At 64.1% G+C, this 57,529-nt stretch carries 37 protein-coding genes; 27 read left to right on the plus strand and 10 right to left on the minus strand.

The genetic code is table 11. The features are described 5' to 3' along the window. Positions 1-187: 187 nt before the first annotated feature. Positions 188-1,594 (minus strand): purine-cytosine permease family protein, encoded by a 1,407-nt coding sequence (locus tag ACQKPZ_RS21020; protein WP_427541753.1) that lies wholly within the window; start codon positions 1,592-1,594, stop codon positions 188-190. Between the two features lie 317 nt (positions 1,595-1,911). Between ACQKPZ_RS21020 and ACQKPZ_RS21025 the strand changes: the two genes are divergently transcribed. The 9 genes from ACQKPZ_RS21025 to ACQKPZ_RS21065 all read left to right on the plus strand — a co-directional run bounded on the left by ACQKPZ_RS21025 (position 1,912) and on the right by ACQKPZ_RS21065 (position 9,311). After that, positions 1,912-2,397 carry a flavin reductase family protein gene (locus ACQKPZ_RS21025; RefSeq protein WP_110743159.1) on the plus strand — a complete coding sequence of 162 codons (486 nt, stop codon included), beginning with the start codon at positions 1,912-1,914 and terminating at the stop codon, positions 2,395-2,397. Positions 2,398-2,472: 75 nt separating this feature from the next. Continuing rightward, positions 2,473-3,513, plus strand: coding sequence for an LLM class flavin-dependent oxidoreductase (locus tag ACQKPZ_RS21030; protein WP_172232850.1), 1,041 nt, complete (start codon positions 2,473-2,475; stop codon positions 3,511-3,513). Between the two features lie 325 nt (positions 3,514-3,838). Next, positions 3,839-4,435, plus strand: coding sequence for an amino acid synthesis family protein (locus tag ACQKPZ_RS21035; RefSeq protein ID WP_003256068.1), 597 nt, complete (start codon positions 3,839-3,841; stop codon positions 4,433-4,435). A 68-nt stretch (positions 4,436-4,503) separates the two neighbouring features. Then, positions 4,504-5,337, plus strand: coding sequence for an alpha/beta fold hydrolase (locus tag ACQKPZ_RS21040; protein ID WP_391131756.1), 834 nt, complete (start codon positions 4,504-4,506; stop codon positions 5,335-5,337). Continuing rightward, positions 5,334-6,815 carry an aldehyde dehydrogenase gene (locus ACQKPZ_RS21045; RefSeq protein WP_427541756.1) on the plus strand — a complete coding sequence of 494 codons (1,482 nt, stop codon included), beginning with the start codon at positions 5,334-5,336 and terminating at the stop codon, positions 6,813-6,815. Before ACQKPZ_RS21040 ends, ACQKPZ_RS21045 begins: the two co-directional genes overlap by 4 nt. A 12-nt stretch (positions 6,816-6,827) precedes the next feature. Continuing rightward, on the plus strand, positions 6,828-7,313 hold the full coding sequence (locus tag ACQKPZ_RS21050; RefSeq protein ID WP_391131752.1) for a flavin reductase family protein: 486 nt from the start codon (positions 6,828-6,830) through the stop codon (positions 7,311-7,313). 188 nt (positions 7,314-7,501) lie between these two features. Beyond that, positions 7,502-7,891, plus strand: coding sequence for a carboxymuconolactone decarboxylase family protein (locus ACQKPZ_RS21055; RefSeq protein ID WP_427541759.1), 390 nt, complete (start codon positions 7,502-7,504; stop codon positions 7,889-7,891). An 88-nt stretch (positions 7,892-7,979) separates the two neighbouring features. Then, positions 7,980-8,726: a GntR family transcriptional regulator gene (locus tag ACQKPZ_RS21060; RefSeq protein ID WP_016715705.1), complete on the plus strand. Its 747-nt coding sequence runs from the start codon at positions 7,980-7,982 to the stop codon at positions 8,724-8,726. A 21-nt stretch (positions 8,727-8,747) separates the two neighbouring features. Beyond that, entirely contained in the window at positions 8,748-9,311 is a 564-nt protein-coding gene (locus ACQKPZ_RS21065) for an NUDIX hydrolase (RefSeq protein ID WP_391131750.1), read from the plus strand. A gap of 76 nt (positions 9,312-9,387) precedes the next feature. Here ACQKPZ_RS21065 and ACQKPZ_RS21070 read toward each other — a convergent pair whose 3' ends face one another. From ACQKPZ_RS21070 to ACQKPZ_RS21100, 7 genes are all read right to left on the minus strand, one after another. Beyond that, complete coding sequence (locus ACQKPZ_RS21070; RefSeq protein ID WP_427541762.1) at positions 9,388-11,193, minus strand: dipeptide ABC transporter ATP-binding protein; 1,806 nt, start codon at positions 11,191-11,193, stop codon at positions 9,388-9,390. Then, entirely contained in the window at positions 11,190-12,017 is an 828-nt protein-coding gene (locus tag ACQKPZ_RS21075) for an ABC transporter permease (protein ID WP_391131747.1), read from the minus strand. Before ACQKPZ_RS21075 ends, ACQKPZ_RS21070 begins: the two co-directional genes overlap by 4 nt. After that, on the minus strand, positions 12,010-13,086 hold the full coding sequence (locus ACQKPZ_RS21080) for an ABC transporter permease (RefSeq protein WP_427541765.1): 1,077 nt from the start codon (positions 13,084-13,086) through the stop codon (positions 12,010-12,012). Before ACQKPZ_RS21080 ends, ACQKPZ_RS21075 begins: the two co-directional genes overlap by 8 nt. Then, complete coding sequence (locus ACQKPZ_RS21085; protein ID WP_427541768.1) at positions 13,079-14,653, minus strand: ABC transporter substrate-binding protein; 1,575 nt, start codon at positions 14,651-14,653, stop codon at positions 13,079-13,081. Before ACQKPZ_RS21085 ends, ACQKPZ_RS21080 begins: the two co-directional genes overlap by 8 nt. Positions 14,654-14,663: 10 nt before the next feature. After that, positions 14,664-15,851, minus strand: coding sequence for an LLM class flavin-dependent oxidoreductase (locus ACQKPZ_RS21090; RefSeq protein WP_427541771.1), 1,188 nt, complete (start codon positions 15,849-15,851; stop codon positions 14,664-14,666). Positions 15,852-16,017: 166 nt separating this feature from the next. After that, positions 16,018-16,749, minus strand: a complete 732-nt coding sequence (locus ACQKPZ_RS21095; RefSeq protein WP_427541774.1) for a class II aldolase/adducin family protein — start codon at positions 16,747-16,749, stop codon at positions 16,018-16,020. A gap of 18 nt (positions 16,750-16,767) precedes the next feature. Then, positions 16,768-17,829: an ABC transporter substrate-binding protein gene (locus ACQKPZ_RS21100; RefSeq protein ID WP_427541777.1), complete on the minus strand. Its 1,062-nt coding sequence runs from the start codon at positions 17,827-17,829 to the stop codon at positions 16,768-16,770. 367 nt (positions 17,830-18,196) lie between these two features. On the opposite strand from ACQKPZ_RS21100, the gene ACQKPZ_RS21105 reads away from it, so the two are divergent. The 11 genes from ACQKPZ_RS21105 to ACQKPZ_RS21155 all read left to right on the plus strand — a co-directional run bounded on the left by ACQKPZ_RS21105 (position 18,197) and on the right by ACQKPZ_RS21155 (position 34,474). Further along, on the plus strand, positions 18,197-19,429 hold the full coding sequence (locus tag ACQKPZ_RS21105) for an acyl-CoA dehydrogenase family protein (protein WP_427541780.1): 1,233 nt from the start codon (positions 18,197-18,199) through the stop codon (positions 19,427-19,429). A gap of 92 nt (positions 19,430-19,521) precedes the next feature. After that, the gene (locus ACQKPZ_RS21110; protein WP_427541783.1) at positions 19,522-21,297 is read left to right on the plus strand and encodes an ABC transporter ATP-binding protein; all 1,776 of its coding nucleotides are present in this window, start codon (positions 19,522-19,524) and stop codon (positions 21,295-21,297) included. Then, complete coding sequence (locus ACQKPZ_RS21115) at positions 21,290-23,137, plus strand: ABC transporter ATP-binding protein (protein WP_427541786.1); 1,848 nt, start codon at positions 21,290-21,292, stop codon at positions 23,135-23,137. Before ACQKPZ_RS21110 ends, ACQKPZ_RS21115 begins: the two co-directional genes overlap by 8 nt. A 294-nt stretch (positions 23,138-23,431) precedes the next feature. Next, a complete protein-coding gene (locus ACQKPZ_RS21120) occupies positions 23,432-24,583 on the plus strand; it encodes an LLM class flavin-dependent oxidoreductase (RefSeq protein WP_427541789.1) in 1,152 nt (383 codons plus the stop codon). A gap of 14 nt (positions 24,584-24,597) precedes the next feature. After that, positions 24,598-25,662, plus strand: coding sequence for an ABC transporter substrate-binding protein (locus ACQKPZ_RS21125; RefSeq protein WP_427541793.1), 1,065 nt, complete (start codon positions 24,598-24,600; stop codon positions 25,660-25,662). After that, entirely contained in the window at positions 25,659-26,717 is a 1,059-nt protein-coding gene (locus tag ACQKPZ_RS21130; protein WP_427541796.1) for an ABC transporter substrate-binding protein, read from the plus strand. Before ACQKPZ_RS21125 ends, ACQKPZ_RS21130 begins: the two co-directional genes overlap by 4 nt. 297 nt (positions 26,718-27,014) lie before the next feature. Next, complete coding sequence (locus ACQKPZ_RS21135; protein ID WP_427541799.1) at positions 27,015-29,258, plus strand: TonB-dependent receptor; 2,244 nt, start codon at positions 27,015-27,017, stop codon at positions 29,256-29,258. Between the two features lie 146 nt (positions 29,259-29,404). Continuing rightward, positions 29,405-31,852: a TonB-dependent receptor plug domain-containing protein gene (locus tag ACQKPZ_RS21140; RefSeq protein ID WP_427541802.1), complete on the plus strand. Its 2,448-nt coding sequence runs from the start codon at positions 29,405-29,407 to the stop codon at positions 31,850-31,852. A 306-nt stretch (positions 31,853-32,158) separates the two neighbouring features. Next, positions 32,159-32,911: an ABC transporter permease gene (locus ACQKPZ_RS21145; RefSeq protein WP_427541805.1), complete on the plus strand. Its 753-nt coding sequence runs from the start codon at positions 32,159-32,161 to the stop codon at positions 32,909-32,911. 10 nt (positions 32,912-32,921) lie between these two features. Then, a complete protein-coding gene (locus ACQKPZ_RS21150) occupies positions 32,922-33,677 on the plus strand; it encodes an ABC transporter permease (protein WP_427541808.1) in 756 nt (251 codons plus the stop codon). A gap of 11 nt (positions 33,678-33,688) precedes the next feature. Then, positions 33,689-34,474 carry an ABC transporter ATP-binding protein gene (locus ACQKPZ_RS21155; protein WP_427541811.1) on the plus strand — a complete coding sequence of 262 codons (786 nt, stop codon included), beginning with the start codon at positions 33,689-33,691 and terminating at the stop codon, positions 34,472-34,474. 147 nt (positions 34,475-34,621) lie between these two features. Here ACQKPZ_RS21155 and ACQKPZ_RS21160 read toward each other — a convergent pair whose 3' ends face one another. Next, on the minus strand, positions 34,622-46,153 hold the full coding sequence (locus tag ACQKPZ_RS21160; protein ID WP_427541814.1) for a peroxidase family protein: 11,532 nt from the start codon (positions 46,151-46,153) through the stop codon (positions 34,622-34,624). A 545-nt stretch (positions 46,154-46,698) separates the two neighbouring features. Between ACQKPZ_RS21160 and ACQKPZ_RS21165 the strand changes: the two genes are divergently transcribed. The 5 genes from ACQKPZ_RS21165 (at position 46,699) to ACQKPZ_RS21185 (ending at position 52,975) form a co-directional block, all read left to right on the plus strand. Next, on the plus strand, positions 46,699-48,435 hold the full coding sequence (locus tag ACQKPZ_RS21165) for a type I secretion system permease/ATPase (protein ID WP_427541816.1): 1,737 nt from the start codon (positions 46,699-46,701) through the stop codon (positions 48,433-48,435). A gap of 6 nt (positions 48,436-48,441) precedes the next feature. Beyond that, entirely contained in the window at positions 48,442-49,782 is a 1,341-nt protein-coding gene (locus ACQKPZ_RS21170) for an HlyD family type I secretion periplasmic adaptor subunit (RefSeq protein WP_427541819.1), read from the plus strand. Between the two features lies 1 nt (position 49,783). After that, positions 49,784-51,112: a TolC family outer membrane protein gene (locus ACQKPZ_RS21175; RefSeq protein WP_427541822.1), complete on the plus strand. Its 1,329-nt coding sequence runs from the start codon at positions 49,784-49,786 to the stop codon at positions 51,110-51,112. A gap of 244 nt (positions 51,113-51,356) precedes the next feature. Then, positions 51,357-52,220: a diguanylate cyclase domain-containing protein gene (locus ACQKPZ_RS21180; RefSeq protein WP_427541825.1), complete on the plus strand. Its 864-nt coding sequence runs from the start codon at positions 51,357-51,359 to the stop codon at positions 52,218-52,220. 86 nt (positions 52,221-52,306) lie between these two features. Then, on the plus strand, positions 52,307-52,975 hold the full coding sequence (locus tag ACQKPZ_RS21185) for a class I SAM-dependent methyltransferase (RefSeq protein WP_427541828.1): 669 nt from the start codon (positions 52,307-52,309) through the stop codon (positions 52,973-52,975). A 143-nt stretch (positions 52,976-53,118) separates the two neighbouring features. Here the strand turns inward: ACQKPZ_RS21185 and quiC are convergent, their stop codons facing one another. After that, positions 53,119-55,026, minus strand: a complete 1,908-nt coding sequence (gene quiC / locus ACQKPZ_RS21190; protein WP_391131687.1) for a 3-dehydroshikimate dehydratase QuiC — start codon at positions 55,024-55,026, stop codon at positions 53,119-53,121. A gap of 288 nt (positions 55,027-55,314) precedes the next feature. Here quiC and ACQKPZ_RS21195 point away from each other — a divergent pair, with 288 nt between their 5' ends. Together ACQKPZ_RS21195 and ACQKPZ_RS21200 are read left to right on the plus strand one after the other, a co-directional pair. Next, complete coding sequence (locus tag ACQKPZ_RS21195; RefSeq protein ID WP_391131685.1) at positions 55,315-56,688, plus strand: MFS transporter; 1,374 nt, start codon at positions 55,315-55,317, stop codon at positions 56,686-56,688. Positions 56,689-56,980: 292 nt separating this feature from the next. Beyond that, the gene (locus ACQKPZ_RS21200) at positions 56,981-57,355 is read left to right on the plus strand and encodes a hypothetical protein (RefSeq protein ID WP_403196917.1); all 375 of its coding nucleotides are present in this window, start codon (positions 56,981-56,983) and stop codon (positions 57,353-57,355) included. Positions 57,356-57,529 lie beyond the last annotated feature (174 nt).

Genomic DNA, 57,529 nt, shown 5'->3' on the forward strand with positions numbered 1-57,529 from the left:
TTCATGGTCTCGCCCTCGCTGCCGTTGGCTTCTTCGAACGCCACCGTGGCACTGTGATGCCTCGGCGGGGGCGAGTCCATCGATTACAGGGACCGCGCAGATTCAGGAAGATGCGCGGACCTTGTAGGAGCGGCCTTGTGTCGCGAAAGGGCCGCAAAGCGGCCCCAGTTACTGCAATGACAATCTGTCAGTCATTCACACTCAACACTCGCCCCGCCTTCTCGGCAGCCTTGCCCCGGGTCGCCAGGCAGTAATACAGCGGCACGGTCACGATCAGGCCGAACAGCCACGACAAGTCCGCCCCTTCGACAATGTTCGAGTACGGCCCGACATAAAGCGACGTATTGGCAAACGGCAACTGCACCAGAATGCCGCAAGCATAAGCAATGATCGCGTGGTGGTTGAAGCGGCCATAGATACCGCCATCAGCACGGAAGATCGACGCAATGTCGTACTGCCCCTTCTTGATCAGGTAGAAGTCGATCAGGTTGATCGACGCCCACGGCACCAGCACCAGCAGCAGCGCCAGAATCAGGCCGATGAAATGACCGATGAAGTCCGCCGAAGCGTTCAGCGCAACCATCCCGCAGCCCACCAGGATCACCGATGCCAGAATCACCCGCACCTTGATGCTCGGCGTCCAGTCGGCCATGAAGGTCTGGATCGCAGTGACGATAGACAACACCGCGCCATACAGGTTGAGGGCGTTGTGGCTGATGATGTTAAGCAGGAACAGCACCATCAGGATCGGGCCAAGCCAGCCGGTGGCCTGCTTCACCGCATCCATGGCGTCGGTGCCTTCCGGCACGCACAGCACCGCTACCGCGCCAAAGCTGAAGCACAGGATGGTGCCCAGGGTAGCGCCGAAGTAGGTCGCCCAGAACGGCTTGGCAATGCCCACTTCCCGCGGTAGGTAACGCGAGTAGTCAGAGGTGTATGGCGAGAAGCTGATCTGCCAGATGGTGCCCAGCGACACGGTGGCAATGAAGCCCGACAGGTTGAACGCGCCACGGCTGAAGAAGTCGGCCGGCAGCTCCTGGATGAACATCATGATGAAGCCGGCAAGCAATGCCGAACCCATCACCCAGGTACCGATACGGTTCAGGATGTGGATGAAGCGGTAGCCGATTACGCCAATGGCGGTAGCACTCAGGGCACCGATCACGATCGCGCCCGGCATCGGCACGCTGGGGGCGATGCCGTGAATGGTCTTGCCTGCCAGCACGATGTTGGAAATGAAGAAGCCGACATAGATCAGCGCAGTAAAGAACACGATCAGCAAGGCGCCGTAACGGCCGAACTGGCCTCGGCTTTGCACCATTTGCGGAATGCCCAGCTGCGGTCCCTGCGCAGAGGCCAGGGCGATGACCACGCCCCCGACAAGATGGCCCAGCACAATTGCGATCAGCCCCCACAACAGGTTCAGGTGGAACACCTGGACCACCATGGCGCCGGTGACGATAGGCAGTGGCGCAATGTTGGTACTGAACCAGAGGGTGAACAGGTCGCGCGCCTTCCCGTGGCGCTCGGCAGGTGGAACGTAATCGACCGTGTGATTCTCGACAAACTGGTGTTGCGATGACGGTTGGGACATAGGATTCAGCTCGAAAGGTCGTTTTTATCTTTGTAAGGAAACCGCATCCAGGGCGGCCTCTCAGCTGCGGACCATATTATGGTATTCCAAGCTTTTGACAACACTGATCCGCACGAAAAAACGCCCGCTGATCCGCTCGCAAAACCCCTGCGACAATCCGCCTCACGGCTCAAGACCACGGTTTACGTGGCCTTGAGCCGTTCATCGTGAAAAATCAGGGTTGAAAATTCCGCTTGCAAAATAGGTATTACGGTATACCATCAGACACATCAACGATAAAAACCGCGGACCACCGCAGCCTTTTAGAGGTACACGAGATGATCGACGCAACCGTCTACAAGAACGTCCTGGGCTCCTTCCCGTCCGGCGTTACCGTCATCACCACCCTGGACGACGACGGCTCGGTTGTCGGCCTGACCGCCAGCGCTTTCTCCTCCCTGTCGATGGACCCGCCGCTGGTGCTGTTCTGCCCCAACTACACCTCCGATTCCTACCCTGTGCTGATCAAGCAGAAGCGCTTCGCCATTCACCTGCTCTCCGGTGAGCAGCAGGCAGAAGCCTATGCCTTCGCCAAAAAGGGCAAGGACAAGGCCAGCGGTATCGAGTGGACCCTGAGCGAACTGGGCAACCCGATCCTGGCCGGCGCCACCGCGGTAATCGAATGCGAACTGTGGCGTGAATATGAAGGTGGCGACCACGCCATCATGGTCGGCAAGGTGCACAACCTGATCGTCCCTGCCGAAGCGCCACGGCCGATGGTGTACTGCCGCGGGAAAATGGCCAGCCTGCCGGCCTTTGCCTGAAGCCTATTCTGAATCGAGACAACTGGCGCCAACCCTGCCTGGCGCCAGCCCCTTTCAAGCGTTGAGGAATGCCCCATGAAATTTTCGTTGTTCGTACACATGGAACGTTGGGATGAACAGGTCAGCCACCGCCAGCTGTTCGAAGACCTGACCGAACTGACCTTGATGGCCGAAGACGGCGGTTTCAGCACTGTGTGGATTGGCGAACACCACGCCATGGAATATACGATCTCGCCAAGCCCGATGCCGCTGCTGGCCTACCTGGCCGCACGCACCGAGAAGATCCGCCTGGGCGCCGGCACCATCATCGCGCCGTTCTGGAACCCTATCCGCGTGGCGGGCGAATGCGCCCTGCTCGACGTGATCAGCAACGGCCGCATGGAAGTGGGTCTGGCCCGTGGCGCCTACCAGTTCGAATTCGACCGCATGGCCAATGGCATGCCGGCCACCGACGGCGGCAAGGCGTTGCGCGAGATGGTGCCGGTGGTACGCAAACTGTGGGAAGGCGACTACGCCCATGATGGCGAAGTCTACAAGTTCCCCACCTCTACCAGCGTGCCGAAACCGTTCAACGCCACCCCGCCGATGTGGATCGCCGCCCGCGACCCGGATTCGCACAACTTCGCCGTGGCCAACGGCTGCAACGTCATGGTCACCCCGCTGATGAAGGGTGACGAAGAAGTGCTGGACCTGAAAAACAAGTTCCAGGCCGCCCTCGACAACAACCCGGACGTGCCGCGCCCGCAACTGATGGTGCTGCGCCACACCCACGTGCACAGCCCGGCCGAGCCGGAAGGCTGGAAGGTCGGCGCCCAGGCCATCTCGCGCTTCTACCGCACCTTCGATGCCTGGTTTGGCAACAAGACTGTACCGGTCAACGGCTTCCTTGAGCCAAGCCCGGAGTCGAAGTTTGCCGAAGTGCCGGCGTTCCAGCTGGAGAACATCCGCAAGAACACCATGATCGGCACGCCGGAAGAAATCATCGCACGCATCAAGTACTACCAGGAGCTCGGCGTCGACGAGTTCAGCTTCTGGTGCGACAACAGCCTGCCCCACGCCGAGAAGAAGAAGTCGCTCGAGCTGTTCATCAAGGAAGTGGTGCCGGCGTTCGCCTGAATTCCCTTTGCCTGAAACATTGCGGGACGCAGCCCGCTCTCGTGGGCCCCTGTGGCCCGCGTGAGCGGGCTTTTTTTGTGAAACCTGTGCCGGCCTCTTCGCGGGCTTGCCCGCTCCCACAGGGCCACCACAGATTTCAAGCTGTGCGCTGTACCTGTGGGAGCGGGCAAGCCCGCGAAGGGGCCGGCACAGGTAATAGAGAAATCAAGGCATCACGCCACCTTTCGTCCCCTCGCAAGAGAAATTTCCAGCCTCCTCTTGCACAACAAATATTATGGTATACCATCAGACAACAAGAGCTGTTAACCCTCACCAGGAGCCACCCATGAGTTTCGAAATCCGCAAGATCGTCACCTACTCCGAAGAGACCCGCATCGAAGGCGGCAAGGCCACCGACAAGCCGGTGACCATGGTCGGCCTGGCCGTCGTGATCAAGAACCCATGGGCCGGTCGCGGTTTTGTTGAAGATCTGAAGCCGGAAATCCGCGCCAACTGCTCGGAGCTGGGTGCACTGATGGTCGAGCGCCTGACTGCCGCCATCGGCGGTGCCGACAAGATCGAAGCCTACGGCAAGGCTGCCGTGGTCGGTGCCGATGGCGAAATCGAGCACGCTTCGGCCGTGATCCACACCCTGCGCTTCGGCAACCACTACCGCGAAGCGGTACAGGCCAAGAGCTACCTGAGCTTCACCAACAAGCGCGGCGGCCCGGGCACCTCGATCCAGATCCCGATGATGCAGAAGGACGACGAAGGCCTGCGTTCGCACTACATCACCCTGGAAATGCAGATCGAAGACGCCCCGCGCGCCGATGAAATTGTCGTGGTGCTGGGCGCTGCCGACGGTGGCCGCCTGCACCCACGCATCGGCAACCGCTACATCGACCTGGAAGAACTGGCTGCCGAAAAAGCCAACGCTCAATAACAACAACCAAGACGGGCCGGGGCGTGGCGTGCTTACCCGCCGCGCCCGACCTTCAAGGAGCGCCCTCCATGATTCAGCCTGTCGCTGAACACACACCTGCCGGCACCAGCTACCTGTCCGTCGGCCAGGGCCAACCCGTGGTATTGATCCACGGCGTGGGCCTGAACAAGGAAATGTGGGGCGGTCAGATCGTTGGCCTGGCCAACGACTACCGCGTCATCGCCTACGACATGCTCGGCCACGGCCAAAGCGCCCTGCCGGCTGCCGACATCGGCCTGGAAGGCTATGCCGCCCAGCTCGCCGAACTGCTCGACCACCTGCAAATTCAACAAGCGACCGTGATCGGCTTCTCCATGGGCGGCCTGGTAGCCCGTGCATTTGCCCTTAACTACCCGCAGCGCCTGGCTGCCCTGGTAGTGCTCAACAGCGTGTTCAACCGCACCCCCGAGCAGAGTGCCGGCGTTATTGCCCGCGCTGCCCAGGCGGCGGAGCTGGGCCCCGACGCCAACGTCGATGCTGCCCTGGACCGCTGGTTCAGCCGTGAATACAAGGCTGCCAACCCGGCGCAGGTCGCCGCCATTCGCCAGGTGCTGGCGAGCAACGACCCGCAGGGCTACCACACCACATACTCGCTGTTCGCCACCCAGGACATGTACCGCGCAGGCGACCTGGGCAGCATCCAGGTGCCGACGCTGATCGCCACCGGCGAACTCGACTCGGGCTCTACCCCGGCCATGACCCGCCAGCTCGCCGCCAGCATTCCGGGTGCGCACAGTGTGGTCCTCGCCGAGCAACGGCATATGATGCCGGTAGAAGCACCGCGTGAAGTCAACAAGATGCTGCTGGACTTCCTCGCGCAAGCCCGCACCCTCACCGAATCCGCCAAGGGGATTGTTGCATGACCCTCGTTCGTTTCCAGATGTGCATCGACGGCCAATGGCGCGATGCCCAGAGCGGCAAGACCTTCGACAGCCTCAACCCGGCCACCGCCCAGGCCTGGGCGCAACTGCCCGACGCCGACGAAGCTGATGTCGAGCTGGCCGTACAAGCCGCCCAGCGTGCCTTCGACAGCAAAGAGTGGCGCAGCATCACCGCCACCGCCCGCGGCAAGCTGCTGCGCCGTCTGGGTGACCTGATTGCCGAAAACAAGGAGCACCTGGCCCAGCTGGAAAGCCGCGACAACGGGAAGCTGATCCGCGAAACCCGCGGCCAGGTCGGCTACCTGCCAGAGTTCTTCCACTACACCGCAGGCCTGGCTGACAAGATCGAAGGCGGCACCCTGCCGCTGGACAAGCCCGACCTGTTCGCCTACACCGTGCACGAGCCGATCGGCGTAGTGGCGGGCATCATTCCATGGAACAGCCCGCTGTACCTCACCGCGATCAAGCTGGCCCCTGCCCTGGCCGCTGGCAACACCATCGTGCTCAAGCCGTCCGAGCACGCCTCGGCGACCATCCTCGAGCTGGCCCGCCTGGCCCTTGAGGCCGGTTTCCCGGCGGGTGTGGTCAACGTGGTCACCGGCTATGGCCCAAGCACCGGTGCGGCGCTGACCCGCCACCCGCTGGTGCGCAAGATCGCCTTCACCGGCGGCGCGGCCACTGCCCGCCACGTGGTACGCAGCAGCGCCGAGAACTTCGCCAAGCTGTCGCTGGAGCTGGGCGGCAAGTCGCCGAACATCATCTTCGCCGATGCCGACCTGGACAGCGCCATCAACGGCGCCGTGGCCGGCATCTATGCGGCCTCCGGGCAAAGCTGCGTGGCCGGCTCGCGCCTGCTGGTGCAGGACGAAATCTTCGACGAATTCGTCGAGCGCCTGATCGCCCGTGCCAAGCGCATTCGCATCGGCAACCCGCAAGATGACGCCAGCGAAATGGGCCCGATGGCCACCGCGCAACAACTGGCCGTGGTCGAAGGCCTGGTCGCTGCGGCCAAGGCTGAAGGCGCCAAGCTGCACATGGGCGGCAAACGTGCCGAGGTCGAGGGTGAAGGCTGGTTCTACGAGCCGACCCTGTTCGAGTGCGACAGCAACTCGATGACCATCATGCAGGAAGAGGTGTTCGGCCCGGTTGCGGCGGTGATCCGCTTCAAGACCGAGGAAGAGGCGCTGGAAATGGCCAACGACTCGCAGTTCGGCCTGGCCGCCGGTATCTGGACCCGCGACCTGGGCCGTGCCCACCGCCTGGCCCGCGACGTGCGCTCGGGGATCATCTGGGTCAACACCTACCGCGCCGTGTCCGCCATGGCACCGATTGGCGGCTTCAAGAACAGCGGCTACGGCCGTGAGAGCGGCATCGATTCGGTGCTGGCCTATACCGAGCTGAAGACCGTGTGGATCAACCTGTCCACCGCGCCGATGCCCGACCCGTTCGTGATGCGTTAAGAGGAACACGAGATGATCGAACCTGGCATCTACAAAGACGTGATGGGCTCCTTCCCGTCCGGCGTCACGGTAGTCACCACCCTGGACGCCGACGGCGCCATCGTCGGCATCACCGCCAGCGCGTTCAGCGCGCTGTCGATCGACCCGGCGCTGGTGCTGTTCTGCCCCAACTACGCCTCCGACACCTACCCGATCCTGCGGGACAGCAAGCAGTTCGCGATTCACCTGCTGTCCGCCGAGCAAACCGCCGAGGCGTATGCGTTTGCCGGCAAGGGCAAGGACAAGGCCAAAGGCATCGACTGGCACCTGAGCGAGCTGGGCAACCCGCTGCTGACGAAGGCCACGGCGATCATCGAATGCGAACTGTGGCGCGAGTATGACGGCGGGGACCACGCGATCATCGTGGGTGCGGTGAAGAACCTGGTGCTGCCCGAGCAGCCGGTAACGCCGATGGTTTACCACAAAGGCAAGCTGGGCGCCCTGCCGCCGCTGGCCTGATACACCGCATTGGCTTCTTCGCGGGCTCGCCCGCTCCCACAGGTACTGCACAGGCTTCAGCATCTGTGCGATCCCTGTGGGAGCGGGTTCACCCGCGAAGAAGCTCACACCGATGCCCCTGTTTTTGGGGGCCGCGCTAATCGTCTCACCCTCGGTTGCGGCCCCTGTTTTATTCCGGAGTACTGCACATGAGCAACGAAAAGTACGAGAAAGGCCTGCAGATCCGCGCCCAGGTGCTGGGTGAGGACTACGTCAACCGCTCGATCCAGAACGCCGACGAGTTCACCAAGCCCTTGCAGGAACTGGTCACCGAATACTGCTGGGGCCATGTCTGGGGCCGCGAAGGCTTGTCGCTCAAAGAGCGCAGCATGATAAACTTGGCCATGATTTCCGCGCTCAACCGGCCCCACGAACTCAAGCTGCACATTCGCGGCGCATTGCGCAATGGCCTGAGCCGTGAACAGATTCGCGAAATTCTGCTCCAGGTCGGCATTTACTGCGGCGTACCTGCGGCGGTAGACAGCTTCCGCCTGGCCCGTGAAGCCTTTGCCGAAGCCGATGCGGAGTCAACCCGTTAACAACGGGCTGTTCGAACCACTGCATGGAACGCCTCGGTTCGGGGCGTTCCGCGATGTTGGCGCAACAGCCTCTTAAAGAGCGCACCTGATGAAACGCCAGCCACTCGACGACAGCTTCAAGGTCAACCGCAACCCCGTTACCCTGCGTGAAATCGTGCTCGACAAGCTGCGCGCCGCGATCATGAACTTCCACCTGCTCCCGGGCGACCGCCTGGTCGAGCGCGACCTTTGCGACCGCCTCGGCGTCAGCCGCACGTCGGTGCGTGAAGCCCTGCGCCACCTGGAGTCCGAAGGCCTGGTGGAGTTTGCCGACGCCAAGGGCCCGCGCGTCGCCATCATCACCCTGGAAGACGCCCGCGACATCTACGAGCTACGTTGTGTGCTCGAAGGCCTGATCGTGCAGCTGTTCACCCTCAATGCCAAGGCCAAGGACATCCGTGCCCTGGAGCGTGCACTGGAAGTCAACCGCGAAGCCCTCGAAGAAGGCGAGCTGCAACAGGTGCTGGACTCGGTACAAGGTTTTTACGATGTGCTGCTCGAAGGCTCCGGCAACCAGGTGGCGGCCCAGCAGCTGCGCCAGTTGCAGGCACGCATCAGCTACCTGCGTGCCACCTCGGTGTCGCAGGAAAACCGCCGTGGCGCCAGCAACCGCGAAATGGAAAAGATCGTCGAGGCAATCAAGGGTGGCGACCCGCTGGTAGCCCACCAGGCCTCGGTCGACCACGTCCGCGCTGCCGCCAAGGTAGCCCTGGACTACCTGCGCCAGAAGCAGGATGACAATGCCAAGGTGCGCGACATGGTCGAGCCCCTGGCCCTGAAGGATCCACGTATATAAGAACCGCATAGGCCGCTGATCATGCCCAACGCCCCGCGCTACTGCCCGCACTGCACCACGGAACTGGCCCGGGGCGTTCCCACAGGCGACACCCACGAACGCCTGCACTGTACCGGCTGCGGTTATATCCACTACGTCAACCCGAAGATCATCGCCGGCTGCATCATCGAGCGCGATGGCAAGTACCTGCTATGCCAGCGTGCCATCCCGCCGCGCCCGGGCACCTGGACCTTGCCGGCCGGGTTCATGGAGGCCGGCGAGACGACCGAGCAGGCGGCACTGCGCGAGGTGTGGGAAGAAAGCGGCGTACGTGCCGATATCGTCTCGCCCTACTCGATCTTCAGCGTGCCGAAAATCAGCGAGGTGTACATCATCTTCCGCGCCATCGCCACCGAAGAAACCGGGCAATACGGGGCGGAGACGTTGGCGTACAAGTTCTTCGCACCGGACGAAATCCCCTGGGACGAGATCTACTACCCGGCAATCCGGCAAATCCTGGAGCGCTATATCCTGGAGCGGCAGGCCGGCGTGTATGGCATCTATATGGGCAATGATGACACTGGCAAGGTGCACTTCATTCGCTAGACCTCTTCGCGGCTAAAGCCGCTCCCACAGGATTAGCGCCAGCCTCACTGCCTACGCCTACCCTGTGGGAGCGGCTTTAGCCGCGAACACCGGCGTAGCCGGTGCCATCCCCACCAAGGCTGGGCATGTGCGCCACCAACCCTTGGGTGTAGGCATCAGCCGGTCGGTCCAGCACCTGCTCGGCACTGCCCTGCTCCAACACCCGCCCCTGGCGCAACACGAGCACGCGGTCGGCAATCGCCCGCACCACGCCCAGGTCGTGGGTCACGAACAGCAACGTCAGCCCCTCGCCCTGCAAACGCCGGAGCAGCGTCAGGATCGACGCCTGTACCGACACATCCAGCGCCGAGGTAACTTCGTCACATACCAGCAACTTCGGTTCGCAGATCAACGCCCGGGCAATGGCCACACGCTGGCGTTCACCGCCAGAAAGCCCCTGCGGGTAAAGGTCCGCCACCCGCGCCGGCAACGATACCCGCGCCAGCACCGCCTCGACCCGCTGCCGGGCTTCTCTGCCGCGCACGCCAAAGAAGTGCGCCAACGGTGCACTCAAGGTTTGCCCGACCGTTTGCCGTGGGTTCAACGCCCGGTAGGGGTTCTGGAACACATACTGGATCTGGTGCCGTAGCTGCGCATCACGTTGCCGGGCGGCAAAAGCCAAGGGTTGCCCTGCATAACGCAGCGCCCCCTGCACGTTTTCGCCAAGCCCGGCGATGGCCCGGGCCAGGCTGGTCTTGCCCGAACCGGACTCACCGACCAATGCCAGGCATTCACCCTGGCGCACCTGCAGCGATACATCGAACAGCACCTGGCGGTCATAGGCGACATCCAGGCCCTGCACCTCCAACAGCACGTCACCCGTTGCTGCCAGCGTATCGATCGGCGCATCGCCCAAGGCCACGGCGTCCTGCCGGGGCACCAGGCACGCCACCTGGTGGCCATGGGCATGCGCCAGCAACGACGGCTCGATCACCGCGCATTGCGCCTGTCGCCGGGCGCAGCGCGGGGCAAAGGCACAGCCATCCGGCCGCTGCCCGGGTGCTGGCGCATGCCCGGCAATCGCCTGCAAGGGCAAGCGCCGGGCAATGTCGGGAATGGCCGCAAGCAGCGCGCGGGTGTAGGGATGTACTGGCGTGCGGAACAGCGCCTCGCGCCCGGCCACTTCCACCAGCCGCCCGGCATACATCACCATCACCCTGTCGACCAGGCCACGTACGACGGCCAGGTCATGGGTGACATACAGCGCCGCTACGCCCTGATCGCGGCACAGGCCCTTGAGGGTGTGCAGCACATGCGCCTGGGTGGTCACATCCAGTGCCGTGGTGGGTTCGTCGAGCACGATCAGCTTCGGCTTCAGGACAAATGCCAACGCCAGCATCACCCGCTGCTGCTGCCCGCCAGACAATTGGTGCGGGAAGCGCCGCAGGAACGCGTCGTCATCGGGCAGGCCCACATCTACCAGGGTTTCGCCGATGCGCTGGCGCACGGCTTGGCGCGACAACCTGGGCTGGTGCGCCAGCAGGGTTTCACGCAGCAAGGCCCCCAGGCGCAGCGCCGGGTTCAGCGCCGTGGCCGGGTCCTGCGCCACGTAGCCGACCAGCCCGCCACGGGCCAGGCGCAAGGCCTCGCCTTCAAGTTCAAGCAGCGATTGCCCTGCCACTTCAACGCGCCCCCCGGCAATGCGCGCCCCCTGCCTGGCATGGCGCAGCAAGGCCGTGGCCAACGTGGTCTTGCCCGAACCGGACTCGCCAACCAGGCCCACGATTTCCCCCGCCGCCAGGCTGAAGGAAACCTCGGCCAGCACATCCACCTGCCCGGTCAGCTCCACCCGCAGGTCACTGACCCGCAACACTTCACCCGTACTTTTCAACGGCGCGTTCATGGCTGCTTCTCCCCAACCCGTGCACTGGCCCGGCCAATGCCCTCGGCCAGGATGTTGGTGCCATAGGCAAACACCCCGATCAGCAGCGCCGGGGCCAGTACGGCCCAGGGCTGCACCAGCAGGCCGGCCTGGTTTTCGTTGATCATCAGCCCCCAGTCGGCAGCGGGTGGCGCCACCCCGTAGCCCAGGAAGCTCAGGCCCGACAGCATGCCCACCGCCCAGGTGAGCATGTTGCCGAAGTGCACCAACAGCGGCGTGAGGATATTCGGCAGGATTTCCTGAAAGAGGATGCGCCAACGCGGATAGCCCATCATCTGCGCCGCCTCGACAAACTCCTGCCCGGCCACCGCCACCGCGCTGCCACGGGCCAGGCGAATGACCCCGGGTGTGAAGGCAATGGCCACGGTCAGCACGATCAGCCACGGCGCCCGGCCGAGCATGGACACGATCAGCAGCACCAGGATCAGGTCCGGGAACGCCAGCGACACATCCGCCGCCCAGCTGATCGCCTGGTCCAGGCGCCTGCGTGAGAACCCGGCCAACAAGCCCAGGCTGCCACCGACCAGCAATGCCAGGGTGGCCGCTGCCACCGACATCCACAGCACCGACAGGCCGCCACTGAGCAACCGCGACAGCAGGTCATGGCCAAGAAAATCGTACCCCAACGGTGCACCGGCAACCGGCGGGCCATACACCGGCCCGACCATCGCGGTAGGCGCATGCGGTGCCAGCCAGGGGCCGAATGCGGCCAGCAGCGCAAGCAGCAAGGTAATCACAGCGCCGCGCCGCACCTGCGGGTCGGCCAGCCAACGGGATTCAATCATGGGTTGCCTCCTGGGCAGGGGTGCTGCGCGCACGGCGCCACCACGGGCGAATGCCCCGCCGAACACGGCGGATCATTCGCACCCGGCGTGCGGTGCGCAGCTTGGGGGTGAGCAACACGGTCAGCAGGTCGGCCAGCAGGTTGATCAGTACCACCGCCAGCGTGATGACCAGCACCACACCCTGAATCATCGGCAGGTCGCGCATCTGGATTGCCGCATTCAGCGCGGTGCCAATGCCCGGAAAGCTGAAGATGACCTCAGCCAGCAACGCACCGCCGACCAAGGTACGCAAGGTCAGCGCCCCCCCCTGGATCGCCGGGGTCAGGGCATTGGGCAACGTGTGCCGCCATACAATGCGGCGCTCCGGGATACCGCGCAGGCGCGCCGCAATCACATACTCGGACTCCAGCGCCTCGATCATCGAGGCCCGCACCATGCGCGTCAGGTACGGCAGCGCCGTCAGGCTCAGGGCCAGCACCGGCAGCACCAGCGATGGCCACTGCCGCCACAATGGCAGCTGCGGGTCGAGGATCGACACTGCCGGCAGCCAGCTCATGCCGGGCATGGAAAACAACAGCACCAGGCCGATGGCCAGCAAGAAACCCGGCGTGGCCTTGAGCAGGATCAACGCCGACAAGCCCCAGCGGTCCAGCCGGCTGTCGCGCCGCAGCGCCAGGCTTACACCCAGCAGCAAGGCCACCGGCACCACCAGTGCCAGCACCCCGGCCAGCAAAGCCAGGGTGTGGCCCAGGCGGCCAAACAGCAGTTGCGCCACCGGCACCTGCGAGTCCAGTGAAATGCCCAGGTCTGCGCGTAGCGCCGCGCCCAGCCAGCGCAGGTACTGCAACAGGATCGGCTGGTCGAGGCCCAGTTGCCGTTGCAGGGTGAGGATGCTTTCCAGCGGCGCATCCGGGCCCAGGATGACCCGTGCCGGGTCCGAGGGCAGTGCCTGGGTGGCGATGAACACCACCAGGCTGATCACCCAGGCCGTCAGCAGCCCGTAACCGAGGCGGCCGATGAACCAGGCCAGCCAGGCCGGCGTGCGGGATGTGTGTCGAGTGTCAGGCATCAGGGTTCAACCAGAGTTCGTCGAAGCGCCAGGAGGCGAAGGTGGTCTGTTCCGCAGTGAGCCCGCCAACCTTGGCCGACGCGGCATCGAGCACATCGGAAAACCCCCAGATCAGCAGCCCGCCGCGTTCGTGCTGGATGGCCTGGGCTTCATGCACCAAAGTTTTGCGCTGCACCAGGTCGGGTTGAGCCAGGGCCTGCTGGTACAGCTGGGTAAAGCGCGGGTCGTGGAAGTTGCTGCGGTTGTAGATGGCCTGTGGCGCATCGTTGTGCAACGCCGAGGCGAGAAAACCACGCGCCGGGGTCGAGCCCGGCGACAGTTGCCATTGCTCGCGTTGCGGGCCGTTGAACACTGACCCGTCCACCTGGTTGACCTTCACCTGCACCCCGGCCTTCAACGCCTGCTGGGCAAACACCAATGCCGCGTTTACACCAGGCCCCGGCGTGGTGGTCAGTTCGACGCGCAAATCCTCATGCCCCGCCTGGCGCAGTAGCGAGCGGGCCTGGTCCAGGTCGTACGGGCGCTGGGCAATGGCATGGTTATAGGTGGGGTCGTGGGGCGAGTACAGGTCGTTGGCCACCCGGCCAAAACCATTGAGCCCACGCGCCACCAGCTCCTGCCGGTCGGCCAGCAGGCGGAACGCCTGGCGCACACGCACATCCTGGAACGGCGCCTTGGCCAGGTTCAGGTTGAAGCCGGTGAACGAGGTGGTCGGCGAGGCATACAGCCGCAGCCGCGGGTCGGCCTTGAGCAACGCACTGTGCTCGGCCTGCACGCCGCTGGCCACGTCGATCTGGCCGGCTCTCAGGGCTGCGGCACGCGACACCTGGTCCTTGAACTCGATGATTTCCAGCTCGTCCGCATAGGGGCGATTGGGTTTGTAGTAATTTTCAAAACGGGTATAGAGCGAGCGCTGGCCCGGGATGAAGCGCTTCAGCCGGTAAGGCCCAGCACCCACCGGGTTGGTCACCGGGTGGTAGTCGGTGGGCACGATGCCGCCAAAGCTGATCAGCGTTTCATCCAGCGGGTAGAAGCTCTGCCCCTGCTTGAAACGGATCTCTATGGTGCGCTCATCCAGCTTGCGCAGGGCTTGCCGATCGATTGCCCCGACCAGCCCGGCGAACGGCGAAGCCAATTGCGGGTCGGTCAGGCGCAGGATCGAAAACAGCATGTCGTCGGCCGTGATGCTTTTACCGTGGTGGAACTCCAGCCCCGGTTTGAGGCGGATGGTCCAGGCGCTGGCATCGGCATTCGGCTCGGCAAACTCGGCCAGTGCCAAACGCGTGCTGACATCGGCATTCCATTCCCAGAACTTGGCGTACAGCGCCCACCCGCGAATGATGCCGCCACCTACCGGTTTGTGTGCATCGAGGTTACCGGCCTGGTCGCCGTCGATAATGCCCACCCGCAAGCGCCCACCGTGCACTGGCGTACCTGGCAGCGCCGCACCGGCCGCTGCCGGTGTGCCACTGTCGCAGCCACTGAGCAGCCCGCCGCCGAGCAGCAGGCCGCTACCCATGGCCAGGCTGTTGCCGAGAAACACCCGGCGCGAAAACAGCTCGCTCATCACCCTCTCCTTATGCCGGCTGTGCCACAACCGGCTTGCTGGCCGCACCCAGGCGCGGCACTTCGAAACCGTGGTCCAGGTCCAGCAACGGGAACAACAGGTCGGCCACCCGGTGCGCCTCGTCGATCAGCGGGAAGCCCGACAGGATGAACGCCGACGTGCCCTGGGCTTCGTATTCGCGGATGCGCTCGGCGACCTGCTCGGCGCTGCCGACCAGGTAGGTGCCAGCAGCCGGGCCGAGAATGTTGAAGCCGAACAGGCTCGGGCCCAGCCAGACGTTGGGGTAGATTTCCAGCTCACGGGCCGTGGGCAGGCGCCCGGCGCGGATGCTGTCGAGGTTACGCTGGATACGCGGGTCGTCGCTGACGTAGCTGTCGAAGGTGTGCCCCGCAGGCAACTGGCGCTCGATGGCCGCGCGCGCGGTAGCCAGCGAGGTGCGCTGCAACAGGCGCTCGGCATGGGCCCAGGCTTCTTCTTCGGTTTCGCGCACGATCACCTGCAAGCGCGTGCCGTAGGTCAGTTCGCGGCCGACCTTGGCGGCTTCGGCCGCTACGCGGCGAAACTTGTCACCGAGCTTTTGCGGGGTATCGGCAAAGCTCAGGTATACATCAAGCAACTGCACGGAATGGGCGACGCCCGGTGCCGAGGTGCCGGCACCCCACAGCGGGATGCCAGGCTTTTGCTTCGGTGGGTGCCAGCCGCCCAGCGGGTGATGGGCGGCGGCTGGCGAACGGGGTGCAAGCTTGACGTAGCGGCCGTCGTAGCCAGCGGTTTCGCCCGCGTAGAAGCTTTGGAAGGCACGCCAGTATTCCAGGCTGAAGTCGTAGCGTTCATCGTGCGGGTAATGCACGCCCAGGGTGGCCAGGCCTGCGTCATTGCCGTTGACCACGTTGAACAGCAAGCGGCCATTGGAGAACTGGTCGAAGGTGAGCGCCCATTTGGCCAGTACCGCTGGCGACAGCTCGCCAGGGTGCTGCGCGACCAAAAAGCGCAGGCGCTGGGTGGCGTCGATCAACGCCGCCGACACGGCCAGGCTTTCGTTGGGGCTGGAGCCGAGCAGCGAACCGTAGAAGCCAAGGCGGTCGGCAGCGATGGCCAGTTGCTTGAGGTGTTCGAAATCGGTGTGCCAGCGGCCTTCAGGCTCCCAGGGATAGGGGCCGTCGGGGGTGGTGAGGTACCAGAGGATTTTTACTGCCATGGCGGTGGGTCCTTTTCTTGAGTGGGGTGCAAGGCTTGAGGGCCTTGGGGCTGCTTTGCAGCCCATCGCGACGCAAGGCCGCTCCTACAAGAGTCCTGTGTACGCCGACCAATGTAGGAGCGGCCTTGTGTCGCGATAGGGGCGCACAGCGCCCCCGGCGTTCTGATCAGCTACGCCTATCAATGCCTGGAACGAGACCCAGCTCGTTCGCCTGCTCATACAACCCGCTCATCTTCCACTGCTGGGTCAGCACCCCTGGCCCGTAAGGCCGCGACCCACCCAGGGCATCAGCCAGCAACTGGATCTGCGCGCCCTCCTCCAGCAACAGGATGAACTCCGCCGTGGCCCGCAGGCCCTGCTTGCCCCACACCGTGGCGCCGCCATTGGCTTCAAGGATTGCCAGGTTGAACGGGTTCTCGGCAATCTTGTCGAGGATGAAATCCACCTCTGCCTGGCGCCGGTCGATGTACACCGGCAGCTCACGGGCCAGCTGGTAGCGCTGCACCGGCACGTAGTGGAACGGCAAGGTGCGGTGGGTTTGCGCCCACGCGCCCAGGTACGGGCTGTGCACGTGCGACACGGTGGTGACGTCGGGGTGGGTCTGGAACAGCTTGGTATAACGCCCAAGGCCACCTTTGCCCTTGCCGACGATGACGTTGCCGGCAAAGTCAGTGACAGTGGCCTGCAACGGCTTGCGATGGTTCCACGGTCCGCCGTAGTTCACCGACACCAGCAGTTCTTCACCGGGCACCCGCTCGATGAAACCGACTGTGCCATTGGCGGTAATGGTGTTGGTTTCGCGAAATACGCTGAAGGCCGCTTCGGCTTCGGCCAGCACTTGGTCGATAAAGGCTTGCAGTTCGGCTGTGACGGGGCGTTCGTTGGTCAGTACGGTCATGTTCAATCTCCAATCAGGTCAGGCGCGGCGCTGGGCCAGCAGTTCATGGGCAGCTTGCAGGGGCCGCGGGTCGACCCAGTCGGCGATGTCGAAATCGGCTTCAAGGAAACCGTGCAGGTAGAGGAAATCCTTTTGCGTGCCGAGGAAGGCCAGGCGTTGCGCGGACAGGTCGGGTGCCAGCGTGGTGTGGAATTCACCGCGGTAGGCCTCGGCTACGCCCTGGCTGCCGGCGCGGGTTTCCTCTTCAAGGATGCTGTTGAGCGCGGCGCGGTTCTCGGCCGCCCACTCGGCGGCACGCAAGGTTTGCGCAAGGAAGCGCGTCACCAGGTCGAAATGGTTGTCGAGCAGGCGCTGGTGCACGGTGATTGGCCGCGGCGTGCCGTTGTTGATGCGGTGGCGCGGGTCGGGTAGCAGGTCAAGGTCGACGCCGACCACCAGGCCCAAACGGCGTGCTGCATCGGCCGCCGCAGCGCCCTTCACGTACACCGCATCGACTTCACCGCGCGCCAGGTAGTCCAGGCCCGACCACAGCCGCTGTAAACCCAGCTGCGGGGTCGCAGCATCGGCCTGGTCCAGCAACGCTACTTCCACCAGTTGCACGTCATCCAGGTGCAAGCCAGCCGAGGCCAGGGCACCTTTGTAGCCATGCAGGCTCATGGCGCGGGCGATGCTGCCGGGGCGGCTGTCGCCCCAGGCCGGCAAGGCCAGGCGCTTGCCACGCAGGTCGGCGGCGCTGCGAATGCCCGAGTCCGGGCGGACCAGGATGGTTTGCCATTCCTCGATCCAGGTCAGGCCGATCAGCCGGCTGGGCGAGCCGGCTGCCCGTGCGGCCAGCGCCGGTACGTTGCCGCCTTCGCGGAACAGCCCGGGCAGTTGGTGATCGTAGTGGTGGTGGCCCAGCTGGCGGGCCTCCTGCAAGGTCGAGACCGGCAGGCCGTCGGCAGCGAATTCCTGCTCCAGCCAGCCGAGCTTGTAGGCGATGCCTGAAGCGGTGGGCACGGGGCAGCGCGTGAACCAGATACGCTCCAGGGCGGACGGGTCGTCTGCCAGGCGTTTTGCGGTGGGGGTTACGAGGGACATGGGGTGGCTCCTTGGGCGTCGTGCAAGCACCATTGCAGTGTGCGTGCCAACCGCTGGAGGCCTTGATTTACCTGGGATTGGCTGTTTTGGAAGCGAGCCGGGTGCTTGGCTGGGAGCAGGATTGCGGGCGGGGTGCTGCCAGATCAGCAGGGTGGCTGCTGCTGGGGCAGCAAAAGGTTGCGCAAGCCACGCAGAATGGGGCCTGGACAGGGGTGGCAAAGATATTGCTCAGGGGCTTTCTACCGCGGTGTGGCCATTCGCGGGCATGCCCGCTCCCACAAGGACCAGCACAACCCTGGTTCCTGTGGGAGCGGGCGAGCCCGCGAAGCAGGCGCACTGGCCCTTTCAGACAAGCCCGAGACCCCACATGAGCGCCATAGAACCCTCCCCCGCCCGCCGCCTGACCAGCGAAACCGAAGCCATCGAAACCGCCCGCCAGGTCGCCGCGCAAATCGCCGAACTGGCCGCCGACCCGCGCAACAATGGCCAACTCCCCCACCGCCAGGCCGAGCTGTTGTCCAGCAGCGGCCTGACCGCCATCGCGGTACCTGCCCGCTTCGGTGGCCTCGGTGCCTCGGTGCAGACCGTTGTCGAAACCGTGCGCCTGGTCTCTACCGCCGACGGCGGCGTCGGTCAGTTGCTGCAGATTCACAATGTGATGTTGCGCGGCATCTTCACTGGCTACCCGGATGAAGTACGCGACCGGCTGATCGCCGACGTGCTGGCCGGCAAGCGCTTCGGCAATGCCCTGGCCGAAGTCGGCGGCAAGAACAAGTTCGCCCTCAAGACCCGCGTCGAGCGCCGCGCCGATGGCCAGTGGGTGCTCAATGGCAGCAAGTTCTACTCCACCGGTTCCTACCTGGCCGAGTGGATCTCGCTGACCGCCGCCAGCGAAGACGGCGGTGTCGGCGTACTGCTGCACCGCGACACCCCTGGGCTGACCCTGGTCGATGACTGGCAGGCCTTCGGCCAGCAGAATTCGGTGAGTGGCACGGTCAACTTCGACAACATCGTACTCGACGAACGCTACCTCACCCGCCGCAGCGGGCCGATGAAACGCACCGGCCTGACCTTCCCGCAGATCCTCCACGCCGCCATCGACACCGGCATCGCCGCAGGCGCATTGCAAGCGGCTGTCGAGTACCTGCGCGAGCATGCCCGGGCCTGGGTGGAAAGCGGTGTCGAGCGCGCCAGTGACGAACCCCATGTGATTCGCCAGATCGGCGAATACGCCGTGGCGCTGCGCGGTGCCGAGTCGGTGCTGCGTGAGGCTGCGCGGGTATTCGACGACCATGAGCGCGACCCGGAGAACAAGGCCCTGCAGGATGAGCTGATCCTGTCGGTTGCCACTGCCCGCGCGCATTCCGATGCCGCATCGCTGAAGATTTCCAGCGACCTGTTCTCGCTGCTGGGGGCCAGCGCTTCACTGAGCAAATGGAACCTCGACCGCTTCTGGCGCAATGCCCGGGTGCACACCACCCACGACCCGATCCGCTGGCGGCTGCACAACGTGGGCAACTACTACCTGAACGGGGCCGACCCTGGGGAGTACACGGCGGTGCTCAATGCCAAGGAAAACCAGGGCGCTACCCGCCGTTGAAACGGCGTTTGGACGGGGGGCGCTTTGCGCCCCTTTCGCGACACAAGGCCGCGCCTACAAGGGGCGGTGTCGCATTCTGATCGAGCATCCACATGAACCACCCGCTTCTTCGGGCTTTGGCCATTTATCGCGAAATGCCCTGGCGCTTCGCGCTGGTCACAGCCTTGTACATTGCCGGCAACCTCGGCCTGGCCTGGCAGCAGTGGCTGATCGGCCATGCGGTCGATGATGTCAGCGCCGGTCGCGCCGTACTGCGCCTGGCCAATGGCAGCCTGGACGCCAGCGTGGCCTGGCACTGGTTGTGGCTGCTGCTGGCCATCGCCCTGGGCCGCGGCCTGTTGCAATACGCCGCTGCCGTGCTGTCGCTGGTGCTCAGCCAGGCGCTGCTCACGCGCCTGCGTGAACGCATTCTCAACCAGGTGCAGTGCCTGCACCTGGGCTACCACTGGCGCCACGGCATGGGCGAACTGGTCACCCGCACCACCCGCGATGCCGACAAGGTGCGCGACGCGCTGATCACTTTCTGGCGGCAAATCATCGAAACGCCGCTGGTGGTAATCGCCGCCGTGGGTTTGTTGAGCTGGTACGACCCACTGCTGGGCCTGGTGCCGTTGCTGCTGACTGGCGCCGGGTTATGGCTGTTCGTGGTCCAGACCGATCGGCTGGTCAGCCTGGACCGCGCCGTGGGCGCTGCCTATGACCAGGTCAGCCAGGACTTGGCCGAAGGCATCGGCGGGGTGCGGGTGATCAAGGCCTTTGGCCTGGAAAACCAGCGCATCGCACGGTTCGCCAGCCAGGTCGAAGTGTTCACCGGCCACGCCCGCGCCGCCCTCGCCTACGCCAGTTCACGCATTCCACTGCCACAGGCCGTGGTGGCGTTGGGGCATGTGTGGATCCTGGTCTACGGCGCCCACCGCGTGGCAGCTGGGGCGCTGGGCATCGGCGAGCTGGTCACCTCGCTGCTAGTGGCGACCACGTTGGTGTTCCGTATCGAAGGCATTGGCCGGGTGATGCAGACCTTCGCCGATGCCCGGGCCAGTGCCGAACGCATCTGGCAACTGCTGGACGAGCGCCCGGCGATCCTCACCGGCCATTCCACCCTGCCTGCCGGGCCGCTGGGGCTGAAGCTGAACCAGGTTCAGGTCAGTGCAGCGGAGGCTGGTCGGCCTGTGTTGCAGGGCTGCTCGCTGACCCTGTTGCCCGGTGAGGTCGTGGCCCTGGTGGGCGCTACCGGCACCGGCAAGAGCCTGCTGGCCAGCCTGTTGCCACGCCTGACGGAGGTAGAGCACGGCAGCGTGCAGGTTGGCAGCGATGCCAGCGGTTGGTACGACGTCCGCGACCTCGACCTGGCCGACCTGCGCCGCCGGGTGCAGGTACTGCCGCAGGAGAGCTTCCTGTTCTCCGACAGCCTGGCCGCCAACTTGCGCCTGGCCGCACCGCAAGCCAGCGACGCCCGGTTGCGCGAAGGTTTACGCCTGGCGGCTGCCGAAGATGTGCTGGAACGCCTGCCCCACGGTCTCGACACACCGCTGGGCGACCGCGGCGTGACCTTGTCCGGCGGGCAGCGCCAACGCCTGTGCCTGGCTCGCTCGTTGCTCGGCGCACCCGACATCCTCTGCCTGGATGACGCCACCAGCGCCCTGGATGCCCTGGGCGAACGCCGGGTGCTGCACAGCATCCGCCACCTGCACAGCGCAGGCGGCCAGGGCCCGACCTTGCTGCTGATCACCAGCCGCCTGTCCACCCTGCTGCAGGCCGACCGCGTGCTGATGCTGGAAAACGGCCGCATCAGCGCCAGCGGCAGCCATGCCGAACTGTGCGCGAGCAATGCCCATTACCGTGATTTGCTGGGGATCGACCATGACTGATGTGCAGCACACCCCCGCCAGCGATATCGACATCGAGCAACGACTGGCCCGCCAGGCCCTGGACCGGGGCATGTTCCACCGCCTGCTGCCGCTCTTGCGGCCCATTCGCGGGCAGATCCTGGCGGTAATAGGCATCGAACTGCTGTTGGTATTCACGGTATTCCTGCGCCCGTGGTTCGTGCGCGAACTGCTGGACAAGGGCCTGGTGCCCAGCGCCGACCACTGGCTGCTCGACGAGCGTCTGGTGCTGTGGCTGGGCCTTGGGCTGGCAGCAAGCTGGCTGGCGCGCTTTCTACTGGCCGGGGTATCGCAGCTCCTGGCTGGGCGCGCGGCGATCGGCGTGCTCAACGACCTGCGGGTCAAGGTGTTCGCCCATGTGCAGGGGCTGTCGGTGAGCTACTTTGACCAGACCCGTGCCGGGCGCATCATTTCCCGTGCCGACCGCGACGTAGATGCACTGGAACCGCTGTTGGTACAAGGCCCGCCCGAATTGCTGGGCGCCTTGCTGCGCTGCGGCCTGGCAGCGGTAATGCTGTGGCGCATAGAGCCCGGCTTTTTCTACAGCCTGGCCGCCACGGTCCCCCTGCTGGCCCTGGCCACCTGGCGTTTCAAGCGGGTGTCGCAGCGCAACTGGGCCAAAGTGGCCGAGCAACGCAGCCGCTTCACCGCGCACCTGGTGGAAAGCGTGAGCGGGGTGCGGCTGATCCAGCAATGCGGGCAAGAACAGCGTAACCAGGCACGCTACCGGCGCCTGCTGGAGGACTTCAACCAGGCGCTGATCCGCGGCAGCCTGCGTGCTGGCTGGTTCGCCCCTTTCACCGCACTGCTCAGCACCGCCGGCATGGCCGTGCTGTTGCTGGTCGGCGCCCATGGCCTGGCCGAGGGCAAGGTGAGCGTTGGCCAGGTGGCCGAGAGCCTGTTCTATGTGTTCCTGTTCCTTGGCCCGTTGCAGGAATTGTCGGACCTGTTTGAACGCTACGCCACCGGCAGTGCCTCGGCCCAGCGCATCTTCCTGTTGCTCGACACCCGTGCGCAGGTACTTGACCCGCCCACACCGCATACCCTGGCCAGGGCGCGAGGCCAGGTGGACTTCGAAGCGGTCGGCTTTGCCTATGCGCCAAACAGCCCACGGCCGGTGATCGACGGGCTCGACCTGCATATTCGTGCCGGTGAAGTATTGGCCATCGTCGGCCCCTCGGGGCACGGCAAAAGCACGCTGGTACAGTTGCTGACCCGCTTCTACGAAGTGCAGCAAGGCGCTGTAAAGCTGGACGGTATCGACCTGCGTGCGCTGGCCCAGCATGACTTGCGGCGCAACGTGGGCGTGGTGCTGCAGGACAACGTGCTGTTCAGCGGCAGCATCCTCGACAACCTGCGCCTGGCCGCGCCCAGCGCCAGCGATGCACAGCTGGTAGCCGCCGCCCGTGAACTGGGTGCCGACGAGGTGCTGGAGCGCCTGCCGCAGCGCTATCACACCGAAGTCGGCCCGCTGGGCGCGCACCTCAGCCATGGCCAGCGCCAACTGGTGTGCCTGGTGCGGGCCTATTTGGCCGACCCGGCAGTGCTGGTGCTGGACGAAGCCACCTCGGCGGTGGACGTGCATACCGAGCGGCGCATCCAGCGTGCGCTGCGCCGGCTGTGTCAGGGGCGTACGGCGATCATCATTGCGCATCGGCTGGCGACCATTCGCGATGCCGACCGGATTGCAGTGGTGAAGCATGGGCAGGTGGTGGAGCAAGGGGCGCATGCCGAACTGATCGGGCGCGGTGGGGCTTATGCGGCGCTGTACGACGCGTATCTGCGCAGTGCCGGGGAGGTTGCACCCGTAACTGTGTATTAACGCTGTACCTGTAGGAGCGGCCTTGTGTCGCGATGGGGCGCGCAGCGGCCCCACATGTTCAGCCACGCCGCGAAAATTGCCGGGGCCGCTTTGCGGCCCTATCGCGACGCAAGGCCGCTCCTACAGGTTGATCTGCGCCCTTGCTGCTACCCCAGCATCCACTGCTGCCCGATTGCTGCCACAGCAGCACCCTACCCAAAGCCCACCCTGAAAACCCCAGCCCACAGGCCCTACGCCACGCATGGCACAGCCGTTGCACCTACCTCCCCACTTGCACACCCTTCAGGAGCCCCCATGACCACCGAATTCTTCTGGCGCCTGCCCTTGGGCACCGACGGCCCGCAGCTGTCCACCGATCGCCATAACCGCGGCAACCCCGCGCACCGCCCCGGCAACATCGCCCCCGGCCGCCTGCCCGATGGCCAGGCCGACGGCTTCACCTACATCGACTACATCGCCCAGGTTGCCAAGGCCGCCGAACTGGCCGGGTTTGAAGGCGCACTGCTGCCCACCGGCCCGGAGCCGTGGATCGCCGCCGCTGCACTGGCCCGCGAAACCCGGCGCATCCGTTTTCTGATCGCGTTCCAGGCCACCTGGACCCTGCCCGCCTACGCCGCCCAGCAGGCGGCCATCCTGCAGAACCTCAGCGGTGGCCGGCTGGACTGGAACATCATCACCGGCGGCAACCCGGCCAGCCAGCGGGCCAATGGCGACTTCCTGGAACATGACCTGCGCTACAGGCGCACCGGCGAATTCCTGGATGTGATCCAGGGCCTGTGGACGCAGGACAGGTTCTCCTACGAAGGCGATATCTACCGCCTGGAAAACGGCAGCCTGCCGCCAGGCCTGCAACACGAACGCAAACCGGGCGTGTACTTCTCCGGCTTTTCCGATGCCGCGCTGGACGTGGCTGCACGCCATGCCGATGTGTACCTGAACTGGGCCGAGCCGATCGACAAGCTCAAGCCACACATCGAACGCGTGCGCGAGCTGGCCGACAAGCAAGGCCGCACCGTGCGTTTCGGCTTGCGTGTCGACCTATTCGCCCGCGAAACCGAAGAGCAAGCCTGGCGTGAGCTGCGCCAACAGTTCGATAGGCTGGAAGGCAAGGCGAGCGCCAGCGCCAAGGGTTTCGTGACCGGTTCGGACTCGGTAGGCGGTGCACGCCAGGCGGCCTATCACCAAGGCTTGCAGGGCTTCGACGAACTGGTCCTGGCGCGCAACCTGTGGGCCGGTTTCGCCAAGGCCAAACCCGGCCCCACCGTGGGCCTGGTGGGCAGCCACCAGAACATTGCCGAACGCCTGGCCGAATACCGCGATGCCGGTTTCAGCACCTTCATCCTTGCCGCCAACCCGCACCTGGAAGAAGCCCTGCGCATCGGCCAGGAAGTGCTGCCGCTGGTGCAGCAAGCCGCCACCCCTACCCCTTTGCAAGCCAGTGCCTGACCTGGAGCCAGAACATGAGCCAACCCCTCGATACCCTGTGGTACACCCGCTGTCCGGTGCCCACCGGCCTGGGCATTGCCGTGCAGCAAGGCTGGCTGCAAGACGACCTGGCCAGCCTAGGCACCCAGGTGCAGTCGCTACGCGAAGCCGACCAGCAGGCGGTGCGCGAATCGCACTTCGACCACAGCCTGCTCAATTCGGTACGCCACGGCGGCAGCATCCCGGCCATCTGGGCCCGCGCCCAAGGCCGTGACACCCGGGTGATCGGCCTGTCGTGGGCAGATGAGGCGCAGTTGATCCTGACCCGGCCAGACAGCGGCATCCACACCGTAAAAGACCTCAAGGGCCGCCGCTTTGGCCTGCCCGACTGGGCCGCGGCACAGATCGATTTCACCCGCGCCCAGGCGCTGCGCGGGCTGGAAAATGCCCTCAAGCTCGACGGGTTGCAAGTGGGCGACATGGACTTGGTCAACTACCGCTACGACGGCACCTTCAGCGACCGCCCGGTGCGCAACGTGGCCGGCACACCGGTGTCCAGCACCCAGAGCGAAGGCCGCAACCTGGAGCTGGCCGGCCTGCTGCGCGGCGAGGTCGACGCGATCTTTCTCAAAGGCGCCAGTGCCGTGCAACTGGCCCACGCTTTTGCCTTGCACACCGTGATCGACACCGGCAGCCACCCCGACCCGCTCATCCGCAGCAACAACGGCACACCACGCACCCTGGCGGTGGACAGCCACCTGCTGGCGCAGCACCCGCAGGTAGTGCGAACGCTGCTCGGTTCGGTGCTGCGCGCCGAACGCTGGGCCCACCAGCACCCCGACGAAACCCGCCGCTACCTGGCGCGGGAAACCAACAGCAGTGAATACTGGGTGCAAGTGGCCTATGGCGCAGACGCCCACCTGCGCCTGAGCACGCGCTTGGACGAACAGGCCATCGATGCGTTGCAGGACTTTGTCGACTTCCTCAAACGCTGGCGCTTCATCCCGCACCGCTTCGATGTACGCGACTGGATCACCCGCCAACCACTGGACCAGCTGCTGGCCCCCATTCCCATGGAAAGGAAACCCGTAACCCCATGACCAAGCCCCTGGAAACCCTCTGGTACACCCACAGCCCGGTGCCCACCGGCCTCGGCATTGCCGTGCAGTCGGGGCGCCTGGCCGAGGCCTTTACACCGTTCGGCACCAATATCCAGTCGCTACGCGAGTCCAGCGAACGCGAGGTGCGCGAGGCCCATTACGACCATCACCTGCAGAACTCGGTGCGCCATGGCGGCAACATCCCGGCGATCTGGGCCTACGCCAGCGGCGTCGAAACCCGCGTGCTGGGGCTGTCGTGGAGCGACGAGGTGCAGTTGATCCTTACCACCGAAGAAAGCGGCGTACGCAGCATTCGCGACCTGAAAAACCGCCGCTTCGGTATACCCAAGTGGGCCAACGTCCAGATCGACTTCACCCGTGCCCAGGCCCTGCGCGGGCTGGAGAATGCCCTTAAACTCGAAGGCCTGGCGGTGGCCGATGTCGAGTTGGTCGACTACCCCTATGGCGGCACCTACAGCGACGATGCCAAGCAGCACCTGTACGGCGCCGAAGTCAGCCTGGACACCAGCCGCGTCAGCCGCCGCAACAACGAGCTGATCGGCCTGCTGCGCGGCGACATCGACGCTATCTTCCTCAAGGGCGCGCATGCGGTACACCTGGCCCACGAGTTCGGCCTGCGCGTGGTGGTCGACACCGGCAGCCACCCGGACCCGCTGATCCGCAGCAACAACGGCACCCCGCGCACACTGACCGTGGACCGGCACTTGCTGGAAAACCACTTCGATGCCAGCCGTACGCTGGTCGACACGGTGCTGCGCACCGAGCAATGGGCCTGGGCCAACCCCGAGGAAACCCGGCGCTTTCTGGCGCGTGAGCTGAACACCAGCGAGTACTGGGTGGCGGCGGCCTATGGCGACGATGCACACCGCCGCTTACGCACGACGCTGGATAGCCGCTCGATCGAGGCGCTGCAAGACTTTACCGAGTTCCTGTTCAGGTGGGGGTTCATACCGCGGCGTTTTGATGTGCGCGAGTGGATAGATTTTCGCGTGCTGGAGAGTGTGATCGGTTCGACTTCGCGGTTAGCCGTTTGAGATTTTTGGGGCTGCTGCGCAGCCCATCGCGACGCAAGGCCGCTCCTACATTGATCGGCGTATGCAGGGCTATTGTAGGAGCGGCCTTGTGTCGCGATAGGGCCGCAAAGCGGCCCCAAAGAATTTCAGCCCAACGACTGCTGCCCCAGCAGCACCCGCCCAGCAACCCACTGCTGCCCAATCTGCAACACCCCCTCAAAACTCCGATTAAATATATAGAATTCAATAACTTAACAACATGGCACAGTCCCTGCTCTAGCTCTCCCCAACACTGCTTTACATACGGGGAGATCCACCATGCACCAGCTCAATCCACTCGCCCGCCAGATCAGCCTCGCGCTGCTGCTGGCCGGCACCGGCAGCCAGGCCATCGCCGCCAACGAAGACACTAAAAACGAACCGGCCCTGGAAACCGTCACCGTGACAGCCCAGCACCGCGAGCAGACCTTGCAGGAAGTACCAGTGGCGGTATCGGCCATCAAAGGCACCAGCATCACCGCCGATGGCGTGCGCTCGATGGGCGATATCACCACCTTCGTGCCCAACGCCTCGGCCAAGAACCCCGACGGCGACGGTCGCCCGCGTTGGTACATCCGCGGCCTGGGCACCGGCGACACCGGCGCGGCAACGGTATTCCCGGTAGGCATCTATGCGGACGACGTCTACCTCAACGCCCCTGTCGCCGGTGGCGGGCCGCTGTTCGACCTGGAGCGCATCGAAATCCTGCGTGGGCCGCAAGGCACCCTGTATGGCAAGAACACCACGGCCGGCGCAGTGAACGTGATCTCGAAGAAGCCGACCTTCGACACCGACGGCTACGGCACCGTCGGCTTTGGCAGCAAGAACGAGCGTATTGTCACCGGCGCTGTAGGCGGCGCGCTGGTCGATGAAAAGCTGGCCGGGCGAGTCGCGTTGTATTCCGAGGAGCGTGATGGTTTCCAGAACAATGACTTCGACGGCAACACCTATGGCGACGTGAACAAGAAAGCCATCCGGCTGCAGTTCCTGGCCCAGCTCAACCCCGACCTGGACGCTCTGCTCAAATTGCACAGCCGCCAGTTCAAGGGCGACGGCAGCAATGGATCGCTGCCAGTGGGCCGCTACTACAACGTGGGCTACGAACGCCCGCATGGCCGTGACATCTCGCTGAACGTCAACGAGGACTATCGCCTGGACCACGACGGCGCCTCGCTGACCTTCAACTGGTACCTGGGCGACTACACGCTGACTTCGATCAGCGCCTACGACTACATCCGCAACAAGTCCACCAGCGACGCCGACTACACCCCCTACGAGGTCAACGGTGCGTCGATCACCGACAACAGCTACCGCCAGTGGTCGCAAGAGCTGCGCCTGGCCTCGCCGGAAGACCGCCCGCTGCACTGGCTGGCGGGTGCGCACTACTTCCATGAAGACCTCGACAGCTCGGCACAACGCATCGTCACCCCAGGGCCGACGCCAAACGGCACCGGCTCGAACCAGGTGGGTACCACGGCGTTGCGCAATATGGGCTACGACCACCGCACCGACAGCTACGCGCTGTTCGGCAACCTGACCTATGACTTCACCGATGCCTTCAGCGTCACCGGGGGCCTGCGCTGGACCCAGGAGAAAAAGGACATCGACCTGGATCTGGTGCAACTGACCCGCGCCACCGCCAATGGCCCGCTGATCCCGCTGGGCGGCGTGGGCACCAACGGCAACCGCCAGGAAGACAAGACATGGGAAGCCTGGACCTACGACCTGACGCCCGAGTACCGCATCAACGACAACCTGCGGGTGTTCTTCCGCTACGCCCATGGCTTCCGCTCGGGCGGCTTCAACACCGGGCTGTCGACCAGCCTGGCGCAGCTGACCACGGTCGACCCGGAGGAGCTGGATGCCTACGAGCTGGGGCTGAAGTCGGAGTGGTTCGACCGCCGCCTCACCGTCAACGCCAACCTCTTCTACTACGACTACTCCGACATCCAGGTAAACCTGCTGACGGTAAACAACGGCGTACTCACCACCGCCCTGACCAACGGCGCCAAAGGCAAGGTCAAGGGCGCGGAGCTGGAGATCGAAGGCCAGCCGACCGATCGCCTGCACCTGCGTGCGGCGGTGTCGTTCCTGGACACCGAGTACACCGACTTCAAGAACACCAACCCCACCACCGGCGCGGTGACCGGCGACTACAGCGGCAACAGCTTCGTGCGTTCTCCACGCAACGTGGTGTCGCTGGGTGCCGACTACACCATCCCGCTGGAAGTGGGCGGCAAGCTGGTGGCAGGGGGCGACGTGAGTTTCCGTGACAAGGAGTACTTCCTGGCCGACCGCCAGAGCAGCGCCGACGCCACCCTCAGTCAGCCTCACTACACCCTGGCCAACGCCCGCCTGAGCTGGTTCAGCCACGACGACAAGCTGAGCGTGACCGGCTTCGTCAATAACCTTACAGACCGCCGCTACCAGGTACACGGCCGGCCCAACGGCACCGCCGGGCAGTACGTGATCACCTACGGCGACCCGCGCACCGTCGGGCTCAGCGTTACCAGCCGGTTCTGATCGTCAGGCCATTGGGGCCGCTGCGCGGCCCTTCGCGACACAAGGCCGCTCCTACAGGAGGCGCGTTCCCTGTGTAGGAGCGGCCTTGCGTCGCGATGGGCTGCGCAGCAGCCCCAAAGGCCCCACGCCTCCATAAGGATTACCTCATGCCCCACCACACCCCCTTGGCCAGCGTCATCGCCCTGGCCATCGCCGGCCTCGCCGTGCCCGCCTTCGCCGCCGAACCCAACGACCGCCTGGACACGGTGGTCGTGGTCGGCACCCACCGCAGCGACGTCACCGCGTTGCAAAGCGCCGCCCCGGTCGACGTACTGAGCGGTGAAAAACTTCAGGAAACCGGCGCCAGCGACCTGTCCGCCGCACTCACCGCGCTGTCGCCATCGTTCAGCTTCCCGCAGTCACCGCAAGGCGCCTTCGCCGGCTCCATTGCCCAGGGCGCTTCGCTGCGCGGCCTGGCATCCGACCAGGTGCTGGTGCTGGTCAACGGCAAGCGCCGCCACACCAGCGCCAACGTCACCCGCCAGGGCCTGGTGAACGCCCGCGGTGCGGCAGCCGTGGACCTCAGCCTGATCCCGCTGGCGGCCATCGAACGCGTGGAAATCCTGCGCGACGGCGCCGCCGCCCAGTACGGCTCGGACGCCATCGCCGGGGTGATCAACATCGTACTCAAGGAGCGTGACGACGGCGGTAACGCCGGCTACCGCTTCGGCGGCTACAAGAAAGGCGACGGCCTGCAACGCAAGCTCAGCGGCTGGAAGGGCTTTGCCTTGCCCAACGACGGCTTCCTGACCCTGGCCTTCGACGCCGGCAGCCAGGACCCGGCCAGCGACACCCGCGACGACAACCGCATTTTCTACCCCGGTTCCACCAGCATCGACACCGCGCGCGAGCAGAACAACCGCTACCGCAACTGGCGCTGGGGCTCAGGCAATGTCTCGGACCAGTACAACTTCACCGCCAACGCCGAAATGGGCCTGAGCGACGGCCTGAGCGCCTACGGCTTTGCCACCTACGCGCACAAGAACACCGACGCCGAAAACTTCTTCGACCCGCCCACCACCCTGCGCAACAACTACGGCAGCGTGGCCCTGGCGCGCTACCCGGACGGCCGCTTGCCGGTCACCCGCTACGGGCTGGAAGACTTTGCCGTTACCGGCGGCCTGCGCTTCGAAGACCAGACCCTTGGCAACTTCGATCTGGCATTGAACTACGGTGACAACCGCGTCGACTCAACCGACCGCGACGCCATCAACCCGAGCTGGGGCGCCGCCAGCCCCTCGACCATCTACACCGGCCGCCGCGAAGCCGACCAGACCAACCTGACCCTGGACTGGACCCGCGATTTTGCCAATGACTGGCTGTTCAAGCCGCTCACCGTTTCCGCCGGGCTGGCCTGGCGCCAGGAAAACTACGACCTCAGCGAGGGTGACGCCGCCGGCTGGTCCAACGGCCCACTGTTCAACACGATCGACCCCATTACTGGCCGTCGCATCCCTGGCTACTACTCGGGCATTACCCAGGTCGATGCCGTGTCACTGGACCGCCGTGTGATCGGTGCCTACTTCGATGTCGAAGCCCAGCTGACCGAACAATTCCAGGCAGGCGTGGCTGTGCGTAGCGAGCACTATTCGGACTTTGGCGACACCACCAACGGCAAGCTGTCGCTGCGCTACGACTTCACCCCGCAGATCGCCGCCCGGGCCAGCGCCAGCACCGGCTATCGTGCGCCATCGCTGGTGCAGAGCGGGCTGTCGTCGTTCAGCGTGCAGGTGGTGGAACAGCCGCCGGGCAGTGGCAACTGGGTCGAGGTGCAGCAACGTACCCTGCGCGCCGACAGCCCGGAAGCGGCGTTGCTTGGCGGCAAGGCACTGAAGCCTGAAGAATCGACCAACTTCTCGGTAGGCCTGGTGTGGCGGCCACTGCCCAATGCCTCGGTCACCCTCGATGCCTACCGCATCGACATCGACAACCGCATCACCCTGTCCGATCAACTGCCGGCCGCGGTAGTGGGCCCGATCTTCGCTGGCACGCCCTATGCCAACATCCAGAGCGCGGCGTTCTACACCAACATTGCCGACACCCGCACCGACGGTTTCGAACTGGCCGGCCATTACCAGCTGGACGCGGGCCGCTGGGGCCGCGTGGACTTCAACGGTGGCTACGCGCGCAACAACACCCGCATTACCGGGCTGGACGATGTGGGCAGCATTCCCGGCAACCAGATCATCGGCCGCAACACCCAGGGGCTGATCGAGGATGGCACGCCCGAAGACAAGCTCACCCTCAGCGCCAACTGGCTGTATGACGGCTGGAGCGTCACCGTGGCGCAGCGCCGTTATGGCGAATGGAAGAACCGCAACGCCGCCAACCCCACGCTGGACCAGACCTTCAGCCCGCAGTGGGTGACCGACCTGGATGTGTCGTACCGCTTCGACCTGGGCCTGACCTTGTCGGCGGGGGCGATCAACCTGTTCGACAGCCACCCGGACAAGCTGGAGGGCGCGCAGCTGTATGGCGTGCCGAAGTACTCCATTACCAGCCCGGAGGGGGCACAGGGGGCGTTCTACTACACCAGCGTGAGTTACGACTTCTGACCCATGCCCGGCCAGTCAAGGCCGTGTAGGAGCGGCCTTGTGTCGCGATGGGCCGCGCAGCGGCCCCGGGATCGCAGATTCACCGCACCAATTGCCGGGGCCGCTTTGCGGCCCATCGCGACACAAGGCCGCTCCTACACAGACAGCGCTGGCCTGTGAACGCCACTGCTGACTTGCTGCTGCTCTAGCAGCAGCCCACTGCTGCCCCAGCACCATCTTCTCTCTCCCGCCTCGGTATCCCGGCCCTGCGCCGCCTGGCACAGCTCTTGCGATAGCCCGATACCCTCTGCTTTCCCAAGGCCAGCCATGCGCGTGCTCTCCCCCCTTTCCTGGTTCATCTCCCCCCTGGCCCTGCTCACCCTCTGGGCCGTGGCGGCCAATGCCGGGCTGTTCCCCGCCAACCTGCTGATCCCGCCCCTGGAGGTGTGGCACAGCCTCAACGATCTGCTGGCCACCGGCGAACTTCAGGAACACCTGGCAGGCAGCCTGTCGCGACTGGCCCTGGGCTTCACCGGCGGCGCACTGGCCGGCCTTGGTTTTGGTGCGGCGCTGGCCCTGTCGAAAACGGTGGAGGCCTATTGCGCCCCGCTGTTCCACACCCTGCGCCAGGTGCCCAGCATCGCACTGATCCCGATGTTCGTGCTGCTGTTCGGCGTGGACGAAACCTTCAAAGTGGTCATCGTCGCCAAGACTGCGTTCTTCCCGGTAGCCCTGGCCACCTGCGAGGGTATCCGCGCCATCCCGCGCAGCCATTTCGAAGTAGCGGCGGTGTACCGCCTGCGCTGGCCGACGCTGGTAGGCCAAATTGCCCTGCCCGCTGCTGTGCCTGCGATCATCACCGGCATACGCGTGGCCCTGACCCGGGCCTGGGTAGTACTGGTGGCATGCGAGCTGCTGGCCGCCGACAGTGGCCTGGGGCAGATGATCGAGATGGGCCGGCAGATGCTGCGCATTGATGTGGTGATGGTCGGCGTGGTGCTGACCGGGCTGATCGGCTTCACCCTGGATTGGACCCTGCGCCGCGTGGAACGGCGCCTGTCTGCCTGGCAAAGCCGTTGAGGAGGCTGTGATGAAACGACCTGACTTGCGTGGCCTGGTGCTGCCACTGTTGCTGCTCGGGGCCTGGGAGTACGCCTCGCGCCAGGGTGCAGCCGGTGCCTATGCCTTCGTGCCACTGGCGCAGGTGGGTACGGCGCTGGCCGAACTGATGGGTAGCGGCGAATTGCTGGTCAACTTGTGGGCCAGCCTGCTACGCACCTGTAGCGGCCTGGCCATCGGCATTGTCGGCGGTGTGGGCCTGGGTGCGTTGATGGCCCTGTCCACCCCCGCCAACCGCCTGATCGCGCCGCTGTTCCATGCGTTGCGCCAGGTACCGATGCTGGGCTGGATCCCGTTGATCGCCTTATGGCTGGGTAACGGCGAAGGCGCCAAGTTGCTGATTGTCAGTTTGGCAGCGTTGTACCCGATGGTGCTCAACACCTTCGAGAGCCTGCGCCAGGTCGCGGGCCAGCACCGCGAAGCGGCGCGGGTGCTGATGCTCAGTCGTTGGCAGCAACTGTGGCTGATCCTGCTGCCCGCCGCCTTGCCGGGCATTGCCGCCGGGGTGTTGCAGGCCTTGGCGTTTGCCTGGGTAACGTCGGTAGGCAGCGAGCTGTTCCTGTCTGCCGGGGCTGGCCTTGGCAGCCTGATGATGAACGCCGAAGCCGCGGCGCGCATGGAAATCATCGTGGTCTGCGTGCTGTGCATCGGCCTGAGTGGTTACCTGATGTCCTGGCTGTGCTCCCTGCTTACCCGGCGCCTGCTGCGCTGGCGCACCCACCCTTGAAAGGCCTGAACATGAACGCCATCGCCCATTCCTTACCCACTATCGCCACGACTGGCGGGGTGACCATTCGTGGCCTGAACAAGGCCTACCCGCTCAAGGGCAAGCCTGTGCCGGTGCTCGAAGGCATCGACCTGGACATCCGCCCCGGCGAATTCGTCAGCATTCTTGGCGCCAGCGGCTGTGGCAAATCCACCCTGCTGCGGCTGGTTGTCGGGCTCGATCAGGACTACCAGGGGCAGATCCTGCTGGATGGCCAACCCGTGCGCGGGCCGGGCCTGGAGCGCGGCATCGTGTTCCAGGACCACCGCCTGTTCCCGTGGATGACCTTGCAGCAGAACATTGCCCTGGCCTTGAAAAACCATGAACTGCCTGCACTCGAGAAAAACCGGCTGGTGGCCGAGCACATCGAACTGGTAGGCCTGAACGGCTACGAGCAGGCCTACCCGCACCAGCTCTCCGGCGGCATGGCCCAGCGCGCGGCAATTGCCCGGGCGCTGGTGAACAAACCCAAGGTGCTGTTGCTGGACGAGCCGCTGGGTGCGCTTGATGCGCTGACCCGGGTGCGCTTGCAGCAGGAGCTGCAACGGATTTGGGTGCAGGAGCGCTGCACGGTGATCATGGTGACCCATGACATCGAGGAAGCGCTGTACCTGGGCGACCGGGTAATCGTGATGGACGCTAACCCAGGGCGAATCCGTGAAGACCTGCGTATTGACCTGCCGCACCCGCGCCAGCGGGATAGCCAGGTGTTACAGGGGTACAAGCAGCGGTTGCTGGAGGAGTTGGTGGGGCATTGAAGCACAAGTGCGTTGCGCCTCTGTGGGAGCGGGTTCACCCGCGAATGCGTCGGCATATCCAACATCGCATTCGCGGGTGATCCCGCCCCCACAGAGACCGCGCGTTACTGCATGAATGCACGATCCCTACAGGTACCTTTCCGGCCCTCACCCTGCCAGGATGAAGTCCGTTGCAGTCACGGTGGTTGCATCCGCCACACCTACCAGGCGGATGGAGTCGGCAGCGCCGATGCTGACCAGCGTGTCCCCGCTATCAGCGGCAATGGTCACGTTGGCGGCAAAGGTGGCTGCGGTGATGTTGAAGGCGGTGATATCCAAACGGTCCTGCCCGCCCGTTGCGTTGCTGTCGAAGTTGATGATCAGGTCATTGCCGAAGCCGGCAGCGAACTGGAAGACATCATTGCCATCAGTGGCCATCATCGTGTCATCCCCAGCACCGCCGTTGACGATGTCGTCGCCAACGTCACCGTTGAGGAAGTCGCTACCGCTACCACCCGACAGGATGTCGTTGCCAGCATCACCGAACAGCGTATCGCTGCCTGCACCACCGTTGAGGATGTCGTTGCCGAGGCCGCCATCGAGGCTGTCGTTACCCGCGCCTGCGGTGATGATGTTGTCCAGCGTATTACCGCCACCGCTGAAGCTTCCTCCCCCGGTATAGGTCAGGCTTTCGACGTTGGCACCCAGAGTGTAGCTGGCGAGCGTGGTACGCACGGTATCCGTACCGCCCCCCGCACCTTCAAACACCAGGTCCCCAGCGTTGTCCACCACGTAGGTGTCGTTGCCAAGCCCACCCACCAGGCGGTCGGCGCCTTCACCGCCGTTGAGCAAGTCATTACCAGCGCCACCGAAGATGATGTTGTCCAGCGCGTTACCACCACCGCTGAAGTTGCCCACCCCGTTATAAGTCAGGTTTTCGACGTTGGAACGCAGAATGTAGCTGGCCAGTGTAGTACGTACGTTATCCGTACCGCCCCCCGCATTTTCGAACACCAGATCCCCAGCGTTATCCACCACGTAAGTGTCATTACCGAGCCCCCCCACCAAGCGATCGACACCTTCACCGCCATTGAGCAAGTCGTTGCCAGCGCCGCCGAAGATGATGTTGTCCAGCGCGTTACCACCACCGACGAAATTACCCACCCCGGTATAGGTCAGGTTCTCCACGTTGGAACGCAGGATATAGTTGGTCAACGTGGTACGCACGTCATCCGTACCGCCTCCCGCATTTTCGAACACCAGATCTCCAGCGTTATCCACCACGAAGGTATCGTTGCCGAGGCCACCCACCAGGCGGTCGGCACCTTCACCGCCATTCAGTAGGTCGTTGCCAGCGCCGCCGAAGATGATGTTGTCCAGCGCGTTACCACCACCGACGAAATTACCCACCCCGGTATAGGTCAGGTTCTCCACGTTGGAACGCAGGATATAGTTGGTCAACGTGGTACGCACGTCATCCGTACCGCCTCCCGCATTTTCGAACACCAGATCTCCAACGTTATCCACCACGAAGGTATCGTTGCCGAGGCCACCCACCAGGCGGTCGGCACCTTCACCGCCATTAAGCAAATCGTTGCCAGCGCCGCCGAAGATGATGTTGTCCAGTGCGTTGCCGCCACCTATGAAGTTCCCCCCGCCGGTATAGGTCAGGTTTTCGACGTTGGAACGCAAGATGTAGCTGGCCAGCGTGGTACGCACGTCATCCGTACCGGCCCCCGCATTTTCGATCACCAGATCCCCAGCGTTATCCACCACGTAGGTATCGTTGCCGAGACCACCTACCAGACGGTCGGCACCTGCACCACCATTGAGCAAGTCGTTGCCAGCCCCGCCGGTGATGATGTTGTCCAGCGAGTTACCGCCACCTATGAAGTTACCCACACCGGTATAGGTCAGGTTCTCGACGTTGGCGCCCAGGATGTAGCTGGCCAGGCTTGTTTGCACTAGGTCAACACCGCCGTTAAGCGATTCGCTCACCGTATCGCCAACGTTGTCGACAACGAAGGTGTCGTTGCCCCCACCGCCGGTCATGGCATCCGCACCAAGTCCACCATTGAGGACATCGTTACCAAGCCCGCCATCGAGGATGTCGTTACCAAGCCCGCCAAACAGCTGGTCGGCACCGTCCAGGCCCGAGATCACGTCATTGCCCGCGCTCCCGGTCAGGATATCGGCACCGTTGGTGCCCACCAGCGTCACCCCTGGTACTGCAGCGGTGGCCGCCGAGGTGAGTGTCTCCAGGGTGCCGAAGGCATCGGTGTAGCGCACTATCACCTGCAATTGCTGGCCGCCCTGGGCCAGGCCCGGGGTGAAGGTTGCTGCCGTGGCGCCAATGATGTCACTGAAGACGCCACCAGTACCTTGCTGCCACTGGAAGCTGAACGCACCAAGCCCGTCCACGTCGGCAATAGTGCCGGTTAGCGCCGTCAGTGTTTGCCCGATGTCTGGCGTGGTGTCGCTGATAAGCAGCGCACCGGTCGGTGCATCATTGACGTTGGCCACCGGATCGAGGATGTCGGAGGCGACGCTTTCCTGCACGCCGAAGTCATCCACGTAGCTCACCACCACGCGCATGTTCTGCCCCACTTGCGCCTGGGTCAGGACAAAGGTGCTGCTGATGGCCCCCGCAATGTTGACCCAACCAAGCCCCCGGTTGGACTGCCACTGGAAGGTGAACTGCGGGTTGCTCAGGCCGTCGGCATCGACGATGCTGGCCGTGCTGGCCGTCAGCGTCTGGTTCTGCACCAGCAGCCCGGTCACGGTCGGCCCGGCGCTTGGCACGCTGTTCGGCGACGAGTCGACGATTTCCAGCGTGCCTTTGGCGTCCTGGTACACCGCGCGAACGCGAATGCTCAGGCCGGCCACATCGTCCGTTACGCGGTACGTTGTACCGATGGCCCGCGATACTTCGCCTGCGGCAACGAAGGTGATGTCTTCATACACGCCCGAGCCAGGCAGGGTTTCGACTTGCCAGTAATAGGCGACTGGGCCATTGACTGCGCCGGTAGGGTTGGCCGCGCTGAGGTTGTCCGCATCACGTACCGCCAGCGGCGTTACCCGCAGCAGCTGACCGCTGACCGGCGTGTCGTCACGCAGCCCGGTGGCCGCGTCGAGAATCGCCAGGTGCCCGGTGGGGCCTGCGTTTACGGCAGTACCCACACCAGACGCCTGCGAACGGTCAGAGAACTGCAGGCGCTCGATACCGGTGAGATGGTCGACACCATCACGCCCCGCCACCAGGTCGGTGACGATCACCGAGTTGCCATCAACCACCACGCTGTAGTCGGTGGCCACCCCCGAGAACACCGCCGTGTCGTAGTTGTCGGTGCCGCTCAGGATTTCCCGCACGATCACCAGCTGGCCCGGGTTGTAGGTGCCATTGAGCATGAACGGCACCATCGGCTCCATGCTGTTGAAGCTGGCGATTTCCGGGCCGGTGCCGTCGTGGTTGGCGCGCACGCTGATGCGCACGTTCAGCCACTTGTCACCGTCGAGGATGTCGTCGCCGCCACGGCCTTCGAGCAGGTCGCTGCCGCTGCCACCAAGGATGATGTTGCCGCCATCGTAGAACGTCGCCCCTGCTGCCAGCAGGCTGGACAGGCCGTTGATCAGGTTGATGTTGGTCAGCACGCTGCCGGTGGCGCCGGCAGTAGGCAGGCTGGCGGCGTCTTCGTTGTCACCGCGCAGGAAGTCGCCATGCGCCGAACCCGACAAGCCTTCCATGATGTCGAAGCGCACCAGCGCCGAAGCGCCCGAACCCGGTACCGGCGGCACATCGAAGAAGCGGTCGCTCATGTCGATGGATACGCCCTGGGCCAGGTCCTTGAAGGTTGCCCAGTCATAGCCGGAGCCACCGATATAGCGGTCGCCGAAGCCCAGGCTGCCGACCATGATGTCGTCGCCGCCTTCACCGTTGAACTTGTCGTTCTCGTTGCCGCCGATATAAACGTCGTTGCCGATGATCGGGTCGTTGCCGAGCGGGTCGAAGTTGTCGCCAGGTGCACCGTCCGAGGTGCCCTTCTCGATCCAGTCGTCACCTTCGTTACCCATGTCCTGTTCGTTGGCCTTGCTGCCCAGGATAAAGTCGTTGCCCTGGCCACCAATCGCTTCGGAGGCATCCTCACCGGTGACGATGAAGTCGTTGCCGAAACCGCCGATGATCAGGTTGACGCCATTACCACCGTGCAGCACGTCGTTGCCGTCGCCGCCCTGGATGTTGTCGTCGCCTCCCATGTCGCTGATGATGTCGTCGCCGGCACCACCGCGCAGCTGGTCGTTGCCGTCGCCACCTTCGATGCGGTCGTTGCCAGCGTCGCCCCAGACAGTGTCGTCACCCTCGCCGGACACCAGGATATCGTCACCGCTGGTGCCGCCCAGCACGATGTGTTCGCCACCGGCATAGCGGATGTAGTTGGTGTCCGGGCCGGCCGTCAGCGGGCTGTCGCGGAACACCACCTGCTCGCCGTTTTCGCCCAGCGGGTCGGCATGGCCGAGGCCGTCGTTGTATTGCTTGCTCTGGTCCAGCTCCAGGTAGAAGCCCGGGTCGGAGAACACCAGGCCCGGTAGGTGGGTGGCCGAGGTGTTGGCCATGATCAGCTTGGCGAACGAGTTGCTTTCCAGCTCGGCGTTCATCGACAGGCCAGAGGTGCGCTCCAGGTAGTAGAAACGGTCACCGTCCTGCAGTTTCTCCATCTGGTTTTCGAACACGAAGTTGAAGGTGCTGCCGAGCATGCCGCCGAACGGGGTCTTGGCTTCGGCCAGGCCACCGATCCACAAGTCGATGGCATCGACACCGGTGATGGTGACTGCCTTCAGGTCATCGGCAGTGCCCGGCACGCCATCCTTGCCCGGCAGGGTCACATTGGCCCAGGCCCCACTGCTGTTGAGGAAGTCCAAGCGATCGGCCGGGGCGCCATCGCCGCCAAACACCAGGGCCATGGCCGCAGCGCGTTTTTCCAGCAGTGTGGTGGCACCGGTAATGCTGCTGTGGGTGCCGTAGGCCGCAATGAAGTTGATCAGCGACTCGGGGTGCTTCAGGTGTTGCACCAGGTCGACCCAGCTGGTGTACGGCTTGAGCTGGGTATCACCGGTTTGCCCGAAGATGTCGCGGCGCACGGCGTTCAGCGAAGGGATGCCGACATCACGGCCACGGGCGATGTTGATGGCCGGCAGGTCCAGTGGCAGGCCGAGCAGGTTGTTGCGCAGCGCCTCGGTGACGAACTCGTCGATTTCGTTGCCGCCCTGGCGGGTGACGCCACGTACGATGGCACTGGTGGCATCCTCGGGGGTGACGCCACTGGCGGCATAGGCCAGCGGGTTGAGGAACGCTGCGATCAGCCCCAGTTGCTGGTCAGGGTTCGCACTGGCCGGGTCCTTGATGACATTGAAGTCGACGTCGAAGCGGTCGACCGTCTCGGTCAGCATGGAGTGGCCGAAGCGGTAAACGGTGTGGGCGAACTCGGCCACGATCGACGCATCGAGGTCCACGTCGTACACCTGGGTCGGGGCAAAGAACAGGTCGACCCGCGGTTGAACGGTACGGGCGAACTCCTCGAACACCAGGTGCTGGTACTGCATCTCGGTGCCGAACTTGGCCGCCTGGAACAACCGCTCGCCGTTCCATACCAGGGCATCGATCTCGGCCGGGGTGACCGGCAAGGCGGTGACCGGGTTGAGCAACCATTCGTTGAGGAAGGCCAGGTCGTGCGAGTCGAGCACGGTGTCCATGGTCTGCGCCACCAACCGGTTGTGCTCGGAGTGGAAGATCGCATGCACGGCAGTCAGGCCGATGTTCTCGTTGACCCGGCCGTCGCCGGCAATGTAGTGGGCGTCCAGCAGTTCGTTGTCGTAGGCCAGGTTGGCCCCGGTCTGCGGGTTGACGGGCACCGCGTTGCCGGCCACGTTGTCGGCATCCGGCGCCAGCACACCACCGCTGAACACCGGCACGGCATTGTGCGCGATGTCGGCGAGGAACTGGTGCCCTGTGCGCACGGCGTTGGTCAGGTCGAGCGGCGCCAGCGGGTTGCCTTCGACCTGCTGGTCATCGGCCGTACCGGCAATGCCGTCCAGGCCCTTCATCACCACCATCGGGTAACCGTTCGGCCCCTTGATGAAGTTGCCGTAGGCGTCGGTTGCCAGCAAAGGCACGTTGTCGACGTCGGCGTCGGTCAGGTTGATGCCCAGCATGTCGCGGGCCTGGGCCTTGACCACCTTCCAGGTCGCCATGCCGCCGATTTCGGTATCGTCGGCCGTGCCGAACTTGCCATCGGCGCCCAGGTCACGGTTGGTGATCAGGCGCCCTGTGGCCACGGGGCCATCATCGGTCATGACGTAGGCACGCAGGAATACCTGGTGCGAGGGGTGCGAGCTGTAGGTCTGGTTCTGGTCCACGAACGGCGTGGTGGTGTTGGTGTGCTCGTGGATGTCGTCGGCGTTGCCGAGGATGCCATCCGGCCCTGGCAGGTTGGTGGCACGGGTCACTACCATGAAGTTGGTGAAACCACCTTCCACGTAGAGCGGGTCATCGGGTTGCAGCGGGATGTAGATGGTACCCGAACCACCCTTGGTGACCAGGTCCAGGCCATGGTCGAAGAACTGCCCGAAGAAGGTCATCCAGGCGTTGAACGGCGCGGACAGGCCGGCATCGGCTGCCGTGTTTTCGAACAGATACACATCGTGGTCGTCGTTGGTGCCGAACTGGCCGTCCATGCCGGGGCTGGCGACGATACGCACGCCGTCCTTGAGCACATCGTCGTTGCCCACGGCGCCGAAGTTGAGCACGCCATCTGCACCCGGGTCGTACGCCGTGGCATAGGCCGCCGGGTTGTTGGAGGTCTGGTCGACGATCAGGTTACTGATGGTGCGCGGCTGCGAGTCGAACACCGGGCCGCTGGTCTGCTGGTACGATGAACCTGGGATGGCCGGCGAGCCTGGGCCGAAGAAGCCGGCCGGGGCACCTTGTGCGGGGTTGAACACCGGATCGGTCAAACGCGGGAAGACGTTGTCGGCGGCACCGAACTGGGTGTTGTTCTGGCCATTGAGGTTCATCAGGTTGTTATTTGAGCCATCCACCGCCCGCAGGCCCAGCGCCGAACGAATGTTGGGGATCAGCGAGAGGATATCCTGCCCGGCCGCATCGGCTTCGGCGATCTTGATCTGGGCCAGGATGAAGTTGAGGTCGGAGCGCACCATGTGCAGCCCCTCGCCCCCTGCCGTGGCATCCACCACCGGGGTGGCCGGCGTCGGTACCACGGGGGCGCCCGCCTCCACAACCGCGGTTGGCGCGGAGTAAAGGATTTCGGTGGTGCCATGGGCGTCCTGGTAGATGGCCTTGACCCGCAGGCTCAGCCCGGCAAGGTCTGGCGACACCTTGAACGAGGTGCCATCGGCGCTCTGGAACGCCAGGTCACCGGCCGGTAGCAGGATGATGTCCTGGAACACGCCGCTGCCCGGATCGGCCTCGAACTGCCAGTAGTACGATACCGAACGGTCGGCTAGCGAGCCTGTCGGGTTGGTTGCACTGATGTTGTCGGCGTCGAGCACGCCAGCCACGCTCACCGTCAGCATGTCGCCCACGGTGATCGCACCGCCGTTGCCATCGAGCAGTGTCGGGCTGCCGGTGGGCTGCGCGTTCACACCGGTCACCAGCACACGCTGGCTGTCGGCGAACTGCAAGCGTTCGATGTGCAGCAGGGTATCGACGCCGTCGCGGCCAGCCACGGTATCGGTCACGGTCCACACATCATCAGCCACATCGGCAGTGCCCTTGGTGTTCTGGGTCACCACATACTCGCTCTGCACCCCCGAATACACAGCCGTGTCGAAGGCCGCCCCGCCAGTCGAGGTACCGGGCAGAATCTCCCGCACGGCTTTGAGCTGGCCTGGGTTGTAGGTGCGGTCGAGCATGAACGGGATCATGTCGACCATGCTGTCGAAGCTGGCGATCTCGGGCCCGGTGTGGTTGACGTCGCCCGGGGCATACACCGCAATGCGCACGTTCAGCCATTTGTCGCCGTCGATCAGGTCATCGCCGCCACGGCCTTCGATCAGGTCGCTGCCATTGCCACCCAGCATGATGTTGCCGGTGGCAAAGCCCGTGGTCGGCAACCCGGCATCGGCCAGAAACTGCTGCAACCCGCGGATCAACGCCACGTTGGTGAGGGCGCTGCCGGTGGCGCCGCCATGGTTGAGGATGGTCACCGCATCGACGTCATCGCCCTTGAGCACATCGGCGTAGTTCGAGCCGGACACCCCTTCGACCTCGGCAAAGCGGTCGAGGATGCTGGCCGGCGAGGCGCCGACCGGGTTGAACACGCCGGCGTTCTGGTTTGGCGCATTCCCATGAGGCTGCGCCAGTGCAGCCAGGCTCAGGTCAACGGTGACGCCGACCTTGTCGTTCTTGTTGGTGATCCAGTCGAAGCCGGACATGCCGTCCATCTTGTCCTGGGCATCGCTGCCGACAAAGATGTCATCGCCGCCCTCGCCGATCATTTCGTCAAAGCCGCCGCCACCGACGAAGATGTCGTTGCCAATGACCTCGTCACCCAGCAAGGGCGCGAAATTGTCGCCAGGCGCACCGTCCTGGGTGCCCCTCTCGATCCAGTCATCACCCTCGTTGCCGGTCGGTGGCAGGTTGGTCTTGGCGCCGAGGATGAAGTCGTCGCCCTGGCCACCAAAGGTGGTACTGATGTCTTCGGTGGTGATGATGAAATCCTGGCCGTCCCCGCCCAGGATCAGGTTACCGGCAACCCCCATGCTGCCAGCGACGATCACGTCGTTACCGGCGTTACCCTCCAGGCGGTTGTCGCCGAACGAGTCGGTGATGATGTCGTCGCCTGCGCCGCCCAGCACCGCATCGTTGCCGGCACCGCCTTCGAGCACGTCGTCGCCGGCATCACCATAGACGGTATCGTCGCCCTCACCAGAGATGATGATGTCGTTGCCAGCCGTGCCGCCCAGCACCACATGGTCTTCACCGGTGTAATGCAGGTAGTTGCTGTCAGGCCCGACGGTATCGGGGTTGTCGCGAATCACCAGCGGTACGATTTCAACACCGTTGATCTCGATGCCGCCCGTGGGGTCGGCCTTGCCGTCGGCACCCAACCCGGTGAACTGGTTGGCCTGGTTCACTTCAAGGGTGAAGGTGGGCGTGAGGAACACGGTGTTGGACAGGTGGGTGACATCGGAGTTGGCCATGATCAGCTTGGCAAAGGAGTTGTTCTCCAGTTCCGTACCGAAGTTCATGCCCGCCGTGCGCGACAAGTAGTAGAAGCGGTCGCCGTTCTGCAGCGATTCCAGCTGGGTCTCGAAGACGAAGTTGAAGCTGGAACCCAGCATGCCGCCAAAAGGCATTTTCTTCTCGGCCAGGCCGCCGACCCAGAAGTCGATGGCATCGACCCCGGTCACGGTAACCCCGGTGATGTCATCGGCCGTGCCGGCGATGCCGTCCTTGCCTACCAGCGTCACGTTGGCATAGGCGCCGGTACCGTTGAGGAAGTCCAGGCGGTCGAGTGGCGAGCCGCTACCGCCCAGCACCAGCGCTACTGCGGCGGCGCGTTTGCCCGCTTCGGTAGTGGCGCTGGTGATGGTGGAGTGAGTGCCGTAGGCGGCGATGAAGTTGATCAGCGAGGCCGGGTGCTTGAGGTGGTCGGCAAAGTCGGCCCAGCTGATGTAGGGCTTGAGCTGGCTGTCGCCCGTAGCGGCATAGAACTCGCGGCGCGCCTCGTTCAGGCTTGGGATACCGGTATCACGGCCACGGGCGATGTTCAGCGCAGGCAGGTCCAGCGGCAGGCCAAGCAGGTTGTTGCGCAGCGCCTCGGTGACGAACTCGTCGATCTCGTTACCCACCTGGCGGGTCACGCCGCGGATGATCGCACCGGCCGCTTCGTCGGCAGTGGCCCCGCTGCCAGCGAACGCCAGCGGGTTGAGGAAGGCGGCAATCAGGCCCAGTTGCTGGTCAGGGTTGTCGGGGTCGGCAGACACGGGGTTGAACGCCGGGTCGAAGCGGTCGACGGTTTCGGTCAGCATCGAGTGGCCGAAGCGGTACACCACATGGGCGAACTCGGCGAGGATGGCCGGGTTGATCGATGTGTCGTAGCCGTTAGGGGCAAGGAACTCGTCGATCTGCGGCTGGATGGTGCGGGCGAATTCTTCGAACACCAGGTGCTGGTACTGCATTTCGGTGCCGAACTTGGCGGCCTGGAACAGCCGCTCGCCATCCCATACCAGCGCGGCAATGCCGGCAGGCGTGGTGGGGATGGCGGTCACGTCGTCAATCAGCCACTCGTTGAGGAACGCCAGGTCGCCTGCCGCGAGCAGGGTATCCTTGGTCTGCTGCACCAGGCGGTTGTGTTCGGAGTGGAACACATGGTGCACGGCAGTAAGGCCGATGTTCTCGTTCACCCGGCCGTCACCGGCGATGTAGTGGGCGTCGAGCAGTTCGTTGTCGTAGGTCAGGTTGTTGCCGCCCGGGCCCACAGGCTGCGCGTTGCCAACGGCAATGTCGGCGTCGGCTTGCAGCACGCCCCCCACTACCACGGGGGCGGCGTTGTGGGCGATGTCGTCAAGGAAGCCATGCCCGGTGCTCACCGCATTGGCCAGGCTGATCGGCGCGGCGCGGTTGCCTTCAACCAGCTGGGTGACGTCATCGGCAGTGCCGGCAATGCCGTCAGCACCATTGTTCACCCGCATCACCACCTGTGGCATGCCGTTGGGCCCGCGCAGGAAGTTGCCGTAGGCATCGGTGGCCAGCAACGGCACGCTGTGCACATCGGCGTCGGTCAGGTTGATGCCCAGCAGGTCACGGGCCTGGGCCTTGACCACCGCCCAGGTGGCCATGCCGCCGTTTTCGCTGTTGCCATCGTCGGCGGTGCCGAACTTGCCATCGGCACCCAGATCCCGGTTGGTGATCAGCCGCCCGGTAGCCACCGGGTCACCTGCGGCATCGACCGTGTATTCGCGCAGGAACACCTGGTGCGAAGGGTGCGAGCTGTAGGTCTGGCTCTGGTCGACGAACGGCGAGGTGGTGTTGGGCTGGCTATCGTCTGCGGTGCCCACCACGCCATCGGCACCGGCGGTGCGTACGGCGCGTGACAGCACCATGAAGTTGGTCGGGCTGCCGGCCACGTACAGGGGGTCGTCCGGGCGCAGCGGAATGAACACGATGTCGGTGCTGCTCTTGCTGACCAGGTCCAGGCCGTGGTCGAAGAACTGGCCGAAGAAGGTCATCCAGGCGTTGAAGCCGGCAGTCAGCCCGGCGTCCGCCGACACGTTGGGAATGAAGAACACGGGCTTGTCGTCAGCGGTGCCGAACACGCCATCGATGCCGGGGCTTATCACCGGGGCCGCACCACCGTTGGCCTCGACCGCTGCCGGGTTGTTGGCTGTCTGGTCGACGATCAGGTTGCTGATGGTGCGCGGTTGCGAGTCGACGACGTTGCCGGTGCCTACATAGTTTGCGCGGTACGAGGCATCGAGCAGGCGCAAGAACGAATTGTCGGCAGCGCCGAACTCGCTCTGGCCGGCCACCAGGTTGTTGTAGCTGCCGTCCACGGTGCGCAGGCCGAATGGCACCTGGCTGTTGGGCAGCAGGTCGATCAGGCTGGCGCCATCGGCGTGCGCTTCAGCGATGAATATTTGCTTGAGGATGAATTCCAGGTCCGACTTGCTGAAATTGGCCATTGCAGTTGCCCTCGGTCTGTCCGGAGATGACACAGGGCAACAGGGTCCTTCCCGCGCCCAGTCAGTGTTGACTTGCGCAGAATCTGGTTGGGTGTACCGGGCTCAGTAGCGCAGCAATCATGTGCTGGCGCCTCTGGCCTCTTGTTGGTAAGCCGGCACCCACCGTTCCGGGGGGCCTGTAAACCGTGCGCAACAGGTGTAACGCACGTGCATCGATCCCAGGGTGTACAGGGCCCGAATACTTCAGACTAAAGTCGCAGGGCAAAAGCTTGTCAATATCCCGTCAAAAAAATCGTCACCCGATGATAATGCGATGCAACTCGCTGTTTTCTTGGCACTTATGAAAAGTTCAAAGCGCTTTTAGAGCAAAATGATATTACTGAATGTTTCGTTGCAACCTACGCTGCTGCATGTGGGAGCAACGCAGCGTATTGGGCTATATCGCCATAAGAGCGACCCGCCTGCGAGCCGACCAAGAAGCCACAACTACCGTTGTACGGGGCGCCGCAAGGGCTTCCCCGCTTTGTGATAAAGGGAGGCCTCCGATGCCTAAGCCACCACGCACCCGCTCCGAGCTGGCAGATGTGCTCTTTCGCCTGCGCCGCAGTTTCTACGCCTTGGCCGCCTTCAGCGGCGTGATAAACGTCATGATGTTGACGCCAGCTATTTATATGCTGCAGGTGTATGACCGTGCCCTGGTCAGCCGCAACGTCACCACACTGGGCATGCTCACCTTATTGGTGGTCGGGTTGTTCCTGCTGATGTCGGCACTGGAAATGACCCGTACTCGCGTGCTGATCCGCGTGGGCAACTGCCTGGACATGGACCTCAACCGGCGCATTTTCAGTGCCGCGTTCGAGCGCAACCTGAGCCGTGCCGGCGGCAACCCGGCCCAGGCCCTGCAGGACCTGGCGCAGGTGCGCCAGTTTCTGACCGGCAATGGCCTGTTCGCCTTCTTCGATGCCCCCTGGACGCCGATCTACCTGGTGGTCTGCTACCTGATCCACCCTTGGCTCGGGCTGGTCACGATGATCGGCTCGATGATCCTGGTGGGCCTGGCCTACCTCACCGAAAAGGCCACGCAAAAGCCATTGGCCGAAGCCAACCAGGCGTCCCTGTCGTCGGCCAGCTACGCCAACAACAACCTGCGCAATGCCGAAGTGATCGAGGCCATGGGCATGCTGCCGTCAATCGGCAAGCGCTGGTACCAGGGCCATTTGCGCATCCTGCAGATGCAGACCCTGGCCTCCGACCGCGCGGCGCTTATCAGTAGCACCGGGCGCTTCGTGCGCATCACTTTGCAGTCGTTGATCCTGGGTACCGGCGCGCTGCTGGCGATCGAAGGCAAGATCACCCCCGGCATGATGATCGCTTGCTCGATCCTCACCGGCCGCGCTCTGGGCCCGGTGGAACAGGTGATCGCCTCGTGGAAGCAACTGCTGGGCTGCCGCTTGGCCTGGGGCCGGCTCAACGACCTGTTGCAGGACTACCCGCAACGGCCACCGAGCATGTCGCTGCAACGGCCAATGGGCATGCTGGCCGTGGAAAACGTGATCGCCGGCGCCCCCGGCAGCAACACCAGTATCGTGCGCGGAGTGAGCTTCAGCCTGGTGCCGGGTGAGAGCCTGGGCATCATCGGCCCTTCGGCTTCTGGCAAGTCCACCCTTGCCCGCCTGCTGGTGGGGGTATGGCCGGCCCAGGCTGGCAAGGTGCGCCTGGACGGGGCCGACATCTTCACCTGGAACAAGGCCGAACTGGGCCCTTGGCTGGGCTACCTGCCGCAGGATGTGGAACTGTTCGAGGGCACCATCGCCGAAAACATCGCGCGCTTTGCCGAAGTGGACAGCGACGCAGTGATTCGGGCCGCCCGCAGCAGTGGCGTACACGACATGATCCTGCACTTCCCGCAGGGCTACGACACCCGCCTGGCGGCCGACGGCACCCCGCTTTCCGGCGGCCAGAAGCAACGCATCGCCCTGGCCCGCGCCCTGTATGGCGAGCCCAACCTGGTGGTGCTGGACGAGCCCAACGCCAACCTTGATGACATCGGCGAAAAGGCCTTGGTCGATGCACTGGCCGAGCTGAAGGCGCGCGGCGCAACGGTGATCCTGATTTCCCACCGGCCCAATGTGCTGTGTGCAGTCGACAAGATACTGATGTTGCGCGAAGGCGCTGTGCACATGCTCGGCAGCCGCGACGAAGTGTTTGCGGCGCTGCGCAAGGCCAGCGTGATTCCAGCGGCCAGTGCGGCACCGCTGGCTTCGGTCAAAGTAAGGGAGTAGCCGATCATGCAGATGACTCAACACGCTGAATTGATCCCCGCCGAAGCCAGGAACCTGATCGACCTGGATGCGGCCCGGCCAGTACGCTGGGGCGTATGGATGGTGATTGCCGGTTTTGGCGGCTTCCTGCTGTGGTCATGCCTGGCCCCACTGGACGCAGGCGTGGTGGCCACCGGCACGGTCAAGGTCACCAGCAACCGCAAGGCGGTGCAGCACCTGACCGGCGGCACGGTCGAGGCGATCCTGGTGCGCGAAGGCGATGTGGTTAAAAAAGGCCAGGAGGTGGTGCGCCTTGACGCGTTGCGCGCCGTGGCCGAGCAAGGCGCGCTCAGTGCCCAGTACATCGTCAGCAAGACCGTGGAAAACCGCCTGGAAGCCGAACGTGACGGCCGCGACACGGTCACCTTCGACCCTGCCCTGCTCCAGCACTACGCCAATGACCCACGGCTCCTGGCGGCCATGGACCTGCAACAGCGCTTGCTCGATACCCGCCGTGCCGGCCTTGCGGGTGAACTGAGCATCCTTGAGGAAAACCTCACCGCCTCGGCGGTACAGCTCAAGGGCCTGCAGCAGGTATACGGCGCCCGCGCCTCGCAGATCGGCTTCCTCAACCAGGAACTGCAAGGCACCCGGGTACTGGCCGCCGAAGGCTATGTACCGCGCAACCGCCTGCTGGAGCTGGAACGCAGCAATGCCGACCTGTCGGCCGGCCAGGCGGAAAACCTCAACAACATTGCCCGGGCACGTAGCCAGGCCACCGAGATCAAGCTGCGCATATTGCAGCGCCAGCATGACTACCTGAAGGAAGTGGAATCGCAATTGACCGACACCGCCAAGGAAAACACCACCTTGGCCGACCGCTTGCGCGCACTGGACTACGAAGTGACCCACACGGTGATCCGCGCACCGATCGACGGCATGGTCCAGGGCCTGAGCATTGCCACGGTCGGCGGCATCATCCAGCCAGGTGCCAAGATCATGGAGGTGGTACCGCTCGACCAGCCACTGCAGGTAGACGCAATGATCCCGGTGCAGGCCATCGACAAGATGGTGCCTGGCCTGGACGTGGACATCGCCTTCCCCGCCTTCAACCACGCGCAAACGCCGAACATTCCGGGGCGGGTGAAGACCATTTCCGCCGACCGCCTGCTCGACGAGGAAAGCAAGCAGCCGTTCTACCTGGCCCAGGTTGACGTGACGCCAGCCGGCATGAGCCTGCTGGGCAGCAACCACATCCGCCCCGGCATGCCCGCCACCGTCACCATCAAGACCGGCGAGCGCAACCTGCTCAGCTACCTGCTCAAACCCATGCTCGAACGCGTCGACGCCGCGTTCAAGGAGCAATGACATGAAACGCCCGTGCCTGATGTTGTGCCTGCTGGGGGTTGCCGTACAGGCCAGTGCCATGGACCTGAAGCAAGCCTGGGATTTGTTGCAGTACCAGGGCCCGATCTATCAGGCCGCCGTGCATGAGAAACAAGCCGGCAGCGAGAACCGCGCCATCGGCGAGGCCGGCCTGCTGCCACAGATCAATGCCTCGGCCTATTTCAACAGGGTCAATGGCAGCCAGCGCCAGAGTGGCCAGGATCGAGACCTGGACTACGACTCCAAAGGCGCCAATGTGCGCCTGCGCCAACCGCTGTTCAACAAGCAGAAGATGGCCGAATACCGCCAGGGCCAGCAACGGGCCGACTACAGCGTGGCGGTGTTCGATGCCAAGAGCCAGGACGCAGCCGTGCGCTTGGCCGACGCCTACTTCGACGTACTGCTTGCCAGCGAAACCATCACCCTGGCCAAGGCCAAGCTGAACGCCTTCGACGAGCAACTGGCGTCGGCGAAGCGGCGCAAGGAGCTGGGCGCCGGTACCATCACCGACGTCGACGAGTCGGTAGCCCGTCGTGACCTGGCCGAAGCAGACCTGATCGAAGCTCAGGACAACCTGATCAACGCCCGCCGCAAGCTGGAAGAATACATCGGTGAAACCCCTGACTCGCTGATCACCTTGCAACCGGGCTTCACCACTCCGCCCCTGATGCCGGGCAACTTGCAGGACTGGCTGGTGAAAGCCCAGGCGGACAGCCCGCTGATTCATGCGCGCCGGCACAACTACGAGCTGGCCGAAGAAGAAGTGAAACGCGCCCGCGCCGGGCACTACCCTACCCTAGACTTCGTGGCGGGCTATACCGCCGGCAGCAGCCAGTCGATTTCCGAGATTGACCAGCGCAACCACTACAGCTCGATCGGGCTGGAGCTGAACATTCCGCTGTACAGCGGTGGCAGCACCAGTGCCCTCACCCGCCAGGCCAGCGCCAACAGTTCCAAGGCCCTGGACGAACTGGACGCCACGCGCCAAGAGGTGATTTCCGACACCACCCGCGAATACCGCGGCGTGCAGAGTGGCGCCTTGCGCGTTCATGCACTGGAAAAGGCCGTGGCCTCCAACGAGCGCTCGCTGCTTTCGACCCGCAAGGGTTTCAAGGAGGGCGGTACCAGCACCAACTCGGATGTACTCAATGCCGAAGAGCTGCTGTATGACGCCCGCCACGACCTGTTCGAGGCCAAGCTCAACTACCTGATGGCGCGGCTGCGCCTGGCCTCGTCGGTGGGCAGCCTGGGGGATGATGATATCGAACAGATCAATGATTACCTCGGGCCTGAGCTATTGGTGACCAACTGACGTTGCTTTTGTGTGCCTGACTTTGCCGTCAAGGCATGCGCGGACCTGTAGGAGCGGCCTTGTGTCGCGATGGGCTGCGAAGCAGCCCCGGCAATTTATGCAGCTGTGCTGAAACACTGGGGCTGCTTCGCAGCCCATCGCGACACAAGGCCGCTCCTACACGACCGCGCAAGGATCTGGCCCCATAGCTGCGACGCATTTCTTCGCGCTATGATCGGACACCCTGCCGTGGACGCCCTGCCCCATGCCCGTAGACCTTCAAGCGTTGTACCCCAGGTTGATCCACCTGATGCTGGACACCGTGTTCGTGGTCGACAGGGACAACCAGATCGCCTTTGTCAGCGATGCCTGCGAGGCGCTGCTGGGTTACAAGCCCGCTGAATTGATCGGCACACTGATCACCGACTACATGCACCCTGACGACCTGGCGGCCACGCGCGCGTCCATTGTGCGGGTGATGAACGGCCAGCCCCATTACGATTTCCGTAACCGCTATGTGCGCAAGGATGGCGGTATCGTGCACATCCTGTGGGCAGCCAGCTGGTCCGAAGAGGCTCAAGCGCGTATCGGTGTGGCGCGGGATGTGACCGCCTTGCGCCAGGCCGAAGATGAACTGCGGTTTCTGGCCCATCATGACCCGCTGACCCGGCTCGCCAACCGCGCCATGTTCAATGAACGGCTGGACACTGCCCTGGCCGCCGCTCGGCGGCACGATCGCACACTGGCGTTGCTGTTCCTGGATATCAACGACTTCAAGCAGATCAACGATGTGCACGGGCATGCCGTGGGTGACCGGGTGCTGTGCACGCTGGCGCGGCGCCTCGAAGGCTGCGTAAGCGCCACCGACACGGTGGCGCGCATGGGCGGTGACGAGTTCACCGTGCTGCTGGCCGATTGCCCGTCGCCAGAGGCCATTAGCGAACACGTGGCGAACATCCTGGCAGCCATGGCCGAACCGCTCGGCGCCGAATTGCCAGGCATCGACGCGCCATCCTGCAGCATTGGCGTGGCCCGCTTCCCTGAGGACGGCCACGATGCCGACATGCTGCTGCGTCATGCCGATGGGGATATGTACCGGGTCAAACGAAAACGCACTGCGACCGGGTAACCCTACCCCTTGCCCTCTGCGCGGGCCCTTTTCAACATCAAGGTAGCGTTTCATCACAACGCAAGTTCAACCACCGGGACACCACCATGTCTGACCTTGAAAGCACCCTGCTCGACAGCTGGCAGCACAATGCCCAAGCCTGGATTGACGCCGTGCGCAGCGGCAGCATCGAGAGCCGTCGCCAGGTCACCGACCAGGCCATCCTGCTTACCATCCTTGGCCGCCAGCCCGGGCGGGTACTGGACCTGGGCTGTGGCGAGGGCTGGTTGCTGCGTGCGCTGGACGACCGCGGTATCGAAGCTGTGGGCGTTGATGGTGACCGGATGCTGGTGGATGCCGCGCGCGCTGCGGGCTCGGCCGAGGTGCACCTGGCCAGTTATGCGCAGCTGGCCGATGCGCAGGTGTATGTGGGCAAGGGTTATGACCTGGTCTGCGCCAACTTCGCGCTATTGCATCAGGAGATTATTCCGCTGTTGGCGGCGATGAATGATCTGCTGGTGCCGGGTGGCGCACTGGTGATCCAGACACTGCACCCATGGAGCGTGGCCGACGGGGATTATCAGGATGGCTGGCGGCAGGAATCATTTGCCGGGTTTGACGGGGATTGGCAGCCGATGCCCTGGTATTTCCGCACCTTGGCCAGCTGGCTGAATGCGCTGGACATGGCAGGGTGGCGGCTGGTCGGTTTGCAGGAACCGCAGCACCCGCAAAGTGCGGTGCCACAGTCACTATTGATGGTGGCTGAGCGCCCCTGAGGCATACACGGTCGGTGTAGGAGCGGCCTTGCGTCGCGATGGGCCGCAAAGCGGCCCCAGAAATGGAGGCCGCAACAAAGAACATGGGGCCGCCTTGCGGCCCATCGCGACACAAGGCCGCTCCTACACTGTCCGCGTCGGGCTTAGAGCACCGGCTTGCGCGCCGCGCCGCTGCGGGCCTTGGCCATGGCCGCCAGGCGCACCGCCACGTTGGCCGCACCATAACCCGCATAGCCACCCTTGCGCTGGATGATCTCGAAGAAGAAGCGCTCCTCGAACGGTTCGGTGTACACGTGGAACAGCTCGCCACCTTGCGCATCGCGGTCGTACAACACGTTGTAATACGCCAGCTCGCTGAGGAACTCGTCGTCGAAATCGAAGCGCGCTGCCAGGTCGTCATAGTAGTTGAGCGGGATTTCCAGCAGCGGCACCCCAGCCAGCTTCGCCCGTGCTACTTCACGGAAGATGTCGTCACAATCGAAGGCGATATGATGCACCCCCGAACCGCGGTAGCTGGACAACGCATGGGCGATGGCGGTGTTGCGGTTTTCCGAAATGTTCAATGGCAGGCGCAAGGTGCCGCACTGGCTACGCAGGGCGCGGCTCTTGACCAGGCCATACGGGTCGGGCAGCACCACTTCGTCGTCGGCGGCGAAGTCGAACAGGCTCTTGTAGAACAGCACCCAGCTGTCCAGCGACTCGGCCGGCAACGCCAGGGCCATGTGGTCGATGCGACGCAGGCCGCCGGTGGCGGTGGCGTTCTTGTCCAGGCTGAAATCGGTGTCGTAAAGGGTCTGGCCGGCGGTGCCCTGCTCTACCAGGTACAGCAGGCTGCCATCCGGGGCACGTACCGCCGGTACTTCACATTCGTTGGGGCCGACCAGGCCGCGGAACGGCTGGCCACGGTAGGCCGTTGCACGCTTCAGGGCGGCCTGCTGGTCCTTGACCCGCAGCGCAGTGGCGCACAGCGACGGGCCGTGGGCCTCGAAGAAGTTGTGGCCAAAAGAATACGGTTCGGCGTTCAGCACAATGTTGATATCGCCCTGGCGCAGCAGCTGTACGTCCTTGCTGCGGTGCTTGCCGGCTTCGGCAAAGCCCAGGCGCTTCAGCCAACTACCCAGGCGCGCGCCGACGGCTTCGTCGACCGCAAACTCAAGGAATTCCACGCCGCCATAGGTGCTGGCCGCGGGTGGCGTAAACAGAACACCGGGCTCGATCGGCGTGTTCTCCTGTTCCAGGCGCAGGCGGGTCTGCTCTTCGAGGTACAGCAGCGAACGCAGGCCGTCGGCGGCATTCTGCCGAGGTGGCGCGGCGCGGAAACCATCGTTGAAAATTTCCAGCGACAGCGGCCCGCGGTAGCCGGTGGCCAGGATTGGCGCCAGGAAGCCGGCCATGTCCATTTCGCCCTGCCCCGGGAAGCAACGGAAGTGGCGGCTCCACTCCAGTACGTCCATGGCCAGGATCGGCGCGTCGGCCATCTGTACGAAGAAGATCTTGTCGCCGGGAATGTCGCGGATCGCGCTTGGGTCGCCTTTGAGCGACAAGGTGTGGAAGCTGTCAAGAATCACCCCGAGCGCCGGGTGGTCAGCCTGGCGCACCAGGTTCCAGACTTGCTGGTAGGTGTTGACGTGGCGGCCCCAGGCCAGGGCTTCGTAGCCAATGCGCAGGCCACGCTTGCCGGCATGTTCGCCCAGCAGGCGCAGGTCGTCGACCAGCAACTGTTCATCGCCCAGGGCATCCGCCTGTACGTTGCTGCACACCAGCACCAGGTCGGTGCCCAGCTCCTGCATCAGGTCGAACTTACGCTCGGCGCGATCGAGGTTTTTCTGCAGGCGGTCGCGGCGGCAGCCTTCAAAGTCGCGAAACGGCTGGAACAGGGTAATGGCTATCCCCAGGTCGGCGCACATCTGGCGCACCTGGCGTGGGCTGCCAGCGTAATAGAGCAGGTCGTTTTCGAAGATCTCGACGCCGTCGAAACCGGCGGCGGCGATGGCTTCGAGCTTTTCCGGCAGGGTGCCGCTCAAGGACACGGTGGCGATCGAACGCTGCATGGCGGGAGTTCCTTGTTGTTGGAAAATTACGGTGCCAGTCAGGAAAAAACCACTGTCACAGTTTATGGCACGATCGATTATTCGCAGGTACAGTCGTCGCTTCAATATATTTGTACGGAATGGTTAGTTTTGCGTTCGATTATCGCACAAAACCCAATTTAGCGAATTGCTAGACCGCTGCCCCAGGGTCAACATGAGACCCAGACGCAGGCACACCGACCTCTGCCTCCTGCCTTGGCATAACCCCTGGCGGAACCTGCGCAAACAACAATAACAACGGAGACAACAATGGCTCACTCCAGCTCGCAAGCCAAAAAAGCGACCGCCAGTGGATGGATAGGCTCGGCACTCGAGTACTACGACTTCTTCATCTACGCCCAGGCCGCTGCGCTGATTTTCCCGCAGATCTTCTTCCCCAATACCGATCCGAAAATGGCCATTATTGCCTCGTTGGCCACCTACGGTGTGGGCTACCTGGCGCGTCCGGTTGGCGCCTTCGTGCTGGGTCACTGGGGTGACACCCGCGGGCGCAAGAACGTCCTGCTGCTGTGCATGTTCCTGATGGGCCTGTCGACCATGGCCGTCGGCCTGCTGCCCACCTACCACGACATCGGTTACCTCGCCCCGGCCTTGCTGGTGGTGTTGCGCCTGATCCAGGGCTTTGCCGTGGCGGGGGAAATCTCGGGTGCCAGCTCAATGATCATGGAGCACGCACCTTTCGGTCGCAGAGGCTATTACGCCAGCTTTACCCTGCAAGGCGTGCAGGCCGGTCAGGTGCTGGCGGCGGCCGTGTTCCTGCCACTGGCTTACTTCATGCCTAGCGAAGCCTTCACCGAATGGGGCTGGCGCATTCCGTTCCTGATGAGCGCCATCGTGCTGATTGCCGGCTTCATCATTCGTAAGGAAGTGCACGAAACCCCGGCATTCGTGAAGGAAGAAAAGCAGGACAAAGTGGCCAAGTCGCCGATCAGCGAAGCGTTCCGCCACAGCTGGAAGCACATGGTGCTGGTGATGTTCATGGCCCTGATGAACGTGATCCCGGTGGTGGCCACCATCTTCGGTGCAGCCTATGCGGTGCAGCCGGCCTATGGCATCGGCTTCGACAAGAGTGTGTACCTGTGGATTCCAGTGGTCGGCAACATCGTCGCAGTGCTGGTGATTCCGTTTGTCGGTAACCTGTCGGACAAGATCGGCCGTCGCCCGACCATGATCGCCGGCTGCCTGGGCTCTGGCCTGCTGGCCTTCGTCTACCTGTATGCAATCAGCATCCAGAACGTGCCACTGGCGTTCGCCGCTTCGATCGTCATGTGGGGCATGGTTTACCAAGGCTACAACGCGGTTTTCCCAAGCTTCTACCCAGAGCTGTTCCACACCCGCTACCGCGTTTCGGCCATGGCCATCGCGCAAAACATCGGCACCATGCTGACCGCCATGCTGCCGGCGCTGTTCGCCCTGGTTGCCCCGCCTGGCTCGGATAACATCCCGCTGGTGGTGGGTGGCCTGGCGTTCTTCATCACCTGCGTGTGCGCCCTGGCGGCCTACATCGCCCCGGAAACCCACCGCCTGGCGATGGAAGACCTGGGCAACCCAGAGGCCAAGCCGATGGAGAAAGCCGCGTATGAAGCCAGCCGTAAAGGCAGCTTTCAGGCAGTGAGCCACTGATAGACCGCTGAGGGGCTGCTTTGCAGCCCTTTCGCACCCCCGCGGCTTGCGCCGCGAAGATGGCAACACAGTGCATGGCCCCCAGCAACTCCCCCCTCCTACCTCGCAGCGCACGCTCAACGGCGTCAACCAGCTCGGCCCTCAAAAAGTTCTACAAGTTGTTGCTGTAGCGAACTTTTTCCTGATTGCCTGTCTATGTGTGAGGCACAGAAAGGTCGCGGAACGCGAGACAACGCTCGCTCCACACCTGCTGGCCAGATGGCTCAATTGTTATCAGAGGTTGGCTTCGCTCATGAAAATACATGTCGCAAGGTTGGTGCTGCTCGGCCTGTTCTCGTTCGCGGCGGTGGGCTCGGCATCGGCAACACAAATGAAAGCACCGGCGGTGGCGGCACCGGCCGTTCAGTCACCCTTGCAGCCTGCCGGCAACCCCTGGTCGAGGGTAGCCAGCGTGGCCGCGGCACAGCCAGCCACGCTGCTCGCGCACGATGACGACCGCTGGCATGACCACAGAAGCGACTGGCGCCGTGAGCAGTGGCGGCGTGAGCAGGCACGGCGGGATTGGGAGCGGCGCCGGGATTGGGAAAAACGCCGGGACTGGGAGCGCCGCCATGAGCGGGCCATGCACCAGCGCCACCACGACGACCACCGCTACTACCGCCGCTGAAGCCAATGTGATTTTGAAAGTAGGCGCGATTTCTGTGGGAGCGGGCGTGCCCTACTGCCAGTCGGTTAAACCTATAAGGCACATTGGGGCTGCTGTGCAGCCCATCGCCGGCAAGCCAGCTCCCACAGGTGCCGCGCAGATCTCAAGTTTTGCGCAGTCCCTGTGGGAGCTGGC

It is taken from the genome of Pseudomonas sp. NPDC089547 (assembly GCF_050280665.1).
GTDB lineage: Bacteria > Pseudomonadota > Gammaproteobacteria > Pseudomonadales > Pseudomonadaceae > Aquipseudomonas.

Excerpts from the sequence above, each read along its gene's own strand:
- ACQKPZ_RS21045 (WP_427541756.1), top strand. The coding sequence starts at position 5,334 with ATGACCCTCGTTCGTTTCCAGATGTGCATCGACGGCCAATGGCGCGAT.
- ACQKPZ_RS21100 (WP_427541777.1), bottom strand. The coding sequence starts at position 17,829 with ATGTCCCTCGTAACCCCCACCGCAAAACGCCTGGCAGACGACCCGTCC.
- ACQKPZ_RS21055 (WP_427541759.1), top strand. The coding sequence starts at position 7,502 with ATGAGCAACGAAAAGTACGAGAAAGGCCTGCAGATCCGCGCCCAGGTG.
- ACQKPZ_RS21065 (WP_391131750.1), top strand. The coding sequence starts at position 8,748 with ATGCCCAACGCCCCGCGCTACTGCCCGCACTGCACCACGGAACTGGCC.
- ACQKPZ_RS21200 (WP_403196917.1), top strand. The coding sequence starts at position 56,981 with ATGAAAATACATGTCGCAAGGTTGGTGCTGCTCGGCCTGTTCTCGTTC.
- ACQKPZ_RS21175 (WP_427541822.1), top strand. The coding sequence starts at position 49,784 with ATGAAACGCCCGTGCCTGATGTTGTGCCTGCTGGGGGTTGCCGTACAG.
- ACQKPZ_RS21095 (WP_427541774.1), bottom strand. The coding sequence starts at position 16,749 with ATGACCGTACTGACCAACGAACGCCCCGTCACAGCCGAACTGCAAGCC.
- ACQKPZ_RS21180 (WP_427541825.1), top strand. The coding sequence starts at position 51,357 with ATGCCCGTAGACCTTCAAGCGTTGTACCCCAGGTTGATCCACCTGATG.
- ACQKPZ_RS21165 (WP_427541816.1), top strand. The coding sequence starts at position 46,699 with ATGCCTAAGCCACCACGCACCCGCTCCGAGCTGGCAGATGTGCTCTTT.
- ACQKPZ_RS21185 (WP_427541828.1), top strand. The coding sequence starts at position 52,307 with ATGTCTGACCTTGAAAGCACCCTGCTCGACAGCTGGCAGCACAATGCC.
- ACQKPZ_RS21035 (WP_003256068.1), top strand. The coding sequence starts at position 3,839 with ATGAGTTTCGAAATCCGCAAGATCGTCACCTACTCCGAAGAGACCCGC.
- ACQKPZ_RS21170 (WP_427541819.1), top strand. The coding sequence starts at position 48,442 with ATGCAGATGACTCAACACGCTGAATTGATCCCCGCCGAAGCCAGGAAC.
- ACQKPZ_RS21115 (WP_427541786.1), top strand. The coding sequence starts at position 21,290 with ATGACTGATGTGCAGCACACCCCCGCCAGCGATATCGACATCGAGCAA.
- ACQKPZ_RS21125 (WP_427541793.1), top strand. The coding sequence starts at position 24,598 with ATGAGCCAACCCCTCGATACCCTGTGGTACACCCGCTGTCCGGTGCCC.
- ACQKPZ_RS21080 (WP_427541765.1), bottom strand. The coding sequence starts at position 13,086 with ATGCCTGACACTCGACACACATCCCGCACGCCGGCCTGGCTGGCCTGG.
- ACQKPZ_RS21155 (WP_427541811.1), top strand. The coding sequence starts at position 33,689 with ATGAACGCCATCGCCCATTCCTTACCCACTATCGCCACGACTGGCGGG.
- ACQKPZ_RS21070 (WP_427541762.1), bottom strand. The coding sequence starts at position 11,193 with ATGAACGCGCCGTTGAAAAGTACGGGTGAAGTGTTGCGGGTCAGTGAC.
- ACQKPZ_RS21075 (WP_391131747.1), bottom strand. The coding sequence starts at position 12,017 with ATGATTGAATCCCGTTGGCTGGCCGACCCGCAGGTGCGGCGCGGCGCT.
- ACQKPZ_RS21050 (WP_391131752.1), top strand. The coding sequence starts at position 6,828 with ATGATCGAACCTGGCATCTACAAAGACGTGATGGGCTCCTTCCCGTCC.
- ACQKPZ_RS21090 (WP_427541771.1), bottom strand. The coding sequence starts at position 15,851 with ATGGCAGTAAAAATCCTCTGGTACCTCACCACCCCCGACGGCCCCTAT.
- ACQKPZ_RS21130 (WP_427541796.1), top strand. The coding sequence starts at position 25,659 with ATGACCAAGCCCCTGGAAACCCTCTGGTACACCCACAGCCCGGTGCCC.
- ACQKPZ_RS21120 (WP_427541789.1), top strand. The coding sequence starts at position 23,432 with ATGACCACCGAATTCTTCTGGCGCCTGCCCTTGGGCACCGACGGCCCG.
- ACQKPZ_RS21030 (WP_172232850.1), top strand. The coding sequence starts at position 2,473 with ATGAAATTTTCGTTGTTCGTACACATGGAACGTTGGGATGAACAGGTC.
- ACQKPZ_RS21150 (WP_427541808.1), top strand. The coding sequence starts at position 32,922 with ATGAAACGACCTGACTTGCGTGGCCTGGTGCTGCCACTGTTGCTGCTC.
- ACQKPZ_RS21040 (WP_391131756.1), top strand. The coding sequence starts at position 4,504 with ATGATTCAGCCTGTCGCTGAACACACACCTGCCGGCACCAGCTACCTG.
- ACQKPZ_RS21195 (WP_391131685.1), top strand. The coding sequence starts at position 55,315 with ATGGCTCACTCCAGCTCGCAAGCCAAAAAAGCGACCGCCAGTGGATGG.
- ACQKPZ_RS21060 (WP_016715705.1), top strand. The coding sequence starts at position 7,980 with ATGAAACGCCAGCCACTCGACGACAGCTTCAAGGTCAACCGCAACCCC.
- ACQKPZ_RS21020 (WP_427541753.1), bottom strand. The coding sequence starts at position 1,594 with ATGTCCCAACCGTCATCGCAACACCAGTTTGTCGAGAATCACACGGTC.
- quiC (WP_391131687.1), bottom strand. The coding sequence starts at position 55,026 with ATGCAGCGTTCGATCGCCACCGTGTCCTTGAGCGGCACCCTGCCGGAA.
- ACQKPZ_RS21025 (WP_110743159.1), top strand. The coding sequence starts at position 1,912 with ATGATCGACGCAACCGTCTACAAGAACGTCCTGGGCTCCTTCCCGTCC.
- ACQKPZ_RS21105 (WP_427541780.1), top strand. The coding sequence starts at position 18,197 with ATGAGCGCCATAGAACCCTCCCCCGCCCGCCGCCTGACCAGCGAAACC.
- ACQKPZ_RS21160 (WP_427541814.1), bottom strand. The coding sequence starts at position 46,153 with ATGGCCAATTTCAGCAAGTCGGACCTGGAATTCATCCTCAAGCAAATA.
- ACQKPZ_RS21140 (WP_427541802.1), top strand. The coding sequence starts at position 29,405 with ATGCCCCACCACACCCCCTTGGCCAGCGTCATCGCCCTGGCCATCGCC.
- ACQKPZ_RS21110 (WP_427541783.1), top strand. The coding sequence starts at position 19,522 with ATGAACCACCCGCTTCTTCGGGCTTTGGCCATTTATCGCGAAATGCCC.
- ACQKPZ_RS21135 (WP_427541799.1), top strand. The coding sequence starts at position 27,015 with ATGCACCAGCTCAATCCACTCGCCCGCCAGATCAGCCTCGCGCTGCTG.
- ACQKPZ_RS21085 (WP_427541768.1), bottom strand. The coding sequence starts at position 14,653 with ATGAGCGAGCTGTTTTCGCGCCGGGTGTTTCTCGGCAACAGCCTGGCC.
- ACQKPZ_RS21145 (WP_427541805.1), top strand. The coding sequence starts at position 32,159 with ATGCGCGTGCTCTCCCCCCTTTCCTGGTTCATCTCCCCCCTGGCCCTG.